Genomic DNA, 57,671 nt, shown 5'->3' with positions numbered 1-57,671 from the left:
GATTGCAGTGCGAACAACTGCTCGAATCGCCGCGTTCATGCCTGGAGCATCACCTCCTGATGTAAGTACACCAATTTTCTTAATTCTTGACATGCTAATATTTATTTTATTTTCAAGTTTGATTTTCTCAGTAATTTCGTTCATTAACCAACCAGGAGTAGATGTTGCTCCACTAACACCAACTGATTTTGCATTGGCAAACCAACTAACATCAATATCCTGCGGTTCTGATATGAAATAGCTATTTCGATTTATGCCTTTGCAAACATCGAATAGTAATTTTCCATTAGAACTTTTCTTTCCGCTTACGAAAACAATTACATCATGTTTTTGCGCAAACTCTTTAATTAAAGGTACTCGATTTGCAACTTTACGACATATTGTGTCATGAGCTTTAAATGGAGCCTTCATTATTTTTTGTAATTCTTCGCGAAGCAAATTAAACCCTTCAAGAGTTTTGGTTGTTTGTGAGAACAATTCTGATGGCAAGTCAGGATTAACCGATTTTAGGTCTTTTGTTGTTTCAATAACAATTGCCTTTCCACTGGTTTGACCTACCAATCCGTTTACTTCGGCATGGCCTTTTTTTCCGTAAATTAGAATTTGGCCATTTACCTTTTTAAGTTCGCGGAATGACTTCTTAATTCTTTTTTGAAGGTTTAAAACTACCGGACAAGTGGCATCAACAATATCAATCTTATTCTTTTTTGCAATGCGATAAGATGAAGGTGGTTCGCCATGTGCGCGAAACAGTACTTTCCTTTCCTTTATTCCTTTGAACTCATCATGCTCGATTGTTTGTAATCCTAAATCATTTAGACGATTTACCTCAATACTGTTATGAACGATATCGCCAATACAATATAGTTGATCATCTTTACTTAAATTTTCTTCAGCTTTGTTTATGGCATTTACTACGCCAAAACAAAAACCAGCATTAGGATCGATTTCAATCTTCATTTCTTTCTTCTCTCTTAAAGATAATTAAACGACTTCGTTCATTCTTTCAACAATCCAGTCTAATTGTTCTTCTTTGCTAAGTTTGCTATTGTTAAGAACGATAGCATCTTCAGCTTTACGCAACGGACTTTCATCTCTGTTTTCATCGATAAAGTCTCTCTTCTTCACATTTTCACGAATATCATCTAATGATATTTCTTCGCCTTTATCCTTAAGTTCTTTATAGCGACGGATTGCTCTTACTTCAACATCGGCAGTCATGAAAATTTTCAATTCGGCATTCGGAAATACTACGGTTCCTATGTCTCTGCCATCCATTATAACACCGCCTCCTTTGCTCAACTCACGCTGAAAAGCAACCATCTTTTCACGAACAAACTTAATTTTTGCAATCAAGCTTACGTTGTTTGATACATCCAAAGAACGAATTTCATCTTCAACCAATTCACCATTTAAAAAAGTCTCATGACGTTGTTTTTCGTCATTGTATTGAAATGATATAGAAACTTGATCGATTAAATGACTTAGTTTGTTCTCATCTACTTTCTCGTTATTTATTAGAGCGTTTCGCATTGCAAAAAGTGTTACCACTCTATACATTGCTCCACTGTCGATGTAAGTGTAATTTATTTTTTTTGCTAAATCTTTGGCTACTGTGCTTTTACCACACGATGAGTGTCCGTCGATAGCTATAATTAATTTCTTATCAGATATATTCATTCTTTAGTATTGCTGGAAAATTTTGTGCAATTGCGTACAAAAGTAGTAAGAAAATCGATCAAAAATAGGATTAGTGATCTAAAAATGTAGCCTAGTCGTCTGTAAACGATTGCAATGCAGCTTCCATGAGAATGGTTTTATCTGAAATTAAAGTCGCTAAGTCTCGTACTAACAGAAAAATGATTGCTTGATCCGGCAAGATGATATTTTGCAGAAGCAAAGTTGATACGAAATCGAGAAACTTTGAAGCCAAAACCCCAAGTGAAACCTACAGTTGATTTTTTTTCTTCTACTGCCAATTCATCGCGGCGCTGAAAGTTATAACCCAAGCGAACTGCGAAATTTTTTGTTGGAAGAAATTCTGCACCAAGAATGAAATGTTTTAATGCTTTGTCAACAAAACCATCTTCCGATGATTGGTTGGAAAAAGCGTCATCAACTTTATCTAAATCGGATTGATACGATTGATTGAATTTTTCCAAATGACGATAGGTAATGGCAAATCGGAAAGGAGCGTGCTGTAACTTTGTACTCATTCCAATGAGTATTTCATTAGGCAAATCTTCACGGTGCGAGCCATAATATGGTTTTACCTGGTATCCAAAATTTCGTGCTACCAATGATGCTCTAAAAAGTTTATCGGAACTATCGTAAATAATGGCTAAATCCGTAGCTAAACCAAAAGAACTGTATTTTTCTAAAGAGGAATAAATGGGTTTTAGCGTTAAGCCTACCCTTAAGTTTTCGTTAATCTGTTTACCGTAACTAATAAATAGCGCATAGTCTGATGCCTTAAAGTTACCTGTGATATCACCAAGCTCGTCGGCCTCGGTAAACTTGCCGTAATTTACGTAGTGCATTCCAAGTGAGAATGTACCAATGCCTTTATAGTTTTTTGTATAGGAAGCATATCCGTAATTGATATCGGCCAAATAACTTACATAGTTCAAATTGATAGACTGATCCAATTCAGGATGTAAAGCGGCTGGGTTGTAAAAGGCATAATCGGCATCCACATTTCCCAAAGCGATTTGATCTCCCCCTAAAGCCGCAACACGAGCAGAACTTCCCAAGTTTAGGAATTCATAGATATTCTCTCCGGCCGACTGACTGAATGCCTGAAGACTGGAAAGGAATAGAATTAGATATATTACAAGAGATCTGTTCATGTTTAATTTTAGGAAATCTAAAGATATAAATCCGAATTGAAATTTATAATAATAAAGTTTACAATTGATCTTTTTTCTTTTTCAATCGATCGGTTACCTCGTAAACAGCAGGGCAGTAATGAGTATTTTTCAATGTGAGATTTAATATCTGGTAAAAGCGTTTTCTATCGGTATGTGGATATTCACGACAAGCTCTTGGTCGACTTTCGTATACCATACAGTAATTATCGGGCATTAGGAATGGGCAAGGAGCTTTGCGAAATACATAGTCGTTGTCATTATCCATTTCCAGGTATTGATCGATTACTTCTGATGGTTTCATTCGCAAATGCTTTGCCAAACGTTCAATGTCTTTATCGATGATGATAGGACTAATGCTCTTGCAACAATTGGCACATTCAAGACAATCTAACTCTTCGAAGACTTCATCGTGAAGTGCATGAACAATTGTATCCAATTGTTTTGGTTTCTTCTTTTTCAGTTTGGCAAAAAACTCTTTGGTATCGCTTTCGGTATTCTTAGCTTTTACCTTCAACAGCTCTAAATCAATCTTTATTTTGCTCATGAAATTACTTCTTAACTTTTGAGAATTTAAGTTTGGCTTGTGATATGAATAAACCACTTATCACAATTGAAATCCCCAACATTTTTTGAAATGTAAGGCTTTCGTTTAATACAAAAAATGCAAAAATAGCTGTAAATACAGGAATTGCATTGATAAATATATTCGATTTATTAATTCCCAAATGTTTTAATCCGTAGGTGAAAAATATAAATGCCAGGGAAGAAGCAAAAACTGCCAATTCAACCAAAGCAATCCAAACCTCGGTTGTTGGTTTTGCATTCAAAAAATGATTTAACTCAAAGCTTAGGAACAACGGTAAAAAGAAAACTATACCAATTAAGTTTTGATAGGAAATCAGCGTAAGCGGATTGTATTTTGAAGCCAAACCTTTTAATACAATTGAGTAGCCAACTGCTGCAACAACAGCAACAAACATTAATGCAATTCCCAGAGGCGAAGCAACCAAATCGAATTGCTTGTTGAAAATGATAACACCTACACCTACCACCGAAAACAAAATTCCCAATACAATTTTAGGACTTACCTTTTCTTTGTGAAAGAAATATGCCGCAATAGGTGAAAACAAAGGAATGGTTGAAATGATTACCGCTCCCAAAGTTGATGAGACTAACTTTAACCCGAAACTTTCGCCTAAAAAATAAAGGAATGGCTCAAAAAATGCCAATAAAACCAAGTGCATTCTATCTTTTTTTCGAATGCCTTGAATTCTTTTTAATGCTTTACCAATAAGGAATAAAAGTGCAGATGAAATAATTAGGCGTAACAAAACTGTTGTCATTGGATTGTAAACCAAGTACACAATTTTCACCCATACAAATGAGAAACTCCAAAAAAGCATTGCCAATACAATACTGGCATATACCATAAGTGATTGTTTGTTCATTTTCAGAAAGTTTGAATAAGTATCTTCATCCTGTAAAATCTAATTAAAAATCCCAAACTATGAACGATTTCTTCGTTATCGAAAATTTAAATCCTCACAACCAATAGGTTGCTCCGGGTTAAAATGTTCTCTGGCCTTGAACTCGTCACATATTTTGGTTTATTCAAAGCTTTCTATCCAGTTAGCTTCAGAAATTTGAGGCGAAATTACATATAATTCTCGAGGAATAATAAAGTGCTAGATTGGTAGATTTTATGGGGGATTTATAAAGTGATATTATTGAAAAAGAAAATAAAATTATTGAAAAACGATAAAAAAGAATTGAAAAACAAAAATAATTATTTAGGTTTGTAGTCATAATCAATCTAAGCTACCATGAAAAGAAATAATAAAATTGTAAATCAATTATCATCACTATTTCATCTCTTACACATTGTTGCAATAATCGGACTCATAGTTGTCATTTTTATGGGGGGGATAAATATGTTTAAAACGGATGAGTTTGCTGATTTCCGCATTGGCCTTACAAGTGAAATGGTAAACTTGCCTACCGAATTTACACTAAGTAGTGGTGATTCCTTTAAAGGAGAATGTGAATATGTGATGATACCGGAGTTTTTTAAGATAAGCAATTGGAAATATAAATTATTTGGAGAATTGGATAAGGTTCTTATAATGATTTTTACGGTATACTTATTTAGTCTATTAAGAGAGATTTTCACCTCCTTAGCTTTATCCAAAACCGAAGGCAGTTATTTTCTTTTGGATACTTATCATCGAATTAAAAAAATAGGATATCTTCTGTTGGCATTCTCTGTCTATTCATTTTTTAAATCTGGGCTGTTCTCATACCTGATTTTGGATAAATTAATTGTAGAAGGTAAGGTGATTAATGTATCTGCTGATTTTTCAATTTTTAGTCAGGTTTTAATGGTACTAATCATTTTTGTGATTGCTGAAGTGTACAAAGCAGGAATTCAATTAAAGGAAGATAGTGAATTGACCATTTGATAGGTGTTGCAAGATTTTAATTAAGAATAAAATGAAAAAAGGAATAATAAATAGCTTGAGTTGGGTATTTAAGAGTATGTATTCTTTAAGCGTTGTGGCGTTTGCAGCACTAATTATAGGATCAGTTATTAGTCCGCTTATAAATCACTCAACAGATTCGGATATTTTAAACTATAGTTTAAGCACACATATCAAATTGCCAGTTTCATATGAAATATGGAATGACGGCGAGTTTAGTAATAATGCTAGTTTAAATATCAATGAAATAAGTTTAAGTGTTAATTCGATTTGGTATAAAGTGTTAGATATTATAAGTTCATTGATTACTTATGGCTGTGTAGCTTGGGTATTTAAATTATTGAGTGAAATATTTAAATCTTTATCACAAAGTATTAAAGAAGTTCAATATTTCGATATTGAAAACTATTCTAAAATAAAGAGAATTGGTTTTATTTCTTTGGGGTTTCATATATACGGTTTTGTTGAATCAGTTTGTATTGCATGGTTATTTATTGATGAATTATCCATAGGAGGTAAAGCGGTTTCATATGGTCCTGATTTATCGGATTTATCTCATCTGTTTCCAATTTTAATTATTTTCGTAATTGCGGAAGTCTACAAAGCCGGTATAAAGCTAAAAGAAGAAAGTGAACTAACCATTTAAAAGAATAGATATGCCAATAATAACAAACTTGGATGTAATGCTTGCTAAGCGCAAAATGAGTTCGAAGGAGCTTGCAGAGCGTATAGGTATTACTGTGGCTAATTTATCGATTCTAAAGAGTGGTAAGGCAAAGGCAATTCGATTTTCTACGCTGGAGGCAATTTGTCGAGAATTGGAATGTAAGCCTGGGGATATTTTGGATTTTACTGAATAGTTACTTCTTGTCTCTACCGAACCACTTTTTAGTATAGGGTATAGTATCATCAATTAAAAGGGCTTCCTGAATGAGAAGCATTACATCCTGATTGATATCGGTGAGCCTGGAAAGGCAAATGCTCCCAACCATTTTTCTATCTCTGAAATCGAGTTGCTTATTTTCGTCGGCAAACTCTTGGGCTCTGGTAAAAGATAGGTCTACTGTGCCATCCTTATTGGGAAGTAGGTAACAAATCCAGGCTTTGCGGTAATAAAACGGAACTTTGTATCGGTACTTGGCAACAACATGAGGAAAAGATAGCATCAGGTTATGAAGCTGCAAGAGAATTTCTCGTTGCTCCCCTTCAAAATTGTATATGTATTCTTCAACTTTATCCATGTTGATTTCTAAAAATTAAGAATTAGAGTTTTGTAGCCAATTCATAGCAGCTTCTTCCGTTGAGAAAGCATCTACTTTGTATTTTTTATTTTCAGAAAGCATTTGAAAGAAAATGATAAGTGCTGTTTCGTTCGGATTGTTCACGATAAGTGCATCTGTAATGCTGTCGTATTTCGCCAGTGATTGATTATTGGCTTCAACAATTTTAGGAATATCATTCGGACCAAAGGTCATTTCAGAATCACTACAATAAGTCAGTATCTTTAATGCTCTTGGGTAATTCGGATTACACTTGGTTTCATTTATGTATTCAACAATTTCATTTAAGCTAACTTTTCCAGAATATGTTGATTCCAAAATTTGAGTCTTTGGATTAAAAAATGTTTTTATCATTGGTATAATGTAGTGGTTTTATTCAGAGATTAAAGGGCTTATATATAAAACTAGCTTCGATCTTTTCTATCTTAATTAATAAGTTTTGTAAGATATCATCTATTGATAAAAATAACAAGTCCATATACTAGAACAGAATGTGTATTGATTTCATCTCAAAGTCTATTGCTTGTAGTTGAAAGTGTTCCGGTATCATCTTAAAGTCCTTCATGGTGACCTTAGAGTCTATTGAGATCACATCAATATCTTTCAAGTTCAGATTAGACTCTTATAATTTCATCTCAAAGTCTTTCAAGGTCAACTCAAAGTCTTTCAAGATCATCTCAAAGTCATATAAGTTAAGATTAGAGGCAATAAAGATGATCTCAATGTCTTTCAGGAAGAGATCAGACTCTATAAGGAAGGGGTTAGAAACCATAAAGGTGAGCTAAGGATTCATCCCGCTCACCTTTGATGTAATATCATGTCAAGAGCAATCTCTTGTGAATGTTTGTCGTTTGTTTAATGACAACATGAAGGCTTTTCTTGTTGAGCTTCTTCAACAGGTACTGTCATTGCTTTTTCTGGTGGACTTAAATATGGAATTCCAAGGCTTAATCCGCGAAGAATGAATAGCACGCCAATAAAAACAATTGCATACGGAATCAGTTTGGTTATTTTTTTTCGCAGTTCCAGTGTAATCATGTTTCCGATAAGAGAAATGGCCAAGAGCATTGGTAAAGTTCCTAGTCCGAATATAAACATGAACAAACTACCGCTGGCCGATGATCCTGTAGCAATAGCACCTGCAATGGCAAAGTATACCAATCCGCAAGGTAATAATCCATTTAGCAAGCCAATCATCAGTAATGAACTATAACTGCGTTGAGCAAATAGTTTCCCCAATGACATTTTTAGTTTGCCTACGAATGAGAATACCCCTTTATCGGCATTGAATCGATTTTTATAGATAGATGGTGTGATTACTGAAAGAATCATGATGGCTCCCATTATAATGGATACCCATTGTTGAAATCCGCTCATCACCAATCCGCGACCCAGAAGTCCGAATACGGCTCCCATTACTGCATAGGTAATTGCTCTACCCAAATTGTATAAAACGCCACCAAAGATTCTGGCTAACCACGAATCTGTTTTTAGTGGAATTGCTAGTGCAATAGGACCACACATTCCAACGCAGTGGAAGCTCCCTAAAAGTCCTAGTGTTAATGCTGATATATATACCATGAATTTACTTACAGTTAACCACAAAGAGCACAAAGGTGTTTCACAAAGGACTCAATGTACTTTCATTATATTTTTTAAAGAATAAGTCTTTTTATTCCATGTTTCATCCTACTTACATTAAAATTTACAAGAAGACCTAATTTACAACCTGATAATTTCATGTAAGTAAGAGTTTGTGCAAGATGTAAGTCGTGAAACGACTCAGTTGCTTTTATTTCGATAATAATTTGATCTTCGACCAATAAATCTATTCGATATGCTGATTCAATTTCTACTTTCTCGTAAGTTAATGGAAGCACTTTCTGACGCTCAACTTTTAACCCTAATTTACAAAGTTCATAATGGAGACATTTTTCATATGCGCTCTCTAAAAGTCCGGGACCCAAAGCTGTATGAATTCGAAAACAACAATTTAGGATTTGCCTAAAAGTTTGTTCCCTGCTTTTATTTACCACTGTTTCTTTATGATATTGCATACTTACTTTTTATAATCTCATTGTGTTCTTTGTGAAACACCTTTGTGTCCTTAGTGGTTATTACTTACTCAAATAAATCGCCTCTTCCTTATAGTAAGGAACATCATTATGAACCCAATCCAGTTTAATGGTGTATCTGCCTTGCAGAAGTTCATTTGTGTTTAAAATATGAACGCCACTATCGTTTAAGGCTAATTTGTATTTCAAGTCCAAATCGTAATCGGCAGGTCGATACACAATAATCTCGCCTTCTACACCCGATTTCATATCAGCAGGAAATGTAATTTGAATCTGATCTCCTACCTGTTCAATGCTAATAGGAGTTTCTAACTGCTGTGCATTTTTAATTTTATTGATCTTATCCTGATGTTTCACCCCAGTAGGATAGTAATCCGTTGAAACCAGGTTTATCTTTTGAGTGGTACTAAATCCTACAAAAATCAATACACCAATAACATATATCGATGCCATGATTCCCAACTTTGTTCCCCAATTTAATTTCTTCATCTTTTAACCCTATATATATTTATCAGACCATTAATTTGGCCCAACAAAAGTTAATTCCACCTCTTCAATTAATTTCTGATCGGCATATACTCCAATGCTAATGGGTACTTTATCGCCTTTTATTTCCGACTTAGGGAGTATGGCAAAAAATACCCCTTCTCTTATTGAGCTTGCATCTGCTTTTAATTCTTCACCAATTACCTTAATCTCACCTTCGTGATCCATAATTTTAAAGTGAATTGGCACTTCTTCGGTAGTTTTGTTCACCACCTTAAAGTTATACATATTGCTGATTTTACCATTGTCTTGCTGTTGGAACATTAAGCCAGGAGTACGCAGGATAATTGCTTCCAAATCGGTTCTTGAAGCAAACAAGCCAATCACAACTCCTATTAAAGCTGTAAGTACAATTGTATAAGCAATTTTACGAACCGGCCAATTGTTCTTTTTACCTTCGGCGATATTCTTCTCAGAATCGAAACGAATCAAGCCCTTAGGTTTTCCAACCCATTCCATTACCGAATTACATTCATCAATACAAGCAGTACAGTTGATACATTCCAATTGTGTACCATCACGAACATCAATTCCTGTAGGACAAACATCTACACACTGATAACAATCTATACAATCTCCTTTTCCTTCTTCTTCACGATCTTCACCAGCTTCAAGCGGTGCACGTTCTTCGCCTCGTTTGTAGTCATAGGCAACCACAATAGTATTCGAATCAAGTAACACACCCTGTAATCTTCCGTAAGGACAAATCATTCCACATACCTGTTCGCGCAGTTTTGCGAATACAAAGTACATAGCTCCTGAGAATGCCAATGCTACAGTAAAACCAACTTTATGCTCCGATATGGGATCGTTTATGATTTTCCACAATTCATCTATTCCAATAATGTAACTCAGGAATGTATTTGTGATAAGAAAACAGATGGCATAAAAGAGAATTGCCTTTAAGCTTTTCTTCCAGAATTTTTCGAAGTTAAAGGATTGAGCATCCAGTTTTCTTTGCTCCTGATGAGATCCTTCTATTAAGTATTCTATTTTTCTGAATATGAACTCCATGAAAACCGTTTGTGGACAAGTCCACCCACACCAAATTCTACCGTAAGAAACAGTGAAAAATACGATGAAAACAAATAGAGTAATCATCGAGAAAAGAAAGATGTGGAAATCTTGTGGCCAGAATCTTACACCAAACAGAATAAACTTACGCTCCAGAACATTTAAAAGAAACAAAGGTTCGCCACCAACTTTTACAAATGGTAAGCCGAACATCAGCGCAAGCAATGTATAGCTTACAATATTTCTGTAGTTATAAAGTTTACCTTTCGGTTTCTGGGCGTAAACCCATCTTCTTTTTCCACTATCATTCAGTGTTGCCAACTGATCACGATAAGTGTTGTAAGGATTTTCAGGAGCCATTGTTGTTTTGTTTTTGCCACAAAGCAATTTTGCGGTTTTATCTCACAAGAATATAGATTCTTTGTGATATGATTTTGAAATAGCTCCAAGCTCAAGTCTCAAGCCTCAAGTTCATATTCTTGAAGCTTGTAACTTGAAACTTGTCGCTTAATATTTATTCTACTAGTTCGCCTTGAGCTTCTCTTGCATTAGGAGGATTAGTTCCTACTAAACTCATTGTGTAACTCGAAACTTGTAACATTTGTACAGGCGAAAGTTGGTTTTGCCATGCTAACATTCCTTTTAGTGGTTTACCTACCTTAATAATTTGGTAAACATCTTGCAAAGTACCTCCATTAATCCAGTATTTGTCGGTAAGGTTTGGTCCAATTGCATTTCCTTCTCCAACTGCACCGTGACATGCTATACAGTTCTTGTCGTAGATTTCTTTTCCTTTGGCAAGATTGTCTGCATCTGTCATTAAAACCAATGCATTTTCATCAAACTTAGGTTTTGGTTTGTTAGCTTCTGCAATTGCCATTTCTTTTTCGTATTCAGCAATTTGCAAATCATCTCCGAATACATGATAGCGGAAAATGTAAACTGCCGAAAACACAATGGTTGCGTAGAATAAGTATCGCCACCATTTTGGCATTGGATTATTCAATTCTTTGATGCCATCGTAGTCGTGATCGCTAATCAGGTGCTTGTTTTCTTCAATATATTTATCGTTATCCATTGGTATAGATTTAGGGTCAATTATTATTTATTTTTGAAGAATCCGTATCATCTTCATCAAGAGCATAGCTTTCCATTTGAACGAAATAGGCCTTGTTACTTTTCTTAAAAGCCCACCAAACCATTCCTGCAAAAAACAGGAAGAAAATCAGTAATGAGATACTTGGAAAGAATCCCACATCTGATATGCCTTGTAAGTAATGACTAACTAATTTCATATTCTTTATTATTTAGAAGAGATGTTTTTGAAGTCCCCTCTTGATAGGGGATTTAGGGGAGTGTTTGAACATCCCCCTGTATCCCCCTTCAAAGGGGGACTAACCTCTTAACTTTTTATTCTTTTACTGATATATCTCTACCCAAACGCTGTAGGTATGCAATCAAAGCAATAATCTCTTTGTCGCTTGTAACATCAATTCCATTTGCATTTAGATCAGCAGCAATTTCTTGGGCTTGTTTTTTCAAATCATCGATTGCCACCTGATCGTAATTAGCAGGATATGGAGCTTCATCGTAAGGAACTCCAAGTGTGGTCATCGCTCTAATCTTCGCTGGAGTATCTGAAATGTCCAACTCATCTTTTATCAACCATGGATACTTAGGCATGATTGATTGTGCATTCATTTTCTGAGGATCCAACATGTGGTTGTAATGCCATACATTGGTCTTGTACATTTTGCCACCAGGAACACCGGTACGAGCCAAATCCGGACCAGTACGTTTCGATCCCCAAAGGTGTGGATGATCATATACAAATTCACCAGCTTTAGAATACTCACCATAACGTTCCGTTTCAGATCTGAATGGACGAACCATTTGAGAGTGACACGTATTACATCCTTCGCGGATATAAATATCGCGACCTTGTAACTCAAGTGGTGTATATGGTTTCACACTTTCAATGGTTGGTACATTTGATTTGATCAAGTATGTTGGAATGATCTCGAAAGCACCACCAATTAAAATTGCCACAGTAGAAAGTACCATGAACTGAACTGGTTTTCTCTCTAACCAACGGTGTAAACCTTCACCTTTTTCACGTTTTTTAGGTGAATGTAATGCAGGAGCCGATGCTTCTTCATTATCTGCACATTTACCTGAAGCAGCAGTCTTGAACAGGTTGTAAACCATCAAGAACAAACTTGCAAAGTATAATAATCCACCTAGTACACGTACGTGATACATTGGAAGAATTTGAGTAATCGTTTCAAGGAAGTTAGGGTAAGCCAATAATCCGTCAGGAGTAAATTCTTTCCACATTAAGGTTTGAACTACAGCTCCCCAGTACAATGGCAATGCATAGAAAATCATACCTAAGGTTCCCATCCAGAAGTGAGCATTCGCCAATTTTTCCGAATACAACTTTGTCTTCCACATTTTAGGGAATAGGTAGTAAAGCATACCGAAAGTTAGGAATCCGTTCCAACCCATTGCTCCAATGTGAACGTGAGCAATTGTCCAGTCGGTATAGTGAGTTAATGAGTTCACCCATTTTAATGACATCATTGGACCTTCGAAAGTTGACATACCGTAAGCGGTTACGGCAACCACCATGAACTTCAATGTTGCACTATCACGAACTTTATCCCAAGCACCACGAAGCGTAAGCAATCCGTTGAACATACCACCCCACGAAGGAGCAATCAACATGATTGAGAATACAACTCCTAATGATTGAGCCCAATCAGGAAGCGCAGTATATAACAAGTGGTGAGGACCAGCCCAGATATAAAGGAATACCAATGCCCAGAAGTGAATAATAGACAATCGATATGAGTATACCGGACGATTTGCCGCTTTAGGCAAAAAGTAGTACATCAATCCCAAATAAGGAGTGGTTAGGAAAAATGCCACGGCATTGTGTCCGTACCACCATTGTACCAATGCATCCTGAACACCAGCATAAACCGGGTATGACTGAATCCAGCTATAAGGAAGCTCGATTGAGTTACCAATGTGAAGTACTGCAACAGTTACAAAGGTTGCGATGTAGAACCAAATGGAAACATAAAGGTGATCAGCTCTACGTCTTAGAATTGTACCAAACATGTTCCATCCAAATACCACCCAAATAATGGTAATTGCGATATCGATTGGCCATTCCAATTCGGCATACTCTTTACTGGTAGTAATACCAAGTACGAAAGTTATGGCTGCAGAAACAATAATTGCCTGCCATCCCCAAAAGTGAACCCAGCTTAGTTTATCGCTAAACATTCTGGCTTTTAGTAATCGCTGCAACGAATAGTATACTGCGGCAAAAATACCATTCCCAACAAATGCAAAAATTACCGCATTGGTGTGGATTGGACGAATACGTCCGAAAGTGGTGTATTCCAAATTAAAGTTAAAAACAGGGAAAGCAAGCTGCAAGGCTGCCAATAACCCTACCAACATTCCGACTACACCCCAAAGAATGGTTGCGTAGGCAAAATATTTAACGATTTTGTTATCGTACGAAAAATGTTGTGTTTCCATTAAATTTAAGATTTATGGTTCTTCTTTGCTGTATTTTCTAGATCTAATAATTCTTCTGCCTTCTTCTCTTTGTCTTCGAATAAAATTCTTACCGAAGGAGAGTAGGAGTCATCGTATTGCCCTTTTTTAACGGCCCATAGAAATCCAATTAGGAATCCTCCTGCCACTAGCATACTCACACCGATTAAAACGAACAAGACACTCATGTTTCTAAAGTTGTTAGCTATTAGCTTAAAGCTTCTAGCTGGTTTATACTAATTCAATTGAACAGAATTGGAGGTTTGATATGTTTCCATTCTATTCTTCTCTTTATATATTTTATTTTTCTCTTTATTTTTTGCAATCAAATTGGTTGTGATGGTTGTAAAAGCCACAATCGAAACGGAACTAATTGGCATTAACAGTGCCGCAACAATAGGAGATAAAATTCCCTGTATGGCAAAGTAAAGTCCAACAAAGTTATACATAAACGAAAGCAAGAAACTTAATTTTACAATCCAAATGCTCTTCTTAGTGATCGACAAGAATCGAGTCAATTCAGAGAATTTTGAGGATTCCAAAATCGCATCGCATGCAGGTGAAAAATGGTAAACATCATCAGCAATTGAAATTCCCACATCACTTGACTTTAATGCTCCGGCGTCGTTTAATCCATCACCAATCATCAATACTTTTTTGCCTTCCTTTTTTAGTTGGTTGATATATTCCAACTTGTCATTTGGCGATTGATCGTAACGAAGGTTAGATGAGGCTGGGAAAATCTTTTCCAGATTTTCTCTTTCAGCATCATTATCGCCGGTAAGAACATGCAAATCGTATTTCGATGATAAATTTTTAATCAAGTCTGATAAACCTGATCTGTATTGATTGCTTAAAGTAAAGTGACCTTTCACATTTCCATCAACCGAATAATAAACTTCTGTTGTTAGAGATTTACTTTCTGAAATTCCTTCTGAAATGAATTTTGCTGATCCCAGTTTGATCTCACGTGCATTTACCTTACCAGATATTCCCATAGAAGGAAGCTCATGATAATCCTCAACATTCTCCGGACTTATATCTTTTAGATGATCGTAAATTGATGAGCTTAAGATATGAGTTGAATGTCTGGTTAAAGATTTTACTGCTATATAATCTTCAGCAGTCAACTTTTCACCTTCAAAAGAAATTTTTACTTCATCAGATTGGGTGATGGTTCCGGTTTTATCGAAAACAATACTCGTAATGGCATTTAATTTTTCAACAACATGAGAACCTTTCAAATAAATTCCCAATCGTCCCATTAATCGCATGGTATTGCCCAAAGCAAATGGAGCTGATAATGCCAATGCACAAGGACAAGCTACAATCAATACAGATGTAAATGCAAAAATGGCTTTGCTGGTATCATTAAATAGCCAGTAAATGCCACTTAATACTGCAATTGCAATAATGATTAGAGTAAAGTGCTTACTGATTCTGTCAATTAATGAATTCAGTTTTGAGGCTTCACTATTTTCTTCATCAAATTGATTCCAGAGCTGAGTCAATCGGCTTTGAACCACATCTTTTTCGATGGTTAGTTCAATGGCACTACCCATTTGTTTTCCACCAGCAAAAATCTGATCGCCAGCTTCTTTAAAAACGGGTTTCGATTCCCCTGTTACAAAACTATAATCAATCTGAGCATCTCCTTTGGTCAGAATACTATCTGCAGGAATCAACTCCTGGTTTCTGATCAGAATGATATCACCTTTTTTCAATTTCTCAATTGGCGTGCTTACTTTCTGTCCATTTTCCATTTTGCTAACAGCAACAGGAAAATAGGAGCGATAATCTCTCTCAAAAGATAAAGCCTGGTATGTTCTGTTTTGATACCATTTACCAATCAGAAGGAAAAAGATCAGGCCCGTAAGGGAATCCATATATCCAGCACCAGTTCCAGAGATTATCTCAAATGAACTTTGAATAAACAAGGTTAGAATTCCCAATGAAATTGGAACATCAATATTTACAAAACGATGTTTGATTGCTTTGTAAGCTGAAATCATGTAATCATTACCACTATACAGAAATACCGGAAGCACCAGGAAGAAATTCATCATTCCAAAGAAGTTCTTGAAATGTGTTTCCAAATATTCATTTCCTGGTACATATTCTGGCAAACTCAAAAGCATGATGTTTCCAAAGCAAAATCCTGCAATACCTATTTTGTAAAGCAATTTTTTATTGGCATCCTTGTTCTGCTTTTGCTGAAGCTTGTCTAAAGTAATTTCAGGCACATAGTGAATGGAAGAAAGTAATTCTGCCAATTCACGAATGCTAACTTGATCAGAATCGAAGGTTAAACTTACTTCTTTCTTTACAAAGTTGACCATCGATTTTAATACCCCTTGATTCAGAATATTTAAATTTTCGAGCAACCAAATACAAGAACTACAGTGAATAGCAGGTATGTATAAGCTTAGCTTTCGGATATTTCCTTCGGAGAAATCGTATAGCTGATTAGCAATCTCCTCTTCATCCAGAAATGCAAATTTTTCTTTGAACTTACCACTCTCTATTTTAATTCCCGGATTGGATTCAAAATCGTAGTACGAACAAAGCTCATTCTCATGCAAAAGCTGGTATACAGTGGAACAACCATTGCAACAAAAGGGTTTGCCATCCCACATTACAGGATGCTTGCCACAGTCGTCGCCACAGTGCACACAAATTTGATTTTTTGTTTCTTGCTGCATATTTGCCATCTTGCAGAGCGTAATTTAAATTCTGACTATGAGAACAGATTCAAGTTTAATTTATATCGTTGTTGCGATAACCGCTCTTCACTTTCTAGTTGGTATTGGATATCTTCTTTACAAGTTGGGAAGACCTTCAAAATCCCAAAAGGAAGAAAGTGAAGAAACAAATTAGTCTTTGCTTTTCGCCAATTTTGGTAGTTTAATCATCTGGAACAATACCAGGAAGATTACACTCCAGATTGCCAAAACACCACCTACAAAAGTCACAATAATCCAGATTGGAGCATTTGCTCTTGTTCCCCACATTGCTCTTTCATCAAGTGGATTTACAGGATCGGTAGGAACACCAAGAGTTACAACTCTTTTTTCCTCAAGGTTACCATAGAATGCATCATCAGTTACTTTCACAAGCATATTCACTTGTCCTTCTCTGTCGCCAGGAAGATCTTTAGGAAACTGAATTTGAACATCACCGCTTTCGTTTGTGTATGGATCTTCACCTGATACATCAAGGTATCCGAAGCTTCTTTTCACCAAAAAACTCATTTCGATTCCTTGCAATCCAACACGTTTTCCTTTTTTGGTAACACCACTTAATTTGGCCAACATTGTTTTGTCGGCTTCATTAACGTTTAATTCAAGTTTAACATCAGTAACTTCAGGATTTTTAACTTCAGCGACCTGTTGTTTCACCTTCTTGTTCTTGTCAAACGATCTTAAAAATGCAATAACCATCCATTTGTCTTCATCGCTAATGGTTTTTTCAAAAGCTGGCATTGCACCTTGACCTTTATTTACCTTGTAGAAAATTTCTCCATCGCTTTGTATCAAAAAGTTTTGAGCTCCTAAATCGGTTGGAGCTACAGGTGCTAAAGGAAGCATATTAGCCATGGTTGGATCGCCATGACATGATTTACACTGAATATTATATATTTTCTTACCAGAGCTAATATTTTTAGAAGTAGCCTCGTAAGGATTTTGTTTCTTTTTTGCAGAAGCTGGAACAGTCCAACCTTGTGCATTTACCACTGAGCCTGAGAAAACAAAAATCAGGAACAAAGCAGCTATATTTTTCATTGTATTCTTCATGATTCTTATTGTTTAGGCTTCAATTTTAACTTCAATTCCTTTGCTCTCTGCTGTTTCAACAATTGGTACAACAGGGAAAATTTTAGAAAGTACCGTGATAATAAGTAGTACCAATGCAAAACTTAGAACAGTAACCGAAATTTCGATCGCTGAAGGGTAGTAATGCACAAAATTTTCAGGAACATTTTGAATTGGAAGATGAGGGTGAAGCATTGTAGGAATTACAATTACATAACGCTTGAACCAAGCTCCAGCCAAAACAAATAGTGAAATAATCATGATTGGTAAAGGCTTTCTAAATTTCTTGTTCACCAATAGAATAATAGGAATAATGTTTCCTAACAATTGTGAAGCCCAGAACATGATTGCCCAATTTCCATAGAACAACTCTTTCAGGTGAATGTCATCACCAGTTTTCATCTTATAACCTGGAACCAAAAATTCATTCAGGTTAAAATACAAGTACACCAAACAAACTGCTACCAGGAGTTTACCCATTTTGTCGAATTGCAAATCGGTAATGTAATCCTGTAGTTTGTAGTTTACTCTAAAGAAATACATGGCAATAATTAAGGCTGCAGAACCTGCAACGAATGCGCCAGCCACGAAATAAGGACCGAAAATAGTAGTATCCCATCCATTTCGAAGTGTTGCTGCAAACAACCACGATGTAACGGTATGAATTGCAAGACCAATTGGAACAATAAGAACCATTAAAGTTCGAATCATTTTGTGAAGGTGCTTGTGCTGAGCTGGTGTATTGATATATCCTAAAGAAAGAATATTGTACAACTTCTTCATAATAGGAGAAGCCTTGGTTAATTCTTTTTTACAGATTGCCAAATCGGGAATCATTGGCAAGATTAGTAGCAAAGCACTTACTGTTAGATAAGTAGTGATTACCGTTACATCCCAAAGAATTGGCGACTGAAAACGACCATGAATCATTACATTTAAGACTCTGTCTGGTCGACCCATGTCCAAAACAATTACCAAACCTGCTACTGCCACAAAGGCAACGGCTATTATTTCGGCAATTCTGGAAATAGGAGTGATCCAGTCAATTCGGAGTAATCCTAAAATTGAGGAAATTAACATTCCAACCAAACTAACCGCTACAAAGAACACAAAGTTGGCAATGTACAATCCCCACGAAACGTAATCGCGCATTCCAGTTACACCTAATCCATCTTTTAATTGGATGTAATAGGCCCAACCACAAACACTGATTACTGTTATCAAAAATACAATCCAAAGTTCAAGACCTTTATGGTTTTGCATCGGATGTAGAATGTCTTTTTTTATTTTTTCAAACGAAAGATTAGTTTCTTTCTGTTTAGGTAAGTCATTCATAAGATTTAGTTATTTAGGGCAAATAATTATCTATTGTTTATTGATATTCTAGTGAAGATTTTCCTCGTTTAGCAAATCGCCATTAAACTCGAATGCTCTGTTTTTTGGAGGTAGATAGTAAACTCTTGGTTTGGTTCCCAATTCTTCCATTAAAGTATAACCAGCATTTTCTTCAATTAATTTCGAGAAACGAACTGTTTCACCAGTAGTTCCATTGGTAACGGCATCTTCGTTTTGATCACCAAAGTAGTATACACCATTCGGACAAGCAGACACACAAGAAGGTAATTTATCTTCGCGCAATCTGTCTGCACTAAATAAACACTTGCTAACTGTACCTTTTTTCTGTGGAACGTTGGCTTCAATGTTATAGGTAAGATCTTTGTATTTTTCGGCATCCTTTGGTTCTGTCCATTGGAAAATACGAGCAGAATATGGACAAGCTGCAATACAGAATCTACATCCAATACATCTTTCATTGTCGATTAAAACAATACCATCCTGACGCTTGAAAGTTGCATCAACTGGACAAACCTTCGTACAAGGAGGATTGTCGCAATGCTGACAAGGTTTTGGCATAAAGTAAGGAGCTGTGTGTTCAGCATCTTGCATTTGAAGTACATTAATATGGTGCTGATCAGCTCTTAATTGGTGGTGATTCTGACAAGCATCCATACATTTTCTTGCATTTCTACACTTACTCAAATCAATCACCATTACAAATGATTTTCCAGGAATACCTTCACGACCTCTTTTTTGAAGTTCATCAAGAGGTTCATTAACCGTAGGTCGCAATTGATTTTTGTCTACTTGCACAAGCTGTCCATCTTGTGTAAGCAAATTCACCATTTCTGCTGGTTTTTTTGCTGCTGCTTTAGCTGCTCCAATTAGAGAAAAGCTACTAACAACACCTGCAGCACCAACTGAAATACCAAAACTTTTCAGGAATTTTCTTCTGCTGTTGTTTGACGTTTCTTCTTTCATTATGATTTAAGGTTAGTTTTCAAATAAAATATCAATTATACCTTCTAATTAGGCGGAACAATTGAGTATAATGGCAACTCTTTAAAATCATTCTAAATAAGAATGGGCAACTCTTGATTTTGCTGACCTTAAAGGCTTTTTGTTTAATTTTTTTATGTTTCACCAACGTTTGCGTTGTATCTCAAATATAAAGAAATATATCGAAATCCTGATGTTGCATTATAGCTTAATGATGGATGGAAGCGTTTTTATTATTTTAATTCGTTTTATAATGCATCGACTCTAATGTTCAGAATATTAGATTGTTATTAGAGTTTGGAGTTATTAATGGAGTTGTCAGCTAACATTTAGTGAAATATTCTGCCTTATGCCTATTTAGATGGAAAAACAGATTTTGCTTAGTTCTAAAATCAAGATTAATAGGTAGATGTGAGATATTTCACGCTAGGGCAATTGCCTGTTTATTAAATGTTTATTGATTTTTTAAATGTTATTATAAAAAGTATCTATCGGGTTGTGCTTGAATGCTTAGGAATATAATATACATTTGACTAGTTTATTGATAAATAATAAAAGATAAAAACATCTTTTATTTGTGATGTGAATTACAATCGTTTAACAAAGCATTAAATGAGGAAGTGTTTATGAAACTACTGTTGTCGCTTAAAAAAATATGGAAGTTTTATTACGAAGGATTTGCTGGGCAAAAATCATGGAGCAGGCAAGTATGGTTGATAATCATCTTGAAGTTATTTATTATGTTCTTTGTTTTGAAGCTATTCTTTTTTCCAAATTTTCTAAAAACAAAATATACTAACGATAAGGATCGCGGTGATTACGTGATTGAACAATTAACTAATCCTAAAAAATAGTAATATGATTGAAAACTTCGACATGTCATTGGTCGATTGGTCCAGAGCTCAATTTGCTTTAACAGCAATGTATCACTGGATATTTGTGCCATTGACACTAGGTTTGGCTTTCATTATAGCAATAATGGAAACCATCTATGTGAAAACCGGAAATCCGGAATGGAAAAAGATCACAAAGTTTTGGATGACACTATTTGGAATCAACTTTGCAATTGGTGTTGCTACCGGAATTATTTTGGAATTTGAGTTTGGTACCAACTGGTCGAATTATTCATGGTTTGTGGGTGATATTTTTGGAGCTCCTTTGGCGGTAGAAGGTATTATGGCATTTTTCATGGAGTCTACCTTTATTGCCGTGATGTTCTTTGGGTGGAATAAGGTAAGCAAGAAGTTTCACCTTATATCAACATGGTTGGTTGCAGTAGGATCAAATCTCTCAGCTTTATGGATTTTGGTTGCCAATGGTTGGATGCAAAATCCAGTGGGGATGAAATTTAACCCTGATACTGCTAGAAACGAGATGGTGAATTTTTGGGATGTTCTTTTTTCTCCAACAGCAGTTAATAAATTTTTACATACCATCTCATCGGCGTATACTTTAGCGGCAATTTTTGTAATTGGTGTAAGTGCATGGTACCTGTTGAAGAAATTGAATATAGCTTTTGCCAAGAAAAGTATTGTGGTTGCAGCTGTATTTGGTTTAATCACTTCATTGTTTACAGTTATGACCGGTGACAATTCAGCACGTGAAATTGTTCGCGATCAGCCTATGAAGTTTGCAGCTATGGAAGGTTTATATGATGGTTCGAAAGGCGCTGGATTGGTAGCTTTTGGTATAATGTCGTCTACTTCAGAAAATGGAAACGACAACATGAAGGACTTTAATTTTAAGCTGGAAATTCCAAACCTGCTTTCCTATATGGCTTATATGGACGGCGATGCTTTTGTTCCCGGAGTAAATGATGTGATCAATGGTTTTACTGATAACGATGGAGTTGTTCATCCTTCGGTAACGACCAAAATAGAAATGGGACGGAAGGCTATTCATGCTCTTAAAGACTATAAACAAGCTCAGAAAGATAAGGATGCTACTTTGGCACAAACCTCCCTGAATGAATTGAAAGAGAACTTTAAGTATTTTGGATATGGCTATTTCGATGATCCATACAATACCGTACCTCCAATCTCAATAACATTCTATAGTTTCCACATTATGGTTGGATTGGGAATGTGGTTTCTACTGCTTTTTACATTGGCTTTATTGTTCGTTTATAAGGAGTCGATTGTGAATAATAAATGGTTTTTACGTGCTGCAATTTGGAGTATACCATTGGCTTATGTAGCATCACAAAGTGGATGGATTGTTGCAGAAATGGGACGTCAACCATGGGTGATTCAAGATCTGATGCCTACTCTTACTGCAGTATCAAATATCGATACAACATCTGTTCAGATCACTTTCTTTTTGTTTTTGACTGTTTTTACAGGATTATTAATTGCTGAGATTAAAATCATGTTGAAACAAATAAAACTTGGACCTAATCATGGAGGGCATTAATCATGTTTGAAAATTTATCACATTTAGCATTACAACAATATTGGTGGGTAATTGACTCACTTTTAGGAAGTATTTTGGTCTTCTTAATGTTCGTTCAAGGAGGTCAAACTTTAATATACCGATTGGGAAAATCCGATGAAGAACGAACGCTTTTAATTAATGCCCTTGGCCGTAAGTGGGAATTTACATTTACTACCTTAGTTACATTCGGAGGAGCCATGTTTGCTTCGTTTCCATTGTTTTATTCAACCTCTTTTGGTGGAGCTTATTGGGTTTGGATGGCTATTCTTTTTTGTTTTATTATTCAGGCCGTAGCTTATGAGTTTCGTTCTAAACCATCAAATGTTTGGGGAGCCAAAACTTTTGAAGTGTTCTTGTTTATTAATGGTTTACTTGGGACAATTTTGATTGGAACAGCTGTAGGAACATTTTTTAATGGAGCAGAATTTACCGTTAATGAATTGAATCAATCAAGATGGGCAAATCCATATGGTGGATTAGAGGCAGTTTTAAACTTACACAATGTAGCTTTGGGATTAACTGTTTTCTTCCTGGCGCGTTTGTTGGGAAGCTTATACTTCATGAATCATATTGAACATGAAGCAATTTTTAACCGATCGAGAAAGCAATTGTTGTATTGTGGAATACCTTTTCTTGTGGTTTTCTTATTTTTTGCAATTCGCTTGTTGGTAATGGATGGTTTTGCAGTTGATGCAGAAACGGGAATTGTAAGCAAGGAAGCCTATAAATATTTGCATAACTTTTTGGCCATGCCATTGGTGTTGATTTTATTTTTGGTAGGTGTTGTTTTGGTGTTGTTTGGTTTGATTAAATCATATTTAGTAGAAAAATATACCAAAGGAATTTGGTTTACCGGCGGTGGTACAATTCTGGTAGTATTTGCACTTTTCTTGTTGGCAGGATTTAACAATACGGCTTTTTATCCATCTAATGCTGATTTGCAATCTTCCTTAACCATTCAGAATGCTTCATCATCGCATTACACTTTAACGGCAATGAGCTATGTATCCCTAATGGTTCCTTTCGTAATTGCCTATATTGTTTGGGCTTGGAGGGCAATCAATAATAAAAAATTAGATTTGGAAGAATTGAGAAATGAAGATCATTTGTACTAAAAATAAAGAATCATGTATTTATCATCAATAATATGGCTTTTTACTTGGCCACTCTTAATATATGTAAGCTATAAAGCTGTAAGATATGCTTTAAAAAAGTTTGAATCGAAACTTGAAGAGTAAGATAATTTGATCGGCAATCATTTAATGATTGCCGATTCTTTTGTATGAGTTTTTTGATCTCATTTAAAAATGTATTTTTGTGCATCCTAATTTTTAAGATATGAGTGGATTGGATAATATCAAACCTATACATAATTGGTTCAGTAAGAAGCTGGATACACATCCGATAGTGATTAGTGGACCTTGTAGTGCTGAGTCTGAGGAGCAGTTGGTATCAACTGCTAAGGCTTTAAATGATACAGAACAGGTTCAGATATTTCGAGCGGGAGTTTGGAAACCTAGAACCAGACCAAATTCTTTTGAAGGTAGAGGTTTGGATGCTTTACAGTGGTTGAATACAGTAAAACAAGAAACTGGATTGTTGACCATGGTAGAGGTGGCATCGCCTAAGCATGTTGAAATGTGTTTGCGCCATAATGTTGATATTTTGTGGATTGGTGCTAGAACAACATCAAATCCATTTTCTGTTCAGGAATTGGCAAGTGCATTGCAAGGGATGAATATGCCTGTAATGGTTAAGAATCCAATTAATCCAGATATCAATTTATGGATTGGAGCTTTAGAGCGCATACATAAAGCAGGAATCTCAAAACTTGCAGCAATTCATCGAGGTTTCTATCCATTCGAAAAAACTATTTTACGAAATATTCCAAAATGGGAGATTCCTATTGAATTAAAATCACGCTTCCATAATTTGCCCATTATTTGCGATCCAAGTCATATTGCAGGAAGTAGAAAATACATCCATGAAATGGCCCAAAAGGCGATGGATTTGAATATGGATGGTTTGATGATAGAAAGTCATATTTGTCCTGATGAAGCTTTGAGTGATGCCGATCAGCAACTAACACCTGAAGACTTAAATGAACTGTTGAGAGGTTTGGTTTGTAGATTACATGTGGTAGGTGATGAAGAGATTGATCAGCTTGTAAAATATAGAAGTCAAATTGATTCGGTAGATGCACAGTTGATTGAATTGTTAGCTCAACGAATGAATATTGTTGAAGAAATAGGAGAGTACAAAAAGGAAAAGAATATGACCATTCTACAACTTCAGCGATGGGAAAAGGTTCGCGAGCGTGGAGTTGACCTTGCAAAAAGCTTAGGACTATCTGAGAAGTTTACAACTCAATTGTTAAGAATGATTCACAAAGAAGCCATTCTTAGACAGAATGAAGTGATGAATAGAAAGTAAATAAAAGTCCAGCAACAACTTTTCTATTTTTACAGAATCTATATTATTATGGTTTAATCATTCTTTGTGAATATATGTTCATAAAGATGGTTATTTTATTTAGTTTAAGGTGATCAAAAAAAATCACCTTATGAAAAGCCTAAAAAAATCTTTTTTACTGGTAATCTATTTGCTGGTTATGAGTTATGGCTCTCATGCTAAAGGAATAAAGTATGGGAAATTCTCAAAAGATGAAATTTTACTATCAGAATGTTCCTACGAAACGGATGCTGTTGCCGTTATTTTAAGCAAAACCTGTGTGGTTGATGTAAGTTACCGAGCAATCAATTATCGACATCATATTAGAGTTAAAATTCTTAAGGAAGAGGGGCTGGATAAAGCCAATGTTGAACTTCCATATTGGAGAAAAGATGGATTGGAAAAAATCACTTCAGTTAAGGGACAAACCATAAACTTTGATGGGAATAAAGACAAAGAAGTAACTGATTTGGATGGAAAATCAGTTTTCGATGTTGATTTGAATGACAGCTATGGTGCTGTGCGTTTTGGTATGCCCAATGTAAAGGTAGGTTCAATAATAGAATATAAATATACGCTAGTTTCCAATTTCTACTCTTACTTGGATACTTGGTACTTTCAAGATGATATTCCAACATTGTATTGCTCCATTAAGGCAAATATTCCAGATTCATTTAGGTACAATCAGGTAAGTTTTGGACAGAGGTTAAGAGCAAAATATCCATCGGTAGCGGGGAATGAGTGGATATTAACCAATTTAAGTTCGATAAAAGAAGAGCCATATGTGAATAACTATATGGATTTTGTTGAGCAAATTCGTTTTCAATTAACAGGATACTATAAAAATGCCGATGGAATAGCTGGAGGTATTGAATTTGTTACGGTAAAATCGACATGGGATAAGTTAGCCCGCGAATATCTAGAAGCTTTCGATTTTTTTGGTAGAAAAGGCTATGCTAAAAAAGTGATAGAGAAAATTTTAGATGGGGATGAAAATAATTGGGAAAAATTGGAGAAAATTTATGACTATGTTCGGACTCATATAAAGTGGGATGGAGAATACCGTTTGTATCCTAAAAAATCGGCTCCAAAAATTTTAGAAGAAAAAGTAGCATCTAATTCAGAGATAAATTACCTCTTGGTTTTGCTTTTAAGAGAGGCTGGAATAAAGGCAGAACCAGCTTTGACCCGTACCAATAACTTAGGACTTTTACAAAAGAGCTATCCTTTGATGAGCCAGTTTAATCAGGCTTTAGCCTATGTGGAAATGTCTGGGAAGAAGTTGTTTTTAAATGCTACTTCACCATATCGACCATATCAGTTATTGGAAGAGAAAGATTTAAATTACTTTGCTTTGGTGATTGAAAAGAACAAAGCCCGCTGGGAAAAAGTATTGGCTTATACAAAATCTCGCCAACATTTGGTTTTAAACTATGATTTTACAGATAAAGATGAACCAAACTGTAGGTTTAAAATTATAGAGAGTGGTTATTATGCGGTAGAATCAAGAAAATTGATCAAAAAATATGGTTTGGAAGAGTTTCTGAAAACCATGGTTGATGAGTCGGAAGTAGAATTGAATAAAGATTCAGTACAAATCGTAAATGCTGATAAGGTAAACAAACCGTTGGAAATTACATGTAAACTGCCGATGACCGATATGGATTTCGATAGCGATATGATCTATTTCGAACCATTTCCCGCTGTTTTTAAGGATAATCCATTTATAAAAGAAGATAGGCAATATCGAATTGATTTTAATTATTATCGATATCAATCAATTCTGATTAACCTTAAACTTCCCAAGGAGTATCGTATTGAGGAGGCTCCAAAATCAAAAGTAATAAAGCTATCCAATGGATTTGGAAAATACTTGATTACAACGCAAAATCAGGGAAATGTTTTGCAAATGAGAACTCTGTTTGAGATTAAGAAACCTCAATTCAGTAAAGATTATTATGGAGAGTTAAGAGAATTATTTACTCATATGCTATCATCCTTACAGGAGCAGGTAGTAATTCAGAAGAACAATACATTATCAGAAAAATAGATGGAAGAAATGAACACACAGCAGCAAGAAGCTGTTAAGACCGAAAAAATGGCATACCCAAGCATTAAACAATCTTGGGGGATTATTGGAATTTTATTACTGGTTATGATTGGGTATGGTATACCAGCTGGATTAATACAACCTGTGCTGGGAGACAGTCTGAAAGGGCCTATGAGTTTTATCAATTATGCTTTGCCATTTGCGATATTGATCTTTATTGTATTAGGATATAAGAAGAAGAACCCTAAAAATGAGAATGCCTTTGCTTTTAATCCTTTTCCAATGGTATTACTGCCAGTTGTGGTAATTGTAACCTTATGCATGTTGGTAATAAATGTTGAAATCACTAGTTGGGTGCCAGCACCTGAGTGGTTAATGGAATTATTTAAGGACCTGATGCAGGACAATCTGTGGGGATTCATATCAGTGGCTATTGCAGCACCTATTTTAGAAGAGTTATTAGTGAGAGGAATTGTTTTGGATGGCTTGCTGAAAAACTATAGCCCTTGGAAAGCAATTGTTTGGTCGGCAGTATTTTTTGGAATCATGCATTTTAATCCATGGCAATTTGTTTCGGCTTTTTCCATCGGGATTGTAATTGGATACCTATACTGGAAAACAAAATCGCTTCTGCTTTGTATGATCATTCATGCTGTGAATAATGGAACGGCTTTTTTCCTTAGCAAATCTAATCCCGATGCTATTACATGGAAAGAGATGTTAGGATTAGGAACTGTAGAGAGAATAGGATTATTTTTTCTTGCTATTTTAATCGTATGGTTGGCCTATCGATATTTCGAAAATTATTTTAAGAAGAATGAAGAACCAATCGAGGAATTGAGATACAACAAGTAAGCGATAAAAGTATAAAATGAAAAACGCCGCAAATCATCTTTGCGGCGTTTCTGTTTATTTGTTTTTTTATTTCTTCTTGGTAAGATTATCAATGATCGAAAACAGGATGTAAACAAAAATTACAAGAGGAATTACAAGCCATTTTACCAATACGGACAATAAAACCAAACTCATTAAAAATAAGTATCTGATTTTGTTATCCTGCCAACTTAGGTTTTTCACTTTTAAAGCAAACATTGGAATTTCTGCAGTTAGCAATAACGAAGTAATTACAATGGCTACAATAATAATTGCAGGATTAGCGAGCCATTCTACAATAAAAGGATAATCGCCAAAGTGCAACACCAAAGGAATCGAGGCCCAAAACATTGCATTTGCAGGTGTAGGCACCCCAACAAACGATGCAGCTTGTCTTTCGTCTACATTAAATTTTGCAAGGCGAAGAGCCGAAAAAATAGGAATAATAAATGCCGATAGAAGAATTGCCATTTGCGAAATGCTCAATTCATCAGGGTTAAAATCGACAGTTGCATCACCTAAAATTGCAATTTTCAGATAACCAAAAGCAATTAAACCTGGTGTTAAACCAAAGCTTACCATATCTGCTAAGGAATCTAATTCCTTACCCATGGCCGAGTATGCCTTTAACGCTCGAGCAGCCAAACCATCCATAAAGTCGAATACTGAAGCGACTAAAACCAGTGCTGCCGCCAACTCTAAATGACCTTCAACGGCCAGTAAACTTGCTGTGCAGCCCGAAAATAAATTTAAACAGGTAATGGTGTTTGGGATGTGTTTTACAATGCTCATGCTTTCTGTTTTGTTTGTAGATTCACAAAAATAAGTGAATTTTTCGATTCTGCTTATTTACACCCCAATTATGCTAGAGATTAAAAAAAGCATATTATTTTTACGATTCTAGAATTGTACAATATGCGAGTATTACTCACACTCTTTTTAATATTAGGATTTTGTAGTTTGTCAGTAGCACAAACTTCGGCTCCTACCTACAGTAACGAATTCCTTTCCATAGGAGTCGGAGCCCGATCTTTTGCCATGGGAAATGCCAGTGTTGCATCTCAATCGAATGTTGAAGCGGCCTATTGGAACCCTGCCTCATTGGTTAAAATCGATAATAAATACGATGTAGCAGCCATGCATGCCGAGTATTTTGGAGGCTTGTCGGCATACGATTATGCAGGACTAGCTGTAAAATTGAATAAAGAAAGTGCCATAGCCTTCAGTTTTATTCGTTTTGGAGTAGATGATATCCCAAATACTTTGGAGTTGATTGATAAGGATGGAAACCTGCGTTACGATCGCATTACAACTTTTACCTCTGCCGATTATGCTTTGCTGATTTCTTATGCGCGCAAAACGGGAATCAAAGGATTAGATGTTGGGGGGAATGTAAAACTAATTTACCGCCACACCGGCGATTTTGCTTCGGCCTATGGTTTTGGTATCGATTTGGCAGCGACCTATAGCACATCTTCATGGAAATTTGGAGCGCTTTTGCGCGATGCTACAAGCACATTTAATTCGTGGGTGTTTAAAACCGATCAGTTAGAAGAGGTTTTTGCAGTAACCGGTAACGAAATTCCAGAAAATTCAACCGAGCTAACTTTGCCAAAATTGATTTTAGGGGTGAGCAGAGAGTTTCAATTGTCTGATAAGTTTGCCTTGCTGGCCGAGTTTAATACCGATCTTACTTTCGATGGCAAGCGAAATGTATTGGTGCAAGGCGATCCCATAAGTATCGATCCACACATGGGAATAGAAGCTTCTTTTAAAAAGTTCATTTTCTTGCGAGCAGGGGTAAATAATTTCCAGGAAGAAACAGATTTCGACAACAGCAAAAGCTGGACCTTTCAACCCAACTTGGGCTTGGGAATCAACTACAAAAATTTCCGATTGGATTATGCATTAACCGATGTTGGCGACCAATCCATCGCTCGTTATTCCAATGTTTTCTCGTTGGCTTATTCGTTTGAATAAAGATTTCTTTCATACCACCTAATGGTTCGGTTTGTGAATAGATCCTTCCATTCAATCCATTGGCATTTCTATTCAGGCATCACAATCTTTGCTTCAATGCCTGGTGTCGATGCTTCAATAAGTACACTTTCCAATTCAGAAGGCTTGCAGTTCGATTCAGAACACTCGATGTGTGATTCAGAAGACACGGATCTCGATTCAGTACACTTGAAGTTCAATTCAGTGGACCTGAAATGCAATTCATAACACTCGGATTGTCATTCAGTGCGTACTAATTTCGATTCAGTAGCCTTGGAGTGCTCTTCATCGCCTTGGCATTTCCTTTCAATGCATACTCATTTCAATTAGATAGCCTATAATTTCAATTCAATAGACTGGGAAAATGATTCAGTGAGGTCTGATTTTGATTCGGTTCGTTTGTATTTTGATTAGAAAGCATGTGATATACATAAATAGAAGGTGTAGTTCTGTTAGGCGAAAATTAAATCGAATTCATAAATCTCCTTTATTTTACTGATGGAATCGGCAAGGTGAGAGATGAAAGCTTGTAAGTGTTCAGATGGTGAGTATTATGAGTAATATTAAACTAAACAGTAGTTTTTGTTTTCTGATAATAATTCTATAAATTCATTTTGATAAAATATAAATAAACAATAAAAACAAACACTATTTTAAAATGAAGAAGACAATCATTTCCCGTCACAATGCAAACTTGCAAGTGGTAAATGTTCTTAAAACCAACGAGAGCAAATATTCTGGAATTCCTGCAATGGTAAATGCAGTAGCAGCTTTAAACACTTCGGTTGATAAAGCGGTTGAACTTTTTGCAAAAGTAGGTAGTATTCCGAACAAACCTGCGGGTAATAAAAATGTGGCAAAGGCCGAATTGATATCCATATGCCTGGTGGTAAGTAATGTGGTTCATGTTTATGCCTATATGAAAAAGGATGAGAATTTACAAAGTTTCTTGGTGACCTCAGAAGCTGAATTGGGTGTGAGAATGCGACAGCAGGATCTGCTGAGCTATGCCAAAAACCTGGCAGAGAAAATTGCACCTATAGCTACCGAATTGGCAGATTACGGATTAACTGAAGAATTAAAGACAGAACTGAGCAATGAGATTGCCGAGTTTGAAAAGCTCATGATAGAGCCTCGACAATTGATTAATGAGCGTAAAAATGCCAATGAAATGATAGAAGATTGTATCGTTGAAATTTATAGCTTGCTGATTAATCGCATTGATCCTTTTATGGAGCTGTTTAATGGGGATGAGGAATTTTATCGTGCCTACAAAAATGCTCGAATGATTGTTGATCCTGCCAATAGGAAACGAACAGAAGAAGAGGTTGCTACCAATGAATAGTAGGACCTTTAATAGGATATGAAAAAGCAAGCCTTTGGGCTTGCTTTTGTTATATCAATGCAATTCAAATTAACTTTTTTTCAAGTAGATTTTAGGAAAATGCTTGTCTTTTAATTTTAAGTCCTTTCTGATTGTTTTAATAAGTTCAGTCAAATAGTCATCATGTTTATCATTTTGTTTTCCTACAGCTTCTTCTTCAAATTCAAGCATAGCTTTAATGACATTTTCACTTGCAATTAGTAATAGCTTATCACGAGCGAAGACATATTTTCTTGTTGACTCTTTATTGTTTTCACCGGCAAGATTATGCAGGGCTTCAATATAAGCTACATAATGCTCTTCTTTTAACTTTCTTGTCTGTAAGATAATACTGTTTTTGTTGGCTAGCCATGCTCCAATTATTGAAACAGTTATTGCAGAAAGAGCTCCAAGTATAGATATAAATAGTCCTGTTGTCATTATTATTCAATTTAAATTTTATTCATGGAAGTATTACCAATTATTCTTGTTGAGATCAAAATTTTGCAGCATTTTAGATGCTGTCATGTGTAAATCTTCATTTTTCAAAACAATTTGAAGAAGTTTATTATTGTGATCTTTTTTAAATGATAGATTGAATTTTCCACTTAAAACTGTGTGTTCTGAATTGATAATAATAGTTGTGTCTTGTCTGTCAATACACCAAGTTCCATAATTTTCTTCAGTATTTAACGACTCGTCTAATCGTATTTTGGGTAAATCACAAGTGCCATCTTTACTAAATTTAATCATATTTGCTCCTAATGAATGTAATATGGAATTGTTTTGAAACGCGACATTGTCAATTGTATATAATCCAATTAATTTTCTTTCGTGTATATTTTTGCATGAACCAAGAAGCAGTACAAAAACGATTAGAATAAATTTATTCATAGAATCTCTTTTGTCAATTGTAAGACAACTTTGTTAATTAGTAGAAGAATAAAGATATAAATATATCCTTTAAGGGAAGTTCGATTGAGTAAAAAGAGGGGGAGGATATAAACAAAAAAAGCAAATTCATACAGAACTTGCTTTTCTCAACCGATTTAATGATTTACGCAAAAAAGAAAAGTGGCATTATCACTTACGAGCAATCAATTTTGGTTTAAAGTGAGGTTCACGATATTTGTTTTTCCCTTTAGTGTCGTTATCTCGCAATTCTTTAGGTTTAAGATGCGTTCGCATTCTTTTATTGCAAATCCCGATTCATCGATATTGTCAGCGGTAATTAAAACAAATACTTTCCGTTGCTCTTTAAATTTTAAAATCAACTACTTAAATATCGGCATTGTAAAAGTAAATTTGCTTCCTTTTCCTATTTCGCTCTCGGCCCAAATGCGGCCTCCGTGTTTTTGGATAAACTCCTGGCATAATTTTAGGCCTAGTCCGGAACCTTTCTCGTTATCGGTTCCTTTTGTGCTATGTGATACTGAGTTGGAAAACAAATTGGTGCAGGTGTTATTATCCATTCCTACACCATTGTCTGTAATCATTATTTCTGCCCAATCTTTGTTTGCTTTGGCCTCAATTTTTATGCTGCCCTTCTTGTTTGTGAATTTAATGGCATTGGTTACAAGGTTTCTCAAGATGGTATCCATCATTAGGTTATCGGCATAAATCGATATGTCTTCAGGAATATGATGAGAGAGCTCAATTTCTTTGTATTTTGCTGCTGGGTTCGCATTAATCACGGCCATTTCTACAATTTCGAAAAGATTGCTTGCTTCAGGCTGAAAGTTGATTTCTCCGGTTTGAGATTTGGCCCAATGCAATAAATTGTCGAGTAAAAACAGGGTGTTTTGTGCCGATTCGTGAATGATGCCTGCATGTTCGCGAATTTCATCACCATCTATCATTTCAAATTCGTCCATTAGGAGTTCAGAAAATCCTATTATGGTATTGAAAGGACTTCTTAAGTCGTGAGCAATTACCGAGAAAATTTTATCGCGAGTTTTCTTCTCGTTTTTCAGGCGCAAGTTCGATTCATTTAAATCTTTAAGGGTGCTTTCGAGCGAGATGTTTTTCTTTAGTAACTCCCGTTGCAGATTACTAATTTCACGGTTTAAACCAGCCATTTTGTCGTTTTGTTCTAGCAATTGCTGGTTGTTCATTCCACCGAGTATAAGAATTTGCTCATCCTTGCGATAGGCTTGTACAAAAATGGATGTATTAGTGGAATCCATGCTGCCAAGGGTTAGGTATCCTTCAAAAATCAAAATATTGTGGTTTGGAAGAGCAATAAGATCTTCGAAGCTGGGATTGATAAAGGAGGCAAGTGCATCGGTGGTGATCAGCGAATCGAAAGCAGGATTGCTAAAAAGTAATTTTCCGCCGATTGTAAACATTGCTGCACAAAGGGAATTGCTTTTTAATATCGATTCATCGATTTCATCCTGCCAATTGTTTAGCAGGCAATGAACATTTTGATTTGGCATTGAGAATTGGTTTTAATGTACTGGATTTATGCTTCCTAATTTTTCATCAGAAAGAGAAACAAAGGCCGGAATGTGAATCAGCATCCAATTGTAATAGGGATGTATTTCGGCATAACTTTCTTCGCTTAATACCTCTTTCAGAATTTCAATCCATGCATTTAATTGAGCAGCCCAATAGTTCATAGAAAAACCATGGCTTCGATATGCTCTGAAAACCCACAATATGGTATCCACCAAAGTTTCGGCATCGTAATGAGTTAAAATGGAATGAATGAAACGAGCATGGTTGGCATGATTGTCTTTCATCATATCCAAATTGTTTTCTCCTATTAGGTTTTTAATGTCCTCACGATTCAACATTTTGGTGTTGATTTTGCCGATCAGAATTTCTGATTTTTCCAGATACTCTTTAGCTGTATTGTGGTTTACTTGTTGTAATTCTTTGGCAGATGATAGTAGTTGTTGTTTATTCATAGGGTAGTGTTTTAAGGTATTGGTCAAATTCAAATAGGTTAGGAAGATATAAGACATTGGAATATTTTGCGATTACATCGATGCCTCCTCTTCTGAATCCTTGTCCACCAACAAGAATTTGGGTGTTGGGCATTTCTTCTGATATTTTTTGAATCATTTTCTCAAGTAAGGGCAGATGAAAAAATAGACTCATAGAAATGGCTATTAAATCAGGATTTGTGGTTTTTGCAAAATCGATGAGTTCCTTAATGGGAGTATTTGCTCCCAGAAAATAAGAATGCCACCCATTGGTTTCCAAAATGTCACTCACCATTTTTACGCCAATCTGATGGTGTTCATTTTCCACACACAAAACAATGGCTTTACTCTCTTTTTTACAGGCCGTAACAAGATGGGGATAAAGTTCGTTTAATATGGCTTCAACAATTGCTGATGCCAAGTGCTCTGTGGCTACGCTTATTTTGTTGAGTTCCCACAATTCTCCAATTTTATAGAGCGAGGGCTTCATTACATTTTCGTACAAATCTTTAATATCAATCCCTTGTTTCACCTGTTCTTTAATCAACTGCGAGCAAGTTATCCGATTTCCATTAAGAAGCGAATCGAAGAATTTCGTGTTTATATTGGTGGAAGCGATGCTCATTAAAACAGCCTTAGTTCTTATTGGTTTAAGATATCAATTAAATGTATGGATAGAATAATCTTATTAAAGATAATAAAACTTGTTTATAATGTTTTAATGAATTTAGGAATAGTGAGGAAGTTTTTTTTTGAGTGATAGCAATAAGTTGAACAGCAACATATAGGAAATATATTCATATCTTAAAATTGCAATTAAAGATCTAAATGAAATGAAGATACTAAAGGAATTTAAAGAATTTGCCATTAAAGGCAATATGTTCGATATGGCCATTGGAATCATTATTGGTGTTGCCTTCAATAAAATTGTATCATCGCTGGTTAACGATGTGCTATTGCCAGCATTTAGCATGGTGGTTGGTAAGGTAAACCTGCAGAGTCTTAGCATTGTTTTGCAGGAAAAACAGATAGATGCCAATGGAGAGATCGTGAAAGATTTGGTTGAGCTTAAATATGGGAACTTTATTCAGGTTACTTTGGATTTTTTCATTATTGCTCTGGTTATTTTTGCAGTAGTAAAGGTAATTAATAACATCAGACGCAAAGGGGAGGATGTTAAAGATCAAACGGTGGCTACTCCGAAAGATATAGAGTTGCTTACAGAAATTAGAGATCTGTTAAAAGAGAAGGATGAAAAATAAGAAAACAAAAAAGCAAGCTCAAATAGAACTTGCTTTTCTCTTAGGGTGAAAGACCGGGGTCGAACCGGCGACCTCTGGAACCACAATCCAGCGCTCTAACCAACTGAGCTACATCCACCATGTAATGTAATAAAAAAAGTAGGGTGAAAGACCGGGGTCGAACCGGCGACCTCTGGAACCACAATCCAGCGCTCTAACCAACTGAGCTACATCCACCATTTTCGCGTTAGCGGTGCAAATATAGAGAAATCCTGACAAATCATCCAAATAAAAATGAAAAAAATATTTCCAAAGAATTATAAAGTCTACCTTTGTAGGCAGTTAACAAATTAAAAAAAATGGAATTTTTTATCGACGATAAGGAAACGGAAGCAGTTTTTCAGGAAATATTTAAGAAAGTTCAAATTTTACGCAATGGTGAAACCCATAGTGAGATGAAAAAATATGGTTTGAACTATCAAAAATCATTAGGGGCAACAATTGTTAATTTGAGAGAATTGGCAGGTGGGTATTCGAAAGATCATTTGCTGGCACATAAACTTTGGACAAAAGCATTTCGCGAAACAAAAATTCTGGCCAGTTTGTTAGAGGAACCTGAAAAGGTGAATGAGGATCAAATCAACCGTTGGTTGGATGAAATGGATTCCAATGAGCTGATAGAGCAGGTAAGCATGAATTTGTTCATGTACATGCCAAATGTTTATGAATTGATTTCGGAATGGCTGCAATCGGAAAATTACCGAAGGGTATTGTGTGCAGTAATCATTTCTGGTCGCCTGGCTATGAAAAAGGATGAGGTGAAGGTAAGAGAGTTGTTCAAGTTTGTTGAAATGATTCCAAGCAATATCGATGAATTTTACCTGAGAAATCAGATGAAAAGAAGTTTGGGCAAAATGGTTCGCGTAAACAAAGAGATTGCTGATACCATTTGTGATAAGGTTCGTGGTTTGCGTGCAAAAGATGAAAATTGGCAGGAAGTATGGGACGATTTGCAATACGAGATTGAATTGTAGATCATTTTAAGAATATTTAAGAGGCTAAAGGTTTAAAAATCTAGGAAATCAGAATTAAACAGAGTAAATTTGAGGCTCGAAATAATATCATAACTATAAAATTATTGTAGATAAATAACTAAGATATATGGCATTAACAAAGAGTTCTAATCCGGTATTAAGTGAGAAGATATTTCAAACTTCAAGAGCAGAAGTTTATGGTGAAACAATGACCATTAATGGTACTGTGAATAAAATTGCAATGTTGCTGTTTTTTGTAGTAGCTGCGGCAAGTTTTACATGGGGAATGGTTTCAGTAACCAGTACTGGCGAAATCACTTCATCGGTTTATCCTTGGATGATTGGAGGAGCTATTGGGGGTTTAATTTTGGCCTTGATAACTGTGTTTAAACCGAAAGCATCACCTTATACCGCACCTTTTTATGCATTGTTCGAAGGTTTGTTCTTGGGAGGAATTTCAGCATTGATGAATGCTGCATATCCTGGTATTGTAATGCAAGCGGTAGGTTTAACTTTCGGAGTTTTGTTTGCCATGTTGTTTGCATACAAAACTGGTTTAATCAAGGTGACTCAAAAATTTAAGGCAGGAATTGTTGCTGCTACAGGTGGTGTAATGTTATTCTACCTTGTAACTTGGATCATGAACATGTTTGGAATTGGAAATGGGTTCTATTACGGTTCAAGTTTAATGAGCATTGGTATTAGCTTGGTGATTGTTGTAATTGCAGCATTAAATCTGGTATTGGATTTTGATTTTATTGAAAAAGGAGCTCAATCGGGAGCACCAAAATATATGGAATGGTACGGCGCATTTGGATTAATGGTAACTTTAATCTGGCTGTACGTTGAGCTATTAAGATTGTTGGCTAAAATTGCCAATCGCGATTAATTAATTTTGGGTATCCATTATTTAAGAAGTTTCTTGTGAATATTATAGAAGTTACAAATCAGAAGCATCGAACAGAGTTTTTGAATCTGGCTGGAAAGCTGTATAAAAATGATTCAAATTATGCTCGTCCGTTAGATGCTGAAATAGAAGGGATTTTTAATCCTGATAATAACTCATTCTTTTCTCATGGTAAGGCCATTCGTTGGATCCTTCAAGATGAGAAAGGAGCTACCATTGGTCGTATTGCTGCTTTTATAAACGAGAAGAAAGCTCATACTTATGACCAACCAACAGGTGGATGTGGTTTTTTTGAATGTATCAATGACAAAAAGGCAGCCTTCCTATTGTTTGATACAGCAAAAAACTGGCTAAGCGATAATGGTATGGAAGCCATGGATGGTCCGGTAAACTTTGGTGAAAACGACAACCACTGGGGATTATTGGTAGATGGGTTCATTCCTCAAGGATATGGAATGCCATACCATCAGAAATATTACAAAGAGTTTTTTGAAGAGTATGGATTTAAGGTATTCTTCGAACAATACAGCTATCATCTTGATTTGAGAAAGAAATTCCCGGAGCGATTTTGGAAAATAGCCGAGTGGATTGCAAAGAAACCAGGTTTTACTTTCGAGCATTTCAGATACGATAACTCAGAAAAATACGTACAGGATATCATTTCGGTATACAATGAAGCCTGGAAATTTCATGATAATTTTTCGCCAATAGATCCGGAAGATCTTAGAAAAATTGCCAGAGAAGGAAAAGGCGTGATTGAGGAGGAATTTATTTGGTTTGCTTATCACGAGGGAAAACCAATTGCATTTTTTGTTGCAATGCCTGATATCAACCAGATCCTGATAAAGATGAATGGGAAGTTTAACCTTTGGAACAAGTTAAAGTTCTTGTATTATCTGAAAAGAAAAACAATTACCCGAGCTCGTATTACCATTATGGGAGTTGTTCCGAAATACCAGAGGTTTGGTGTGGAGTCGGCAATTTTCTGGCATATGGACAAGGTGATGAAACGCAAACCTCATTACAATGAATTGGAATTGTCGTGGGTGGGTGATTTCAATCCGAAGATGATTTCAATTTACGAATCGGTTGGTGGAGTTAAAATGAAGACTCATTTCACCTACAGATACCTTTTTGACCCCAATAAGCCTTTTGTTCGAACACCTATTATCCCTCTGGAAAACAGAGGAGATAAGGCAAAGAGGAAAAAAGCGAAGGAAAGTGCAGAATAATTAAATAATTCTTTGCAAAATAAATTACAATATCTACCTTTGCACTCCATTGGAAGAAGATTATAAGAAATTTAAAGGATATTTAAAATGAAAAAGGGAATACATCCGGAAAACTACCGTTTGGTAGCTTTTAAAGACATGTCTAACGAAACTGTTTTTTTAGCGAAGTCTACTGCTAACACTAAAGAAACAATCGAAGTTGAAGGAACAGAGTACCCATTGGTAAAATTAGAGATTTCTAACACATCTCACCCATTCTATACAGGTAAGATGACTTTGGTAGATACTGCTGGACGTGTAGACAAGTTCATGAACCGTTACAAGAAGTTCAAGAAGTAAGATCAAAAATTACTATAGAAGAAAAGCTCCGATATTCGGAGCTTTTTTTTTGTGCAAATTTTGGAGTGAAGAATTGCGATGTACAATCAAAGCAAGTTATTCAACTCTTTTTTTGTATTTTTGACAATACATAAAATTTGATACACACGAATCCTTTCGGGATTTACTATTACTACTGCAATGAATTATATTCTTTTTGATGATGGAGCATGGAACGAATTGCTTCCTCTTACATTTACTCGTCCTGTTTCGGAGATTCGTATTGGGATTACAACCATACGCGAGAAATGGGAACGCTTATTAAATACTGAATTTAGCTTTTTGACTCAAGAATATTTGAGTGAGAAGTATCCTTTAAAAAAGGATGATACGAACATTTTAATCAATGGATCTGTTATAGCAAATAAGGAATTGCTTAATGCCATCCAGAATTTAAAGGAAGGAGATTTCTTAATCGCAAATGATCTTGTGATTGCGGCTTGCCTAAATGCTGATGAGATTGCACAGGTGCAAAATGAGAAATTGGAAGGTGTAAATAAGATCGAATTCACAGGAGAATTTGATCGAATTCACAAAACCTACGATATTTTCTCATTAAACGATAAAATCCTTCGCCAAGATTTTGCTTTGCTTACAGAAGGAAGAGAGTCGCAAGCAATTTCGGATACGGTAAATGTATTGGGAAAGGAGAATATCTTTATAGAAGAAGGAGCAAGTGTTGAATTTGCCACTTTAAATGCCCAGGAAGGACCAATTTATATTGGCAAAGATGCTGTAATCATGGAAGGTGTTTTGGTTAGAGGACCTTTAGCAATGTGCGAACACGCAGAGCTTAAATTGGGAGCAAAGGTATATGGAGCAACAACGCTTGGACCTTATTGTAAGTGTGGAGGAGAATTGAACAATGTGGTATTGTTTGGTTATTCGAGCAAAGCGCATGATGGTTTCCTTGGTAATGCAGTTCTTGGCGAATGGTGTAATATTGGTGCAGATACCAATAATTCTAACCTGAAGAATAACTATTCACAGGTAAAGCTTTGGAACTACGTAACCCAAAATTTTGCCAGAACCGGTTTGCAGTTTTGTGGTACCATAATGGGCGATCATTCCAAGCTGGGCATTAATACCATGCTAAATACCGGTACTGTGATTGGAGTAAGTTCTAATGTATTTGGAGCGGGTTTCCCTCGCAACTTTATTCCTTCATTCTCTATGGGAGGACATCATGGATTTAAAGAGTATCGTTTAAGAGCGACTTTTGAAGTTGCTGACTTGGTAATGAAACGCAGGGGAAAAGAATTTGATGATATAGAAAAGAGAATTCTGTCTCATATTTTCGAAATGACGAAAGAGTACAGAAAATCATTTTAAAATACAAATGAAGGGTCCTTACAAAAAAATGTGAGGACTTTTTTGTTTGGCACAGGGATTGCCAAGTACATAGCAGCAATTTTTTTTATAGAGGAAGCGACATTTTGTCACATCAGTTTAATAAAAACTTACTTCCTTTACAGATATAATGTAAGAAAGGCAGACGAGATAATGAGTAGTAAGATAGAATTCAATATTAGTGATATAGTTTTGTCGAATATGATGGATGAAGATTCGGATTTTATTCCAATTATAACCGATGAGGATGAAAGTGCATTGGATGAGTTGCAGGTACCTGACACTTTGCCAATACTCCCTCTTCGAAATACAGTTTTATTTCCAGGAGTTGTAATTCCAATTTCTGTTGGTAGAGAAAAATCGTTGAAGTTGGTTCGCGAGGTCTACAACAACAAAGGAATGTTGGGAGCAGCTTCTCAAATTGATTTGAGTGTAGAAGAACCACACTTCGAGGATATCAATAAAATTGGTACAGTGGCTCAAATTATCAAAATTCTTGAAATGCCTGATGGAACAACTACGGTGATTCTTCAGGGTAAAAAGCGTTTTGAGCTTGAAGAGATTATTAGCGAAGAACCATTTCATGTAGGTCGTATCAAAACCATCAAGGATCAGCGTCCGGAGGTTGAAGATAACGAGTACAAAGCCTTGGTTTCTTCGGTTAAAGATATTGCCATTAAGGTAATCAAGTTATCACCTCAAATTCCTAACGAAGCATCATTTGCAATTAAGAACATCGAAGGTTCATCATTCTTGATCAACTTTATTTCAAGTAACTCAGAAATAAAGCATAATCAGAAGCAAAGGTTGCTTGAGTTTGATAATATTCGCGACAGAGCAATGAAACTTCTTGAATATTTGGTTCGTGAAGTTCAGGTTCTGGAGTTGAAAGATGATATTCAGTCGAAGGTGAAGACTGATATGGATCAGCAGCAAAGAGAATATTTGTTGCACCAGCAAATGAAAACCATTCAGGACGAATTGGGCGGAAGTCCGAACGACCAGGATGTAATGGAGCTGGAAGAAAAAGCCAAAGACAAGAAGTGGGCTGAAGAGGTTGAAGAAACTTTTCAAAAAGAGTTAAAGAAATTGCAGAGATTGAATCCAGCTGCTGCTGAATATTCAGTTCAGTTGAACTATTTGCAGGAATTACTGGATTTACCTTGGAATGAATATACCGAGGATAACTTCGATTTGAAGCACGCTCAAAAAGTTTTGGATAATGATCATTTTGGCTTGGAGAAAGTGAAAGATCGTATCATTGAACACTTGGCGGTACTTAAGTTGAAAGGTGATTTGAAATCTCCAATTTTATGTCTTTACGGACCTCCGGGGGTTGGTAAAACTTCATTGGGAAAGTCGATCGCAGAGTCTTTGAACAGAAAGTATGTCAGAATGTCTTTGGGCGGATTGCATGATGAATCAGAGATCCGTGGACACAGAAAAACATATATTGGAGCAATGCCAGGTCGTATCATTCAAGGCATGAAAAAGGCTGGATCATCGAATCCTGTATTCATTTTGGATGAAATTGATAAAGTAGGTAGCGATTTTAGAGGAGATCCATCTTCAGCATTGCTTGAGGTGTTGGATCCAGAGCAAAACAATGCTTTCCATGATAATTTCCTTGAGGTAGATTACGATTTATCGAAAGTGATGTTTGTGGCAACTGCTAATAATGTTGGATCTATTTCGGCACCGCTTCGCGACCGTATGGAAATGATTGATGTTAGCGGATACATTCAGGAAGAGAAAGTAGAAATTGCTCGTCGTCACCTGATCCCTAAGCAAATGGAGAACCACGGAATTACTTCAGATCATATAAAAATATCGAAAGAGGTAATTGCAGTGGTAGTAGATAAATATACTCGCGAGTCTGGTGTTCGTGCATTGGATCAGCGCATTGCTAAAATTATGCGTAGAGTAGCTCGTAAGGTTGCCATGGATGAAGAATACGATGTTAATCTTAAGTCTGAAGATTTAAAAGAGTATTTAGGAGCCGAAATGTTTAGCCGCGAAAAGTATCAGGGTAATGATTATGCTGGTGTTGTAACTGGGTTGGCCTGGACTTCGGTAGGTGGTGAGATCCTATTCATTGAATCAAGTCTTTCTGCAGGAAAAGGGAAATTAACTTTAACTGGTAATCTTGGTGATGTGATGAAAGAATCTGCCTTATTGGCTCAGGAATATTTGCGTGCACATTGTGATTCTTTGGATATTAAGAAAGAAGCATTCGATGAGTGGAACCTTCATGTTCACGTTCCTGAAGGAGCAATTCCAAAAGATGGACCATCGGCAGGTGTAACCATGGTAACAGCAATGGCTTCAGCATTTACACAGCGTAAGGTGAAGAAAAACATTGCCATGACTGGTGAGATTACTTTAAGAGGGAAAGTGCTTCCTGTAGGGGGAATTAAGGAAAAAATCCTTGCAGCCAAGCGTGCTGGAATTAAGGAGATTATTCTTTGTAATCAGAATAAGAAGGATATTGAAGAAATTAAGGATGTTTACTTAAAAGGATTAAAATTCCATTTTGTAGATGAGATTATGGAAGTTCTTGACATTGCTTTAATGAAGCAAAAAGTGAAGAACCCACTGAATATATAATCAGCTTAGAAATTAAAAGAAGGCTCTCAATTTGAGAGCCTTTTTTTTATTGTAGACATAGATGTCGTAAAAATTCTTACATTTAACCACAGTTATCCTACACTGATATAACACATTAAATTGCTTTTCAAGAATGAACGGAAAAGGGAAATATATTTTGGTAGCCATTGGTCTAATTATTTTAGGATTAATGGTTTGGTATTTTAGCAACATTGTTGCTTACATTTTAATCTCGGTAGTATTATCTTTTATAGGTCGACCGGTTGTTGATTTTTTGAACAAGGTAAAAATCAAGAAATGGACTTGTCCACCTGCTTTATCGGCAGGAGTTACCTTAATATTACTTTGGTTTGTGATGGTAATGTTTTTCCGAACCTTTATACCAATGGTAGCCGCGCAAGCCCAAGAATTATCTACTATTGATGTAAATGCAGCGGCTCACAGTCTGGAAGAGCCTATTAAAAATCTGGAAACATTAATTGCAAAATATTCTGCAGAAGGAGATGATTTTAACCTGAAAGCTGTGGTAATCGATAATTTTACCTCTTTCGTGAAGATTTCTGATGTATCATCAATATTTGGTTCATTGGCAGGTACATTGGGAAATATATTTATTGCTCTTTTTTCTATTTCATTCATCACATTTTTCTTTTTAAAGGATAGCAGTTTATTTACTGGTGGTGTAGTTTTAATGGTGCCAGCAAAACACGAAGAAGGTGTTCGCCACGTATTGGATTCAATTAAAAACCTACTGATGCGTTATTTTGTAGGCTTGTTTTTTGAGGTAATACTGGTGGGATTTTTGGTTACCATTGGCTTGAGTATCGTTGGTTTGCCTTTTGGAACGGCAGTGGTAATTGGTCTTTTTGCAGGAATGATGAATGTGATTCCATACATTGGGCCGATAATTGGAGCCACATTTGGAATGATTATTGGAATTGCAACCAACATACATGCTGACTTTTATACAGAAATTTTGCCTCTACTTGGTTATATGGCTTTGGTTTTTGCTTGTGTACAGGTTATTGATAATATTTTGTTCCAACCATTAATTTATTCCAATAGTGTAAATGCACATCCACTGGAAATTTTCATTGTAATTATTATGGCAGGAAGTATGGCGGGGATTATTGGAATGATGCTGGCAATTCCATTTTACACCATTTTGCGTGTGATTGCAAAAGAGTTTTTTAACCAATATCGTTTTGTCAAGAAATTAACACAGAATATTTAACTATTGAAATATGAAAATTAGAATACTAATTACTAATCTGTTTTTTATAGCTCACGTACTTTTATTCATGTCTTCTTGTGACACTGAAAGCATGAAAAAGGTTTCGATGGATAAATTCGTTGGAACTTGGGAATTAAAAGGAAGGTCTATGCTAGAAGGTATAAAGATCGAGATAAAGAAAACTGATTCAGGAAGTTTAGTTGGTAAAGTTGTTGAGATAAACGATAATAAGTATGTGAAATTTTTTGTGGAACCAAACGAGACTTGGATTACTAACATTAAAAGGTCTTCCAATTCTCAATTTAGATTGACAGAGAAGAAAATAGGAAGTGCATTATTTGCTACTTATGGTTTAGGAACGAAAAAGGAATTTAAAGTTGAGTTTTTAAATAACGACACAATTGGATTAGGCTCTGACTCTAAAGATCCTGAACAGTCAACCATACAATATTTAAGGGTTAAGTAAGAAAGCAAGAGTTTGTTTTATCTGCTTTTGAATAGATAATAAATATCTGTTACACCAAAGAAATAAAAAGAACGCAAAGAGTGAATCATTCTTTGCGTTCTTTTGTTTTATATTCCTTTTGCGCACTTTGTGTGAAACCATTTAAATACTGGATGTCTCAAAATGATTCTTCAGAAGATCGATTTCTTCTTCGAAGCTCAAATCTTCTCCCTGGTATAATTTCATGATTCTATCATCTACTTTAACAGTTTGTTGTGGCAATTCAAGGTGTTGATTGGTGAAAATAATTTCAATGTCAGAACGTTGTTGCTGCATGCTTTCTACCAATTCCATAATCGATTTGTTGTAATCTACCAGGTTATAAACTCCAGAATCTAATTTTCCACCCAATAAATTTGCCAGAATATTGGTTGTTTTGTCAAGAGAGATAAATGGTAGTTTTTGATTTCCACTGCCATGAATGGATATTTTACCAACGAAATGCGAATCGAATAGAAGGTTGTTCAGAATGCCTTTCATCTTCATACTTACCCCATAGCCAAAGACATTACCCAATCGAATAATTTGAGTGTTGATTTTAGGCATAATGCGCTCAACATGTTGTTCACCTCGTAACTTCGAATTACCAAGCGATGAGGTTGGCTCCAACATGGAATAAACATCATATTCTTGACTGGAATAACCGTATACCTCGGTTGAACTGAGATAAATAAATTGTTTTACATTGCTGTCTTCAACCGCATATATCAATTCGGCAGTTCCCCAATTGTTAACCTGTTCGTGCATTTGGTGCAGCTTCTCATCATCAGTATTTTCAGCTGCCAAATGATACACAACATCCACATCTTTTATCAAACCGTCGAGTGTTCTGGAATCCAAAAGTTCACCTTTAACAAACTTTACCTTCCCAGGCTTAATTTGAGAATGAAGAAATAGGTTGTAATTATTCTGACTTAAATTATCCAATACCGTTATTTCTTTAACTTCTGGATTTTGATTCAATCTCCGGCAAAGTTCTGTACCAATATATCCGGCACCTCCTGTAATTAATATTTTCATGACAGTTCTCTTATTCGATTTTTAATAGGTCTATTAAAGTTACAGATTATCTTGCTTTACTGCCAAATAAGTATTGATTCTCTTTTGATTGAACACAATAAAATTAGATGTCTATAAAGAGATGTTTGTGATAATCTGTTAACTTTAAAAGAAAAAAATATGAGATCACACGAAATTGATTATACAATTAAAGGGCACGACATCCAATTGGTAGAAATTGAATTGGATCCGAATGAAACGGTAATTGCCGAAGCTGGGGCTATGCTTTACATGAAAGAGGGCATTGACTTTGAAACAAAAATGGGTGATGGTTCTGAGCCTGACAAAGGATTGTTTGGGAAGTTACTAAGTGCTGCATCCCGAAAAATAACGGGGGAATCTATTTTTATTACCCACTTTACCCACCGAGGAGTTGGAAAAAGTCATGTGGCTTTTGCAGCTCCATACCCAGGTACCATTGTTCCTTTGGATTTGGAAGAACTGGGTGGTTCGGTAATTGTGCAGCGCGATGCATTTTTATGTGCTGCTTTGGGAACCAAAATTAGTATGCACTTCAATCGAAAATTGGGATCCGGTTTTTTTGGAGGAGAAGGATTCATCCTCCAAAAGCTACAGGGAGATGGTAAAGCCTTCATTCATGCAGGTGGAACATTAATCGAACATGAGTTAAACGGTGAAACACTTCGCGTGGATACTGGCTGTGTTGTTGGCTATCAGGAAGGAGTAAATTTTGATATTCAGCAATCAGGAGGATTAAAATCGATGTTGTTTGGTGGAGAAGGATTGTTTCTTGCAACACTTAGTGGTAGAGGAAAAGTTTGGTTACAATCTATGCCAATTAGAAAATTGGTTAGTCAATTAAGTCCAGGAGGACCAAATGCTTCAAAAGAGAGCAGTGGTGGAATTTTAGATTCATTACTAGAATAAAAAAGTTTAAGAAATTAATTTTTAAGATGCTTCATATTAATGAGGCATCTTTTTATTTGTAGCCATTTTTAGGCACCGAAATTATTTAGAAACTGATTTTTTCATTTTTTTTTGAAATGAAGGAACTCATAGGAAATACTAATAAAAGACAGTATAGTCTTTTATAGCTGTGCTAATTATTGCAGATTGTTATGTGAAAAGGCTGTGATTTAATAGTTTAAATTGTTATATTTGGTAGAGAGCGAGTCATTTATGGAAAAAGATTCGCTTGGATTGTTTCTTGAAATGTTGATGAATTGTAGGGGAGAAGAGTAAAGAAACAGTCAATTTGACATTGCACGATTGCGAATTGCTATTATATAACCTTATCTGTAATAAATGCCTGACCTATGAGTAAACCCTACAGATTAACATGTGCCTTGTTCATATTTATTTTGCTGCTTGCCCCATTTCAAATTATTGCTAGTGAGGCTGATTCTACAGCAAAAGATGATCATTCTGGTCATTTTGATTACTTTTTAAATGGTGAAAAGAGAGGCGAAAGATTGTTTAAAGGATTAACCAGAACTCCCGTGGAGTGGCAATCCTGTGTTTCCTGTCACAATATCGATTATATCGACACATTAAACTGGAATCCTTCTGCCAAAGACATTGCCGGAACATTTGCCAATAAATCCATTGCCGAATTCCGTTCGGTTTTAATGTCTCCATTGGGCAAAAAAATGGAGGAATCTCATCAAAACTATTCTTTTTCAGATGAAGAGTTAGGCTATATTAAATCTTACTTGATGGATTTAAATAGCGCTGTGCTCTACGAAACAAAACCAAAGGTTAACAATCTTATTGTATTTTTCTTTTTAGGAGCATTAATCACATTGGCTTTGGTGGATCTTTTCTTTACGAAGAAAATCAAGTATAAAATTATTCCTATCCTGATTTTTGTATTTGCATTTGGATATCAGATTCAGATGTTAGCCGAAGGAGCAATGGCTTTGGGTCGCAAGCAGAATTATGCTCCCATTCAGCCAATTAAGTTCTCGCACAAAATACATGCAACCGACAATAAAATTGACTGTCGTTATTGCCACACTACCGTAGACGATAGCAAGTCGGCAGGAATTCCTCATGTGAATTTATGTCTGAACTGCCATGTGATTGTGCGTGAGGGAACCAATTCAGGAAAGTTCGAAATCAATAAGATTCATGCAGCGATTGAAAACAATACACCTGTAGAATGGGTTCGAATTCATCAGTTGCCGGATCATGTTTTCTTTAGTCATGCACAACATGCCAATGTAGGTAAGAGAGATTGTCAGGAATGTCATGGTTTGGTTGAAGAAATGCATGTGGTAAAACAGGTCGAAGATCTTTCGATGGGCTGGTGTTTGGATTGTCATGATAAAACAGCAGTTGATTTTCGCGAAAACGGATACTATTCTGAATCATTTAAAAAGCTACACGAGAAACTTACTTCGGGTGCAATAGATAGTGTTAGAGTAACGGATGTTGGAGGAAGGGAGTGTGCTCGTTGTCATTACTAATGAACTGCGAGTAAAACTCAACCATCTAATTTGTATCACTTGATAATCGTTTACCTATGAAGAAATATTGGAAAAGCCTTACCGAACTTAAAAATGGAGAGAACTCTGTTCCTGATCAACCAATGCCTAAAGGAAATCTGGAACAGATCTTAGATATATTCGACAAGAATGAAAGTGGTTCCAAGAGCAACCGACGTGATTTTTTGAAACTGTGTGGTTTTAGCCTTGCCATTAGTACAGTGGTAGCCAGCTGCGAAAACTCAGTGCAAAAAGCCATTCCCTATTTGATCAAACCAGAAGAAATAACGCCAGGTAAAGCCAATTATTATGCATCGAGCTTTGCGAAAGGAAGCGATTATTGTAGCATTCTTATTAAAACCCGAGAAGGAAGACCCATTAAGATTGAGGGAAACGATTTATCGGGTGTAACCAATGGCGGAACCAGCTCAAGAGTACAAGCATCCGTATTGGATTTGTACGATACAAGTCGATACAAACATCCTAAGAAAGGAAATCAGAAGTTAGCATGGGAAGAATTGGATGAAACAGTTAAGAAAGAATTAAATCGTCTTAAAAATGCTAATGAACAAGTCATATTACTTACTTCAAGTGTTTACAGTCCAAGTACCATAAATGTCATTCAGAAGTTTATAGCTCAATATCCAAATATAAAATGGGTGCAATATGATAGTCAATCTGGTTCAGCATTAATTCAAGCTAATGAAATGTGTTTTGGAAAAGCGGGTATTGCCGATTATCGATTCGATTATGCTGATAGGATTGTAAGCTTTGATGCGGATTTTCTAGGCACATGGTTGATGCCTGTGGAGCATATCAGGCAATATACCAAGAAGAGAAAGCTGTGCAATGGAAATACTTCCATGTCTCATCATACCCAAATAGAATCAAGATTGTCGCTTACTGGTAGTAATGCTGATAAAAGGATTCCTGTAAAGCCTTCAGAGCAAAAACTTTTGATTGTGCAGCTTTACAATGAAATTTTAAAATTAGCAGGGAAAGAGGTTTATTCAACTTCTATAGCTTCCGCAGATATTCAAAACACTGCCAAAGATTTGTGGTCGCATAAAGGGAAATCACTGGTTGTGTCAGGATCGAAGGATACCAGTGTACAGGTGATTGTAAATGCTATTAATTTCGAATTGGAGAATTATGGTTCTACTTTAAGGGTAGACAAACAATTACATACTTACCAAGCAAATGATTCTGATATGAATCAGCTATTGGAAGATATGAAATCCGGGAAGTTAAAAGGAATCATTAGCTATGGCGTGAATCCGGTTTTCGATTATCAGCATGGAAATGAGTTTGCATCTGCTCTCAAGAAAATAGGCTTTAGTGTTGCTATGGATGAGGTACCAAACGAGACAACTGCATTGATGAGTTTTGTTGCTCCGGATAATCATTTCCTGGAAAGTTGGAATGATTTTGAGCCCAAAACCAATCGATACAGTTTGATGCAACCGGGTATTCGTCCGCTTTTCGACACGCGACAATTCCAATCAAGCCTGTTGAGTTGGATGGGTGAGGACAGCAACTATCTTAATTTTATAAAAAATCATTGGGAAAAGAACATGTACCCAATGCAAACGGCTTATCCAAACTTCACGACTTTCTGGAATCATACATTACAACAGGGAGTATTTGAACCAAGTGTAAAGTCAGTCTTCGATACGAAATTTAGTTTGTCTGATATGAGTAGGCTTGTCAGCCAACTGGCAAAACAAGCGGATAACAAAGGTGTAGAATTGCAATTGTACGAAAGCATTGCCATTGGCGATGGAAAAATGGCTAATAATCCATGGCTGCAGGAGATGCCAGATCCGGTAACGAAAATTTGTTGGGACAATTACTTATGTGTTTCGCCGAAGCAAGCTGAAGAGATGATGCTAGAAACCGGAGATGTAGTTGAATTGAATTCGCAAGTAAAACTTCCTGTGTATGTTCTACCAGGACAAGCATACAATACTGTGGCAGTTGCCACTGGTTATGGAAGGCAGGTTTGCGGTGTTGTTGGGAAGAATGTTGGGGTAAATGTAAATTCCTTACTACAATCCAATGATGATTTTATTGGAGATATTAATCTGACAAAAACAGGAGAGAAGTACGATTTGGCCATGACGCAAACGCATCATTCTATGGAGGGAAGAGCCATAGTTCGCGAAGCTGGATTGGAGGAATACAAAAAGAATCCTTCGGCAGGGAATGAATCGCATCATGCTTACGAAAATGCAAGTATTTACGAAAAGCCAAAGTTCCCAAATCATCATTGGGGATTGGTGGTTGACCTGAATTCTTGTGTCGGCTGTGGAGCTTGTTCCATTGCTTGTCAATCGGAAAATAATGTTCCGGTAGTTGGAAAGAAAGAGGTGATTCGAGCACACGAAATGTCGTGGATAAGAATCGACAGGTATTTCTCGGGAGATGAATTCAATCCTGATGTTTCCTTCCAACCTGTGATGTGTCAGCATTGCGATAATGCTCCTTGCGAGAATGTTTGTCCGGTGGCAGCAACCAATCACAGCAGCGAAGGACTAAATCAAATGGCTTACAATCGATGCATTGGAACAAGGTATTGTGGTAACAACTGTCCATACAAAGTGCGACGTTTCAATTGGTTTGATTACACCAAAGCCGATTCGATACCAAACAATTTGCACGATGTAGCGGAAATGACAATCGATCTGAAACGTATGGTGCTAAATCCTGATGTAACAATTCGAGCCAAAGGTGTGATTGAGAAATGTTCGCTTTGTGTTCAAAGAATTCAGGAAGGAAAACTAAATGCCAAGATTGAAGGCAGAAAAGTGAAGGATGGAGAAATTAAGACAGCTTGTCAGCAGGCTTGTCCATCGGGAGCCATCATTTTTGGAGATTTAAACGACAAAGAGAGCAAACTGGTAAAAGAAACTTCTAGTAAGAGAAATTACCATCTGCTTGAAGAGATTCACACCTTACCATCGGTAAGTTATTTGACGAAGATTAGAAATAAAAAAATGAACCACTCATAAATCCACGCCTATGTATGTGTCGCCTATTAGAGAACCCCTTGTAACGGGGAAGAAGACCTACAAGAAAATAACGGACGAAATTTCTGCTCCTATCGAAGGCAAGCCCGGAAAAGCATGGTATGCAGGCATCACTTTAACGGTTTCTGCATTGCTGCTCGGACTGGCCATGATGGGATATACCATTTGGGAAGGAATTGGAACCTGGGGACTAAATAAAACCATTGGTTGGGGATGGGGAATCACCAACTTTGTATGGTGGGTTGGTATTGGTCACGCGGGTACCTTTATTTCTGCCATTTTGCTATTGTTCCGTCAAAAATGGAGAACGAGTATCAACCGTTCGGCTGAGGCAATGACCTTGTTTGCTGTAATGTGTGCAGGTTTGTTTCCTTTAATTCATATGGGCCGACCATTACTGGGATTTTTCGTGTTCCCATATCCAAATACGCGTGAACTCTGGGTAAACTTTAACTCCCCATTGTTATGGGATGTTTTTGCCATTAGTACCTATTTCACGGTATCTCTGCTTTTCTGGTATGTGGGTTTAATTCCTGATATTGGAACCATACGAGATCGAATGAAATCCAAATTTAAGAAATGGATTTACGGATTGTTGAGCTTTGGTTGGACAGGATCAGCAAAACACTGGCAGCGCCATGAATCAATCAGTTTGATTTTGGCTGGTTTGGCAGCGCCACTTGTACTTTCGGTTCATAGTATTGTAAGTACCGACTTTGCCACTTCTGTGATTCCTGGTTGGCATACCACCATCTTCCCGCCTTATTTTGTTGCGGGGGCCATCTTCTCTGGTTTTGCCATGGTGCTTACCTTGCTCATCATTACCAGAAAAGTATTACATCTTGAGAACTATATTACTGTCGGTCATATCGAATCGATGAATAAGATCATTATTGCAACAGGTTCAATTGTTGGTATTGCTTATATCACCGAGCTGTTTATTGCATGGTATTCGGGTGTAGAATACGAACAGTACGCCTTTTTGAATAGAGCTACAGGACCATATTGGTGGGCTTACTGGATCATGATGACCTGTAATGTAATATCACCACAGTTGTTGTGGTTTAAGAAATTGCGACGAAATCTGGTATTTACTTTCATACTTTCCATATTCATTAATATCGGAATGTGGTTTGAACGATTTGTAATTATCGTAACCTCTCTTCACCGCGACTATTTGCCATCAAGCTGGTCGATGTACGAACCAACAATGGTAGAAGTTGGAATTTTTATAGGAACACTTGGCTTGTTCTTCACCTGTTTTCTTCTGTTCATTCGTGTATTCCCGGTAATTGCCATTGCTGAGGTTAAGAGTGTATTGAAGAGTTCGGGAGATCAAAAAGATAAATCTGAAACCAAAGAAAAACACTAGAGACATGAGGAGATACATTTCGGCATATTTCGAGGATGAGGAGAATCTTTTAAGAGCAACAAAAGATTTAAGAGACAAGCAGCTTTCTATTCAGGATGTTCTAACTCCTTTCCCGATTCACGGTTTGGATCCAATTTTAGGTTTCAAACGATCAAGAATACCAACAATTGGTTTTATTGGAGGAGCAATTGGCTGTATCATAGCCTTTGGCTTCCAGGCTTGGGCATTTGTAGTAGATTATCCTTTGTTCATTGGTGGGAAGCCACATTTTGCGATTCCATCCTTTATCCCAATTACCTTTGAGTTGACAGTTTTGTTTGCTGCTTTTGCGATGGTATTTGCTTTCCTGATTCGATCGAAACTAGGACCCGGTGCAAACAATCCAATTCACGATGAAAGAATTACCGATGATCGATTCATGATTATTGTTGATTTGGATGAGGCAGGAAATCAGGATGAGTTGGTGAAAGAGATTCTGCTAAAGGAGGAAGCTCAGGAAATTAAAGTGAAAGAGATTGACAAATAACCTTCAAAATCACACAGAGATGGAAGAAAAATATACTTTAAAACGAAAAACACAATATGGAATCTTATCCATTGCGGGCGTTGGAATTCTCTTGCTGATTTTGGGCTATTTTATCGAATCGCCAAACAGGCAGGAATTGTGGGCCAATGTTTTAATCAACAACCTCTATTTCTTGTTTATTGCCTTGTTTGGAGGAGTTTTTCTAGCGCTTCATAAGATTGCTTATGCAGGTTGGTATACCGCTTTAAAGCGGATTCCTGAAGCCTTAACCAAATTTTTACCAATATCGGCAGCCTTAATGTTTTTGATCTATTTTGGAATGCACGATTTGTATCACTGGTCACACGAAGGATTGCATGATCCAATACTGGAAGGAAAAGCTGCATATCTAAATGTGCCATTCTTTTTTGTACGTATGGCATTGTATTTTCTGGGGTGGATTGGTTTGACCTATTTACTGAGGAAGAATACGCTGGATCAGGATTTGAATCCGGATTTAAAATATCACAACAGGGGTAAAATTTTGGCTGCCTTATTTATGGTGTTTTTCGCCATTTCGAGTTCTACCATGAGCTGGGATTGGATCATGTCTATTGATGCACATTGGTTCAGTACCCTGTTTGGCTGGTTTATTTTCATCGGAATGTTTGTATGCGGTATCGCCACAATAATATTGCTAATAGCCTTCTTAAAATCGCAAGGCTATCTGGAATACATCAACAAAGAACATATCCACGATATGGGAAAATACCTATTCGCTTTCAGTATCTTCTGGATGTATTTGTGGTTCTCCCAGTACTTGTTGATATGGTACAGTCACATTCCTGAAGAGACCGCCTATTTTGCACCACGACTAACCGATCACAAGATTCTGTTTTTTACAGTTCTGGTCATCAATTTCCTATTCCCATTTCTAGCACTAATGACAAGAGATGCCAAGCGAAATTTAAAATGGTTAAGTTTTGTAGCCATAGTTGTACTGATAGGGCATTGGTTGAATGTGTATATGCTTGTAATACCTGGAACTATTGGTAAAACTGCACAGATTGGCTTAATCGAAATTGGTTTTATTGCCTTGTATTTGGGAGGATTCCTGTATGTGGTATTTACTTCCTTGGCTAAAACACCATTGTTGGTGAAAAATGATCCTTTACTCGAAGAAAGTTTCCATTACGAAACCTGATTCACCTAAAAAGATTGATTATGAGAAAAAAGAGATACATATCGATTTTAGCATTGTTGCTGATAGGAGTAATGATTTCATGTGATAAGGATAACAATCATCCGGGCTATTCCTATTTTCCAGATATGCAGGATTCAAGAGCTTATGAAACCTATTCTTCCAATCCAAACTTTGCCGATGGAAAAACACTAAGGTTGCCTGTGGAGGGTACCATTCCAAGAGAAATGATTCCTTATGATTTTGAGAAAACTCCGGAAAACAGAACCTGGGCAGGTCAAAATATCGTGAACATGACAGAAATGAGCATGGAGGATGTTGCAAGAGGCAAGGAACTGTTTGGCATCTTTTGCATCAACTGTCATGGAGAAAAAGGTGATGGACAAGGATTTTTATACACCAGTGGGAAATATCCTTATGAACCTAAGAGTTTGGTTACGGATATCCTGAAATCTACACCCCGTGGAGAGTTTTTCCACGTAATAACTGCTGGTTATGGTGTTATGGGAGCCCATGGTCCTCAAATCAAACCTGATGACAGGTGGAAGATTATTGAATACATTAAAGTTGAACTACAAGGAAAAAATTTGAACAACTAGCTTAAAATACAAATCAATTAGATTCAATAGCGGTATGCCTTTTAAAAGACATACCGCTATTTGATTTTCCTAGTAACCTGAGTTCGATTTAAAATATCCGACACAGAAAATCAGGTTTAATCAAGATTTGCTTTAAAAAATCTGAAAGAATATCGGGATATTTTGAAGAGTTTTTAAAGTAAAGATTGGATGAAGATGACTTTTTCAAAGAATTTGACTGTTTTTGGCATAAATTTCCTCAAATCCCCTTGAAATATCCCGATATTCCTTCGAATATTTGAGAAAATTTCTACTCAAAACCAGTACAAACTGTGACAATATTTTTAATTGAACTCAGGTTAGTATTAAGGGCTGATAGTCTGCATCCTTAAAAGATTGGAACATGCCTTCCTTTAAGGATGAACACTTTCTACCGTCGGTAGAAGGTGTTACTACCGCTCGGTATAAGCATCATCTATCGTCGGTATAAACCTCTTATACCGACGGTAGAAAGTGCACATACAAAGGGGGCTGATTATTTGATTAGGGAAGGAAGGGAACTTTTCTGATTAGGCTAATCTAATGAGTACTATGGATAGCAAAAAAAATCAGAAGTAAAGCTACCTCTGATTTTATACTGGTTTAGATATTTTATTATTCATTTACAGTATAGCCTACCGTTTCAATTTTTTGAGCAATCTCCTCACGATTCACCTTGTCTTTTTCAACCATAATGGTTACGCGGTTATTCTTGTGAGAGGCTTTTACTTCTTTTACTCCTTTGACTTGCTTTAATCCGTTTATGACAGTGTTTTCGCATCCGGTACAAGTCATTCCACTCACATGAAATTCCATTTTTTGATATTCTACAGTTTGAGTGGTGCTTGCTTTATCAGTTTGCTCTGATTTTTTTGTGTTCGACTGACATGCAGCAAATAAACCTACCGCCAGTAATAGAATTAATATTTTTTTCATCGTATTTTGCTTTAGTTGATTTATAAATTTAAATAGTATCGCCTTAAATGTCCAGTAAATCCGTTTTAATAACAAATTGATAACAAGATACTACAAGTACAATCTGTCAATTCCAATCATTATCATTACCAGTAAGAAATACAAATTAAGCCTAAGAAATAGTTTTCTGGTATTTGATCTTTCTTCCTTTTTAAGCAATATAAAACTGTTGGGTATAATCCACATGGATAATATGAGTAAGGCCCAAATCAAAATCTGAGAAGAAATCACACTAAATGCGGGTAGTAATAAGGCTACAACAATGGTTGCCAGCATCCATACCAAGGTGATTTTTCGAATTTGATTGAATGTAAATACATCAGTTAGCACCTTAAATCCTGCTTGTTTGTAATCTTCGCCATACAACATTAGCAAGAGCCAAAAATGTGGTATCTGACCAATAAAAAAGAAAAAGGATAATGCCAAAATAGGAGGAGCAAATAAATCACCACCTGCTGCTACCCAACCAATCCAAGGAGGGAAAGCTCCACTTAAAGCTCCAGGAACGACTGCAAAGGCTGTGAACTGTTTAAGGGGAGTGTAAACCAAGTTGTACCAAAAAATGGAGAGGATTGCGATCCATAAACTGGTTATATTTCCTCCCCAGGCAAGAAAACCACATCCTGTCAATAGGAAAAGTGCACTCCACCTCACTGCTTCTGAAATGCTAATTCTTCCCGATGGTATGGGCCTGAACTTTGTCCTGTTCATTAATGCATCTTTCTTGTATTCCTGGATATGATTTAGGGCTGAAGCACCCATTACTATCAAAAATATGCCAAAAACAATATGAAACATTTGCCAGGATATTTCAGGCGTATGCAGAATAAATCCTGTAAAACACGAAATGGCAATGGGAATAGCAATTTTTACTTTTCCCAATTCTAATAGTACTGATATCTTTGCTTGTATGTTCATAGGTTATTGATCCTCGCTTAAAGTTTTCATGAATTCAATAATTTCTCCAATGTCTTCTTCGGTAAGTTCGTTTTTATAAGAGAGCATCAATCCTTTTTGATATCCATCTACGATATCATCATTCGGATTGTAAATTGAATTCAATACATATGCACTATCTACAACAACTTCTCTTTTTTCTTTGCCGGTTTTTACCAATTCCTTCGACCCAAATAATCCTTTCCACGTTGGTCCTACTAATTTCGAACCATCAATGGAGTGACAAGCCAAACAACCATTCTTTTTTACGATTGCAAGTCCTAAGGCACCTGGTTTGTCGGAAATTAATTGCACAGTTTGGGTAGTATCAATATACCAGGAATCAAATTTTTCCTGAGGCATTACTATTACTGATGTTTGCATGTAGGAGTGTCTCAATCCACAATATTCAGTACAGAATAAATCGAACTCACCTTCTCTTCCTGGAATAAACCACATCATGTGTTCCTGTCCGGGCACAACATCTTGTTTCAAACGAAAAGCCGGAATGTAAACACTATGCAATACATCCAATGCTACCAAATCCAATTTAATGGCTCTATCAATTGGCACGTAAAGCGTATCGGTTGTCTTACCGTTTTCGTACTCGAATTGCCAATTCCACATTCGCCCAATGGTTTTGATCTCAAAAGCATCATCAGGGGCTTCTTTCATAGGTTTGTATCCCATCCAGCCATAGTAAAACATTACCATTACCAGAGCAGTTGGAATCACTGTCCATAGTATTTCCAAACTAACACTTCCGTGGATTTGTGTTGCTTTAGGATTTTTCGATTTGCGATATCGAAAAACAAAATATATCATGACAACGGTGATGGCAACAAGGAAAAATAAAATAATTCCTAATATCACCATAAAAGAGGTGTCAACTCCTTTTACAAAATTTGAAGCATCGGCTATTCCTTTCGAAAACATAAGCTATCGGTATAAGTAGTCCAT

The 57,671-nt window shown here is 36.2% G+C and carries 58 protein-coding genes and 2 tRNA genes (2 of these 60 cut by a window edge); 28 read left to right on the top strand and 32 right to left on the bottom strand.

Going from position 1 to position 57,671, the window contains the following annotated elements; genetic code table 11:
* The 5 genes from pfkA to DF185_RS12655 form a co-directional block, all read right to left on the bottom strand.
* Positions 1 to 960: the 5' portion of a 6-phosphofructokinase gene (gene pfkA, locus DF185_RS24075; RefSeq protein WP_110361120.1), read on the bottom strand. It extends 888 nt beyond the left edge of the window; 960 of the gene's 1,848 nt are visible here — the first part of the coding sequence; it begins with the start codon at positions 958 to 960; the stop codon falls past the left edge of the window.
* Between the two features lie 24 nt (positions 961 to 984).
* Positions 985 to 1,680, bottom strand: a complete 696-nt coding sequence (gene cmk, locus DF185_RS12670; protein WP_110361119.1) for a (d)CMP kinase — start codon at positions 1,678 to 1,680, stop codon at positions 985 to 987.
* A gap of 137 nt (positions 1,681 to 1,817) precedes the next feature.
* Positions 1,818 to 2,849, bottom strand: a complete 1,032-nt coding sequence (gene porQ, locus DF185_RS12665) for a type IX secretion system protein PorQ (protein ID WP_110361118.1) — start codon at positions 2,847 to 2,849, stop codon at positions 1,818 to 1,820.
* A gap of 58 nt (positions 2,850 to 2,907) precedes the next feature.
* A complete protein-coding gene (locus tag DF185_RS12660) occupies positions 2,908 to 3,414 on the bottom strand; it encodes a YkgJ family cysteine cluster protein (protein WP_243421772.1) in 507 nt (168 codons plus the stop codon).
* Between the two features lie 4 nt (positions 3,415 to 3,418).
* Positions 3,419 to 4,318, bottom strand: coding sequence for a DMT family transporter (locus DF185_RS12655; RefSeq protein WP_110361117.1), 900 nt, complete (start codon positions 4,316 to 4,318; stop codon positions 3,419 to 3,421).
* Positions 4,319 to 4,693: 375 nt separating this feature from the next.
* Here DF185_RS12655 and DF185_RS12650 point away from each other — a divergent pair, with 375 nt between their 5' ends.
* Genes DF185_RS12650 through DF185_RS12640 form a run of 3 tightly spaced genes read left to right on the top strand, consistent with a single transcriptional unit; the run spans position 4,694 to position 6,207 of the window.
* Positions 4,694 to 5,329 carry a DUF2975 domain-containing protein gene (locus DF185_RS12650; RefSeq protein WP_110361116.1) on the top strand — a complete coding sequence of 212 codons (636 nt, stop codon included), beginning with the start codon at positions 4,694 to 4,696 and terminating at the stop codon, positions 5,327 to 5,329.
* A gap of 31 nt (positions 5,330 to 5,360) precedes the next feature.
* Entirely contained in the window at positions 5,361 to 5,993 is a 633-nt protein-coding gene (locus DF185_RS12645; RefSeq protein WP_110361115.1) for a DUF2975 domain-containing protein, read from the top strand.
* A 10-nt stretch (positions 5,994 to 6,003) separates the two neighbouring features.
* Positions 6,004 to 6,207 (top strand): helix-turn-helix domain-containing protein, encoded by a 204-nt coding sequence (locus DF185_RS12640; RefSeq protein ID WP_110361114.1) that lies wholly within the window; start codon positions 6,004 to 6,006, stop codon positions 6,205 to 6,207.
* Here the strand turns inward: DF185_RS12640 and DF185_RS12635 are convergent, their stop codons facing one another.
* From DF185_RS12635 to DF185_RS12585, 11 genes are all read right to left on the bottom strand, one after another.
* On the bottom strand, positions 6,208 to 6,588 hold the full coding sequence (locus tag DF185_RS12635) for a DUF1801 domain-containing protein (RefSeq protein WP_110361113.1): 381 nt from the start codon (positions 6,586 to 6,588) through the stop codon (positions 6,208 to 6,210).
* A gap of 15 nt (positions 6,589 to 6,603) precedes the next feature.
* Positions 6,604 to 6,981 carry a hypothetical protein gene (locus tag DF185_RS12630; RefSeq protein ID WP_110361112.1) on the bottom strand — a complete coding sequence of 126 codons (378 nt, stop codon included), beginning with the start codon at positions 6,979 to 6,981 and terminating at the stop codon, positions 6,604 to 6,606.
* Between the two features lie 501 nt (positions 6,982 to 7,482).
* Positions 7,483 to 8,208 carry a sulfite exporter TauE/SafE family protein gene (locus DF185_RS12625; protein WP_110361111.1) on the bottom strand — a complete coding sequence of 242 codons (726 nt, stop codon included), beginning with the start codon at positions 8,206 to 8,208 and terminating at the stop codon, positions 7,483 to 7,485.
* Between the two features lie 74 nt (positions 8,209 to 8,282).
* Entirely contained in the window at positions 8,283 to 8,684 is a 402-nt protein-coding gene (locus DF185_RS12620) for a GxxExxY protein (protein WP_110361110.1), read from the bottom strand.
* 60 nt (positions 8,685 to 8,744) lie between these two features.
* Positions 8,745 to 9,191 carry a FixH family protein gene (locus tag DF185_RS12615; RefSeq protein WP_110361109.1) on the bottom strand — a complete coding sequence of 149 codons (447 nt, stop codon included), beginning with the start codon at positions 9,189 to 9,191 and terminating at the stop codon, positions 8,745 to 8,747.
* A gap of 30 nt (positions 9,192 to 9,221) precedes the next feature.
* Positions 9,222 to 10,622, bottom strand: coding sequence for a cytochrome c oxidase accessory protein CcoG (ccoG, locus tag DF185_RS12610; RefSeq protein WP_110361108.1), 1,401 nt, complete (start codon positions 10,620 to 10,622; stop codon positions 9,222 to 9,224).
* Positions 10,623 to 10,776: 154 nt separating this feature from the next.
* Positions 10,777 to 11,340 carry a cbb3-type cytochrome c oxidase N-terminal domain-containing protein gene (locus DF185_RS12605; RefSeq protein ID WP_110361107.1) on the bottom strand — a complete coding sequence of 188 codons (564 nt, stop codon included), beginning with the start codon at positions 11,338 to 11,340 and terminating at the stop codon, positions 10,777 to 10,779.
* A gap of 16 nt (positions 11,341 to 11,356) precedes the next feature.
* On the bottom strand, positions 11,357 to 11,557 hold the full coding sequence (locus DF185_RS12600) for a cbb3-type cytochrome oxidase subunit 3 (RefSeq protein ID WP_110361106.1): 201 nt from the start codon (positions 11,555 to 11,557) through the stop codon (positions 11,357 to 11,359).
* Positions 11,558 to 11,672: 115 nt separating this feature from the next.
* Entirely contained in the window at positions 11,673 to 13,817 is a 2,145-nt protein-coding gene (gene ccoN, locus DF185_RS12595) for a cytochrome-c oxidase, cbb3-type subunit I (protein ID WP_110361105.1), read from the bottom strand.
* 5 nt (positions 13,818 to 13,822) lie between these two features.
* On the bottom strand, positions 13,823 to 14,023 hold the full coding sequence (gene ccoS, locus DF185_RS12590; RefSeq protein ID WP_054717010.1) for a cbb3-type cytochrome oxidase assembly protein CcoS: 201 nt from the start codon (positions 14,021 to 14,023) through the stop codon (positions 13,823 to 13,825).
* A gap of 48 nt (positions 14,024 to 14,071) precedes the next feature.
* Positions 14,072 to 16,537 (bottom strand): heavy metal translocating P-type ATPase, encoded by a 2,466-nt coding sequence (locus tag DF185_RS12585; protein ID WP_110361330.1) that lies wholly within the window; start codon positions 16,535 to 16,537, stop codon positions 14,072 to 14,074.
* Between the two features lie 37 nt (positions 16,538 to 16,574).
* Between DF185_RS12585 and DF185_RS23605 the strand changes: the two genes are divergently transcribed.
* The gene (locus tag DF185_RS23605) at positions 16,575 to 16,712 is read left to right on the top strand and encodes a hypothetical protein (protein ID WP_165836028.1); all 138 of its coding nucleotides are present in this window, start codon (positions 16,575 to 16,577) and stop codon (positions 16,710 to 16,712) included.
* On the opposite strand, the gene DF185_RS12580 is transcribed toward DF185_RS23605, so the two are convergent.
* Genes DF185_RS12580 through DF185_RS12570 form a run of 3 tightly spaced genes read right to left on the bottom strand, consistent with a single transcriptional unit; the run spans position 16,709 to position 19,966 of the window.
* Positions 16,709 to 17,629 carry a c-type cytochrome gene (locus DF185_RS12580; RefSeq protein WP_110361104.1) on the bottom strand — a complete coding sequence of 307 codons (921 nt, stop codon included), beginning with the start codon at positions 17,627 to 17,629 and terminating at the stop codon, positions 16,709 to 16,711. The genes DF185_RS23605 and DF185_RS12580 overlap by 4 nt on opposite strands.
* A gap of 12 nt (positions 17,630 to 17,641) precedes the next feature.
* Entirely contained in the window at positions 17,642 to 18,982 is a 1,341-nt protein-coding gene (gene nrfD, locus DF185_RS12575) for an NrfD/PsrC family molybdoenzyme membrane anchor subunit (RefSeq protein WP_110361103.1), read from the bottom strand.
* Between the two features lie 48 nt (positions 18,983 to 19,030).
* Positions 19,031 to 19,966 carry a 4Fe-4S dicluster domain-containing protein gene (locus DF185_RS12570; RefSeq protein WP_110361102.1) on the bottom strand — a complete coding sequence of 312 codons (936 nt, stop codon included), beginning with the start codon at positions 19,964 to 19,966 and terminating at the stop codon, positions 19,031 to 19,033.
* Between the two features lie 644 nt (positions 19,967 to 20,610).
* Here DF185_RS12570 and DF185_RS12565 point away from each other — a divergent pair.
* From DF185_RS12565 to DF185_RS12540, 6 genes are all read left to right on the top strand, one after another.
* Complete coding sequence (locus DF185_RS12565; RefSeq protein ID WP_110361101.1) at positions 20,611 to 20,838, top strand: DUF4492 domain-containing protein; 228 nt, start codon at positions 20,611 to 20,613, stop codon at positions 20,836 to 20,838.
* Positions 20,839 to 20,842: 4 nt separating this feature from the next.
* Entirely contained in the window at positions 20,843 to 22,396 is a 1,554-nt protein-coding gene (locus DF185_RS12560) for a cytochrome ubiquinol oxidase subunit I (RefSeq protein ID WP_110361100.1), read from the top strand.
* 2 nt (positions 22,397 to 22,398) lie between these two features.
* Positions 22,399 to 23,532, top strand: coding sequence for a cytochrome d ubiquinol oxidase subunit II (cydB, locus tag DF185_RS12555; protein ID WP_110361099.1), 1,134 nt, complete (start codon positions 22,399 to 22,401; stop codon positions 23,530 to 23,532).
* Positions 23,533 to 23,755: 223 nt separating this feature from the next.
* On the top strand, positions 23,756 to 24,850 hold the full coding sequence (locus tag DF185_RS12550; RefSeq protein WP_110361098.1) for a chorismate mutase: 1,095 nt from the start codon (positions 23,756 to 23,758) through the stop codon (positions 24,848 to 24,850).
* 130 nt (positions 24,851 to 24,980) lie between these two features.
* Entirely contained in the window at positions 24,981 to 26,918 is a 1,938-nt protein-coding gene (locus tag DF185_RS12545) for a transglutaminase family protein (RefSeq protein WP_110361097.1), read from the top strand.
* Between the two features lie 9 nt (positions 26,919 to 26,927).
* Complete coding sequence (locus DF185_RS12540; protein ID WP_165836027.1) at positions 26,928 to 27,773, top strand: CPBP family intramembrane glutamic endopeptidase; 846 nt, start codon at positions 26,928 to 26,930, stop codon at positions 27,771 to 27,773.
* A gap of 66 nt (positions 27,774 to 27,839) precedes the next feature.
* Here DF185_RS12540 and DF185_RS12535 read toward each other — a convergent pair whose 3' ends face one another.
* Positions 27,840 to 28,583: a CDP-alcohol phosphatidyltransferase family protein gene (locus DF185_RS12535; RefSeq protein WP_207784641.1), complete on the bottom strand. Its 744-nt coding sequence runs from the start codon at positions 28,581 to 28,583 to the stop codon at positions 27,840 to 27,842.
* 123 nt (positions 28,584 to 28,706) lie between these two features.
* Between DF185_RS12535 and DF185_RS12530 the strand changes: the two genes are divergently transcribed.
* On the top strand, positions 28,707 to 29,771 hold the full coding sequence (locus tag DF185_RS12530) for a putative type IX sorting system protein PorV2 (RefSeq protein WP_110361095.1): 1,065 nt from the start codon (positions 28,707 to 28,709) through the stop codon (positions 29,769 to 29,771).
* 676 nt (positions 29,772 to 30,447) lie between these two features.
* The gene (locus tag DF185_RS12525; protein WP_110361094.1) at positions 30,448 to 31,134 is read left to right on the top strand and encodes a hypothetical protein; all 687 of its coding nucleotides are present in this window, start codon (positions 30,448 to 30,450) and stop codon (positions 31,132 to 31,134) included.
* Between the two features lie 69 nt (positions 31,135 to 31,203).
* Here DF185_RS12525 and DF185_RS12520 read toward each other — a convergent pair whose 3' ends face one another.
* The 5 genes from DF185_RS12520 to DF185_RS12500 all read right to left on the bottom strand — a co-directional run bounded on the left by DF185_RS12520 (position 31,204) and on the right by DF185_RS12500 (position 34,707).
* Positions 31,204 to 31,593, bottom strand: coding sequence for a hypothetical protein (locus DF185_RS12520; RefSeq protein ID WP_110361093.1), 390 nt, complete (start codon positions 31,591 to 31,593; stop codon positions 31,204 to 31,206).
* 33 nt (positions 31,594 to 31,626) lie between these two features.
* On the bottom strand, positions 31,627 to 32,046 hold the full coding sequence (locus DF185_RS12515) for a hypothetical protein (RefSeq protein WP_110361092.1): 420 nt from the start codon (positions 32,044 to 32,046) through the stop codon (positions 31,627 to 31,629).
* A 380-nt stretch (positions 32,047 to 32,426) separates the two neighbouring features.
* Positions 32,427 to 33,590 carry a sensor histidine kinase gene (locus DF185_RS12510; RefSeq protein WP_110361091.1) on the bottom strand — a complete coding sequence of 388 codons (1,164 nt, stop codon included), beginning with the start codon at positions 33,588 to 33,590 and terminating at the stop codon, positions 32,427 to 32,429.
* Between the two features lie 12 nt (positions 33,591 to 33,602).
* Complete coding sequence (locus tag DF185_RS12505; RefSeq protein WP_110361090.1) at positions 33,603 to 34,064, bottom strand: hypothetical protein; 462 nt, start codon at positions 34,062 to 34,064, stop codon at positions 33,603 to 33,605.
* On the bottom strand, positions 34,057 to 34,707 hold the full coding sequence (locus DF185_RS12500; RefSeq protein WP_110361089.1) for a cobalamin B12-binding domain-containing protein: 651 nt from the start codon (positions 34,705 to 34,707) through the stop codon (positions 34,057 to 34,059). The genes DF185_RS12505 and DF185_RS12500 overlap by 8 nt, the downstream gene beginning before the upstream one ends.
* A gap of 208 nt (positions 34,708 to 34,915) precedes the next feature.
* Here DF185_RS12500 and mscL point away from each other — a divergent pair, with 208 nt between their 5' ends.
* A complete protein-coding gene (gene mscL / locus DF185_RS12495) occupies positions 34,916 to 35,344 on the top strand; it encodes a large-conductance mechanosensitive channel protein MscL (RefSeq protein ID WP_110361088.1) in 429 nt (142 codons plus the stop codon).
* Between the two features lie 43 nt (positions 35,345 to 35,387).
* Here the strand turns inward: mscL and DF185_RS12490 are convergent.
* Positions 35,388 to 35,463: transfer RNA gene (locus tag DF185_RS12490), tRNA-His, on the bottom strand.
* A 22-nt stretch (positions 35,464 to 35,485) separates the two neighbouring features.
* Positions 35,486 to 35,561: transfer RNA gene (locus DF185_RS12485), tRNA-His, on the bottom strand.
* Positions 35,562 to 35,682: 121 nt separating this feature from the next.
* Between DF185_RS12485 and DF185_RS12480 the strand changes: the two genes are divergently transcribed.
* The 8 genes from DF185_RS12480 to DF185_RS12445 all read left to right on the top strand — a co-directional run bounded on the left by DF185_RS12480 (position 35,683) and on the right by DF185_RS12445 (position 44,531).
* On the top strand, positions 35,683 to 36,357 hold the full coding sequence (locus DF185_RS12480; RefSeq protein ID WP_110361087.1) for a DNA alkylation repair protein: 675 nt from the start codon (positions 35,683 to 35,685) through the stop codon (positions 36,355 to 36,357).
* A 127-nt stretch (positions 36,358 to 36,484) separates the two neighbouring features.
* Positions 36,485 to 37,246, top strand: a complete 762-nt coding sequence (locus DF185_RS12475; protein WP_110361086.1) for a Bax inhibitor-1/YccA family protein — start codon at positions 36,485 to 36,487, stop codon at positions 37,244 to 37,246.
* A gap of 35 nt (positions 37,247 to 37,281) precedes the next feature.
* Complete coding sequence (locus DF185_RS12470; RefSeq protein WP_207784640.1) at positions 37,282 to 38,496, top strand: N-acetyltransferase; 1,215 nt, start codon at positions 37,282 to 37,284, stop codon at positions 38,494 to 38,496.
* An 87-nt stretch (positions 38,497 to 38,583) separates the two neighbouring features.
* The gene (locus tag DF185_RS12465) at positions 38,584 to 38,835 is read left to right on the top strand and encodes a type B 50S ribosomal protein L31 (RefSeq protein ID WP_110361085.1); all 252 of its coding nucleotides are present in this window, start codon (positions 38,584 to 38,586) and stop codon (positions 38,833 to 38,835) included.
* A 180-nt stretch (positions 38,836 to 39,015) separates the two neighbouring features.
* Positions 39,016 to 40,206, top strand: coding sequence for a GlmU family protein (locus tag DF185_RS12460; protein WP_110361084.1), 1,191 nt, complete (start codon positions 39,016 to 39,018; stop codon positions 40,204 to 40,206).
* Positions 40,207 to 40,377: 171 nt separating this feature from the next.
* Complete coding sequence (lon, locus tag DF185_RS12455) at positions 40,378 to 42,831, top strand: endopeptidase La (protein WP_207784639.1); 2,454 nt, start codon at positions 40,378 to 40,380, stop codon at positions 42,829 to 42,831.
* 133 nt (positions 42,832 to 42,964) lie between these two features.
* Positions 42,965 to 44,065, top strand: a complete 1,101-nt coding sequence (locus DF185_RS12450; protein ID WP_110361082.1) for an AI-2E family transporter — start codon at positions 42,965 to 42,967, stop codon at positions 44,063 to 44,065.
* 10 nt (positions 44,066 to 44,075) lie between these two features.
* On the top strand, positions 44,076 to 44,531 hold the full coding sequence (locus DF185_RS12445; protein WP_110361081.1) for a hypothetical protein: 456 nt from the start codon (positions 44,076 to 44,078) through the stop codon (positions 44,529 to 44,531).
* A gap of 141 nt (positions 44,532 to 44,672) precedes the next feature.
* On the opposite strand, the gene DF185_RS12440 is transcribed toward DF185_RS12445, so the two are convergent.
* Positions 44,673 to 45,590 (bottom strand): NAD-dependent epimerase/dehydratase family protein, encoded by a 918-nt coding sequence (locus DF185_RS12440; protein WP_110361080.1) that lies wholly within the window; start codon positions 45,588 to 45,590, stop codon positions 44,673 to 44,675.
* 159 nt (positions 45,591 to 45,749) lie between these two features.
* Here DF185_RS12440 and DF185_RS12435 point away from each other — a divergent pair, with 159 nt between their 5' ends.
* The 7 genes from DF185_RS12435 (at position 45,750) to DF185_RS12405 (ending at position 54,782) form a co-directional block, all read left to right on the top strand.
* The gene (locus DF185_RS12435) at positions 45,750 to 46,517 is read left to right on the top strand and encodes a TIGR00266 family protein (RefSeq protein WP_110361079.1); all 768 of its coding nucleotides are present in this window, start codon (positions 45,750 to 45,752) and stop codon (positions 46,515 to 46,517) included.
* 389 nt (positions 46,518 to 46,906) lie between these two features.
* On the top strand, positions 46,907 to 48,058 hold the full coding sequence (locus DF185_RS12430; RefSeq protein ID WP_110361078.1) for a cytochrome c3 family protein: 1,152 nt from the start codon (positions 46,907 to 46,909) through the stop codon (positions 48,056 to 48,058).
* Between the two features lie 56 nt (positions 48,059 to 48,114).
* A complete protein-coding gene (locus DF185_RS12425) occupies positions 48,115 to 51,087 on the top strand; it encodes a Fe-S-cluster-containing hydrogenase (protein ID WP_110361077.1) in 2,973 nt (990 codons plus the stop codon).
* A gap of 10 nt (positions 51,088 to 51,097) precedes the next feature.
* Entirely contained in the window at positions 51,098 to 52,477 is a 1,380-nt protein-coding gene (gene nrfD / locus DF185_RS12420; RefSeq protein WP_110361076.1) for an NrfD/PsrC family molybdoenzyme membrane anchor subunit, read from the top strand.
* 4 nt (positions 52,478 to 52,481) lie between these two features.
* Complete coding sequence (locus DF185_RS12415) at positions 52,482 to 53,003, top strand: DUF3341 domain-containing protein (protein WP_110361075.1); 522 nt, start codon at positions 52,482 to 52,484, stop codon at positions 53,001 to 53,003.
* Positions 53,004 to 53,022: 19 nt separating this feature from the next.
* Complete coding sequence (locus tag DF185_RS12410; protein ID WP_110361074.1) at positions 53,023 to 54,186, top strand: quinol:cytochrome C oxidoreductase; 1,164 nt, start codon at positions 53,023 to 53,025, stop codon at positions 54,184 to 54,186.
* A gap of 20 nt (positions 54,187 to 54,206) precedes the next feature.
* Complete coding sequence (locus DF185_RS12405) at positions 54,207 to 54,782, top strand: c-type cytochrome (protein ID WP_110361073.1); 576 nt, start codon at positions 54,207 to 54,209, stop codon at positions 54,780 to 54,782.
* A gap of 633 nt (positions 54,783 to 55,415) precedes the next feature.
* On the opposite strand, the gene DF185_RS12400 is transcribed toward DF185_RS12405, so the two are convergent.
* The 4 genes from DF185_RS12400 to DF185_RS12385 form a co-directional block, all read right to left on the bottom strand.
* A complete protein-coding gene (locus tag DF185_RS12400; protein WP_110361072.1) occupies positions 55,416 to 55,736 on the bottom strand; it encodes a cation transporter in 321 nt (106 codons plus the stop codon).
* Positions 55,737 to 55,826: 90 nt separating this feature from the next.
* Positions 55,827 to 56,693: a protoheme IX farnesyltransferase gene (locus DF185_RS12395; protein ID WP_110361071.1), complete on the bottom strand. Its 867-nt coding sequence runs from the start codon at positions 56,691 to 56,693 to the stop codon at positions 55,827 to 55,829.
* A 3-nt stretch (positions 56,694 to 56,696) separates the two neighbouring features.
* Complete coding sequence (coxB, locus tag DF185_RS12390; protein ID WP_110361070.1) at positions 56,697 to 57,647, bottom strand: cytochrome c oxidase subunit II; 951 nt, start codon at positions 57,645 to 57,647, stop codon at positions 56,697 to 56,699.
* A 3-nt stretch (positions 57,648 to 57,650) separates the two neighbouring features.
* Positions 57,651 to 57,671, bottom strand: partial view of a cytochrome C oxidase subunit IV family protein gene (locus DF185_RS12385; protein ID WP_110361069.1) — the 3' end only. The gene runs 267 nt beyond the window's last position; the window shows 21 of its 288 coding nt (coding positions 268–288); the start codon falls outside the window, past its right edge — the gene reads right to left on this strand; the stop codon is at positions 57,651 to 57,653.

It is taken from the genome of Marinifilum breve, from assembly GCF_003202155.1.
In the GTDB taxonomy this organism is placed as follows: domain Bacteria; phylum Bacteroidota; class Bacteroidia; order Bacteroidales; family Marinifilaceae; genus Marinifilum; species Marinifilum breve.
The sequence above is the reverse complement of the archived record's forward strand: the minus strand, read 5'-3'. Positions and strand labels throughout refer to the sequence as shown.

Bases quoted from the DNA above. Each gene is read 5' to 3' on its own strand.
- cmk (WP_110361119.1), bottom strand. From the start codon at position 1,680: ATGAATATATCTGATAAGAAATTAATTATAGCTATCGACGGACACTCA.
- porQ (WP_110361118.1), bottom strand. From the start codon at position 2,849: ATGAACAGATCTCTTGTAATATATCTAATTCTATTCCTTTCCAGTCTT.
- DF185_RS12660 (WP_243421772.1), bottom strand. From the start codon at position 3,414: ATGAGCAAAATAAAGATTGATTTAGAGCTGTTGAAGGTAAAAGCTAAG.
- DF185_RS12655 (WP_110361117.1), bottom strand. From the start codon at position 4,318: ATGAACAAACAATCACTTATGGTATATGCCAGTATTGTATTGGCAATG.
- DF185_RS12650 (WP_110361116.1), top strand. From the start codon at position 4,694: ATGAAAAGAAATAATAAAATTGTAAATCAATTATCATCACTATTTCAT.
- DF185_RS12645 (WP_110361115.1), top strand. From the start codon at position 5,361: ATGAAAAAAGGAATAATAAATAGCTTGAGTTGGGTATTTAAGAGTATG.
- DF185_RS12640 (WP_110361114.1), top strand. From the start codon at position 6,004: ATGCCAATAATAACAAACTTGGATGTAATGCTTGCTAAGCGCAAAATG.
- DF185_RS12635 (WP_110361113.1), bottom strand. From the start codon at position 6,588: ATGGATAAAGTTGAAGAATACATATACAATTTTGAAGGGGAGCAACGA.
- DF185_RS12630 (WP_110361112.1), bottom strand. From the start codon at position 6,981: ATGATAAAAACATTTTTTAATCCAAAGACTCAAATTTTGGAATCAACA.
- DF185_RS12625 (WP_110361111.1), bottom strand. From the start codon at position 8,208: ATGGTATATATATCAGCATTAACACTAGGACTTTTAGGGAGCTTCCAC.
- DF185_RS12620 (WP_110361110.1), bottom strand. From the start codon at position 8,684: ATGCAATATCATAAAGAAACAGTGGTAAATAAAAGCAGGGAACAAACT.
- DF185_RS12615 (WP_110361109.1), bottom strand. From the start codon at position 9,191: ATGAAGAAATTAAATTGGGGAACAAAGTTGGGAATCATGGCATCGATA.
- ccoG (WP_110361108.1), bottom strand. From the start codon at position 10,622: ATGGCTCCTGAAAATCCTTACAACACTTATCGTGATCAGTTGGCAACA.
- DF185_RS12605 (WP_110361107.1), bottom strand. From the start codon at position 11,340: ATGGATAACGATAAATATATTGAAGAAAACAAGCACCTGATTAGCGAT.
- DF185_RS12600 (WP_110361106.1), bottom strand. From the start codon at position 11,557: ATGAAATTAGTTAGTCATTACTTACAAGGCATATCAGATGTGGGATTC.
- ccoN (WP_110361105.1), bottom strand. From the start codon at position 13,817: ATGGAAACACAACATTTTTCGTACGATAACAAAATCGTTAAATATTTT.
- ccoS (WP_054717010.1), bottom strand. From the start codon at position 14,023: ATGAGTGTCTTGTTCGTTTTAATCGGTGTGAGTATGCTAGTGGCAGGA.
- DF185_RS12585 (WP_110361330.1), bottom strand. From the start codon at position 16,537: ATGCAGCAAGAAACAAAAAATCAAATTTGTGTGCACTGTGGCGACGAC.
- DF185_RS23605 (WP_165836028.1), top strand. From the start codon at position 16,575: ATGAGAACAGATTCAAGTTTAATTTATATCGTTGTTGCGATAACCGCT.
- DF185_RS12580 (WP_110361104.1), bottom strand. From the start codon at position 17,629: ATGAAGAATACAATGAAAAATATAGCTGCTTTGTTCCTGATTTTTGTT.
- nrfD (WP_110361103.1), bottom strand. From the start codon at position 18,982: ATGAATGACTTACCTAAACAGAAAGAAACTAATCTTTCGTTTGAAAAA.
- DF185_RS12570 (WP_110361102.1), bottom strand. From the start codon at position 19,966: ATGAAAGAAGAAACGTCAAACAACAGCAGAAGAAAATTCCTGAAAAGT.
- DF185_RS12565 (WP_110361101.1), top strand. From the start codon at position 20,611: ATGAAACTACTGTTGTCGCTTAAAAAAATATGGAAGTTTTATTACGAA.
- DF185_RS12560 (WP_110361100.1), top strand. From the start codon at position 20,843: ATGATTGAAAACTTCGACATGTCATTGGTCGATTGGTCCAGAGCTCAA.
- cydB (WP_110361099.1), top strand. From the start codon at position 22,399: ATGTTTGAAAATTTATCACATTTAGCATTACAACAATATTGGTGGGTA.
- DF185_RS12550 (WP_110361098.1), top strand. From the start codon at position 23,756: ATGAGTGGATTGGATAATATCAAACCTATACATAATTGGTTCAGTAAG.
- DF185_RS12545 (WP_110361097.1), top strand. From the start codon at position 24,981: ATGAAAAGCCTAAAAAAATCTTTTTTACTGGTAATCTATTTGCTGGTT.
- DF185_RS12540 (WP_165836027.1), top strand. From the start codon at position 26,928: ATGAACACACAGCAGCAAGAAGCTGTTAAGACCGAAAAAATGGCATAC.
- DF185_RS12535 (WP_207784641.1), bottom strand. From the start codon at position 28,583: ATGAGCATTGTAAAACACATCCCAAACACCATTACCTGTTTAAATTTA.
- DF185_RS12530 (WP_110361095.1), top strand. From the start codon at position 28,707: ATGCGAGTATTACTCACACTCTTTTTAATATTAGGATTTTGTAGTTTG.
- DF185_RS12525 (WP_110361094.1), top strand. From the start codon at position 30,448: ATGAAGAAGACAATCATTTCCCGTCACAATGCAAACTTGCAAGTGGTA.
- DF185_RS12520 (WP_110361093.1), bottom strand. From the start codon at position 31,593: ATGACAACAGGACTATTTATATCTATACTTGGAGCTCTTTCTGCAATA.
- DF185_RS12515 (WP_110361092.1), bottom strand. From the start codon at position 32,046: ATGAATAAATTTATTCTAATCGTTTTTGTACTGCTTCTTGGTTCATGC.
- DF185_RS12510 (WP_110361091.1), bottom strand. From the start codon at position 33,590: ATGCCAAATCAAAATGTTCATTGCCTGCTAAACAATTGGCAGGATGAA.
- DF185_RS12505 (WP_110361090.1), bottom strand. From the start codon at position 34,064: ATGAATAAACAACAACTACTATCATCTGCCAAAGAATTACAACAAGTA.
- DF185_RS12500 (WP_110361089.1), bottom strand. From the start codon at position 34,707: ATGAGCATCGCTTCCACCAATATAAACACGAAATTCTTCGATTCGCTT.
- mscL (WP_110361088.1), top strand. From the start codon at position 34,916: ATGAAGATACTAAAGGAATTTAAAGAATTTGCCATTAAAGGCAATATG.
- DF185_RS12480 (WP_110361087.1), top strand. From the start codon at position 35,683: ATGGAATTTTTTATCGACGATAAGGAAACGGAAGCAGTTTTTCAGGAA.
- DF185_RS12475 (WP_110361086.1), top strand. From the start codon at position 36,485: ATGGCATTAACAAAGAGTTCTAATCCGGTATTAAGTGAGAAGATATTT.
- DF185_RS12465 (WP_110361085.1), top strand. From the start codon at position 38,584: ATGAAAAAGGGAATACATCCGGAAAACTACCGTTTGGTAGCTTTTAAA.
- DF185_RS12460 (WP_110361084.1), top strand. From the start codon at position 39,016: ATGAATTATATTCTTTTTGATGATGGAGCATGGAACGAATTGCTTCCT.
- lon (WP_207784639.1), top strand. From the start codon at position 40,378: ATGAGTAGTAAGATAGAATTCAATATTAGTGATATAGTTTTGTCGAAT.
- DF185_RS12450 (WP_110361082.1), top strand. From the start codon at position 42,965: ATGAACGGAAAAGGGAAATATATTTTGGTAGCCATTGGTCTAATTATT.
- DF185_RS12445 (WP_110361081.1), top strand. From the start codon at position 44,076: ATGAAAATTAGAATACTAATTACTAATCTGTTTTTTATAGCTCACGTA.
- DF185_RS12440 (WP_110361080.1), bottom strand. From the start codon at position 45,590: ATGAAAATATTAATTACAGGAGGTGCCGGATATATTGGTACAGAACTT.
- DF185_RS12435 (WP_110361079.1), top strand. From the start codon at position 45,750: ATGAGATCACACGAAATTGATTATACAATTAAAGGGCACGACATCCAA.
- DF185_RS12430 (WP_110361078.1), top strand. From the start codon at position 46,907: ATGAGTAAACCCTACAGATTAACATGTGCCTTGTTCATATTTATTTTG.
- DF185_RS12425 (WP_110361077.1), top strand. From the start codon at position 48,115: ATGAAGAAATATTGGAAAAGCCTTACCGAACTTAAAAATGGAGAGAAC.
- nrfD (WP_110361076.1), top strand. From the start codon at position 51,098: ATGTATGTGTCGCCTATTAGAGAACCCCTTGTAACGGGGAAGAAGACC.
- DF185_RS12415 (WP_110361075.1), top strand. From the start codon at position 52,482: ATGAGGAGATACATTTCGGCATATTTCGAGGATGAGGAGAATCTTTTA.
- DF185_RS12410 (WP_110361074.1), top strand. From the start codon at position 53,023: ATGGAAGAAAAATATACTTTAAAACGAAAAACACAATATGGAATCTTA.
- DF185_RS12405 (WP_110361073.1), top strand. From the start codon at position 54,207: ATGAGAAAAAAGAGATACATATCGATTTTAGCATTGTTGCTGATAGGA.
- DF185_RS12400 (WP_110361072.1), bottom strand. From the start codon at position 55,736: ATGAAAAAAATATTAATTCTATTACTGGCGGTAGGTTTATTTGCTGCA.
- DF185_RS12395 (WP_110361071.1), bottom strand. From the start codon at position 56,693: ATGAACATACAAGCAAAGATATCAGTACTATTAGAATTGGGAAAAGTA.
- coxB (WP_110361070.1), bottom strand. From the start codon at position 57,647: ATGTTTTCGAAAGGAATAGCCGATGCTTCAAATTTTGTAAAAGGAGTT.